This is a genomic window from Rhodococcus sp. T7 (assembly GCF_009872365.1).
Lineage (GTDB): Bacteria > Actinomycetota > Actinomycetes > Mycobacteriales > Mycobacteriaceae > Rhodococcus_F.
In genome coordinates this window covers 1-57,671 of sequence record NZ_WXYH01000298.1, presented here as the reverse complement: position 1 = coordinate 57,671, position 57,671 = coordinate 1, and the positions used below count along the sequence as shown (strand labels likewise).

General features: G+C 65.0%; 50 protein-coding genes and 1 pseudogene (1 of these 51 running past the window's edge). 29 read left to right on the top strand and 22 right to left on the bottom strand.

What is annotated here, in order from left to right:
* The 20 genes from MLGJGCBP_RS23975 to MLGJGCBP_RS23880 form a co-directional block, all read left to right on the top strand.
* Window positions 1–545, top strand: the 3' portion of a protein-coding gene (locus tag MLGJGCBP_RS23975) for an insoluble domain protein (RefSeq protein ID WP_160098595.1). Its footprint begins 526 nt before the window's first position; 545 of the gene's 1,071 nt are visible here — the last part of the coding sequence; its start codon lies beyond the left edge, outside the window; the stop codon is at window positions 543–545.
* Between the two features lie 55 nt (window positions 546–600).
* Window positions 601–1,728 carry a hypothetical protein gene (locus tag MLGJGCBP_RS23970; protein ID WP_160098593.1) on the top strand — a complete coding sequence of 376 codons (1,128 nt, stop codon included), beginning with the start codon at window positions 601–603 and terminating at the stop codon, window positions 1,726–1,728.
* Window positions 1,725–2,504, top strand: a complete 780-nt coding sequence (locus MLGJGCBP_RS23965; RefSeq protein WP_160098591.1) for a hypothetical protein — start codon at window positions 1,725–1,727, stop codon at window positions 2,502–2,504. Before MLGJGCBP_RS23970 ends, MLGJGCBP_RS23965 begins: the two co-directional genes overlap by 4 nt.
* The gene (locus MLGJGCBP_RS23960; protein ID WP_160098589.1) at window positions 2,501–3,052 is read left to right on the top strand and encodes a hypothetical protein; all 552 of its coding nucleotides are present in this window, start codon (window positions 2,501–2,503) and stop codon (window positions 3,050–3,052) included. Before MLGJGCBP_RS23965 ends, MLGJGCBP_RS23960 begins: the two co-directional genes overlap by 4 nt.
* 23 nt (window positions 3,053–3,075) lie before the next feature.
* Window positions 3,076–3,360 (top strand): hypothetical protein, encoded by a 285-nt coding sequence (locus MLGJGCBP_RS23955; protein ID WP_160098587.1) that lies wholly within the window; start codon window positions 3,076–3,078, stop codon window positions 3,358–3,360.
* A gap of 297 nt (window positions 3,361–3,657) precedes the next feature.
* Window positions 3,658–4,350, top strand: a complete 693-nt coding sequence (locus MLGJGCBP_RS23950; RefSeq protein WP_160098585.1) for a hypothetical protein — start codon at window positions 3,658–3,660, stop codon at window positions 4,348–4,350.
* Window positions 4,347–4,718 (top strand): hypothetical protein, encoded by a 372-nt coding sequence (locus MLGJGCBP_RS23945; RefSeq protein ID WP_016885092.1) that lies wholly within the window; start codon window positions 4,347–4,349, stop codon window positions 4,716–4,718. Before MLGJGCBP_RS23950 ends, MLGJGCBP_RS23945 begins: the two co-directional genes overlap by 4 nt.
* Complete coding sequence (locus MLGJGCBP_RS23940) at window positions 4,718–5,335, top strand: hypothetical protein (RefSeq protein WP_160098583.1); 618 nt, start codon at window positions 4,718–4,720, stop codon at window positions 5,333–5,335. Before MLGJGCBP_RS23945 ends, MLGJGCBP_RS23940 begins: the two co-directional genes overlap by 1 nt.
* Window positions 5,332–6,201, top strand: coding sequence for a hypothetical protein (locus tag MLGJGCBP_RS23935; protein ID WP_009475971.1), 870 nt, complete (start codon window positions 5,332–5,334; stop codon window positions 6,199–6,201). Before MLGJGCBP_RS23940 ends, MLGJGCBP_RS23935 begins: the two co-directional genes overlap by 4 nt.
* Window positions 6,195–7,691 (top strand): hypothetical protein, encoded by a 1,497-nt coding sequence (locus MLGJGCBP_RS23930; protein WP_236581337.1) that lies wholly within the window; start codon window positions 6,195–6,197, stop codon window positions 7,689–7,691. Before MLGJGCBP_RS23935 ends, MLGJGCBP_RS23930 begins: the two co-directional genes overlap by 7 nt.
* Window positions 7,688–9,184, top strand: a complete 1,497-nt coding sequence (locus MLGJGCBP_RS23925; protein WP_160098579.1) for an SCO6880 family protein — start codon at window positions 7,688–7,690, stop codon at window positions 9,182–9,184. Before MLGJGCBP_RS23930 ends, MLGJGCBP_RS23925 begins: the two co-directional genes overlap by 4 nt.
* Before the next feature lie 10 nt (window positions 9,185–9,194).
* Complete coding sequence (locus MLGJGCBP_RS23920; protein ID WP_160098577.1) at window positions 9,195–11,060, top strand: ATP-binding protein; 1,866 nt, start codon at window positions 9,195–9,197, stop codon at window positions 11,058–11,060.
* The gene (locus tag MLGJGCBP_RS23915; protein WP_160098575.1) at window positions 11,057–11,362 is read left to right on the top strand and encodes a hypothetical protein; all 306 of its coding nucleotides are present in this window, start codon (window positions 11,057–11,059) and stop codon (window positions 11,360–11,362) included. Before MLGJGCBP_RS23920 ends, MLGJGCBP_RS23915 begins: the two co-directional genes overlap by 4 nt.
* Window positions 11,362–12,999, top strand: coding sequence for a M23 family metallopeptidase (locus tag MLGJGCBP_RS23910; RefSeq protein WP_160098573.1), 1,638 nt, complete (start codon window positions 11,362–11,364; stop codon window positions 12,997–12,999). The genes MLGJGCBP_RS23915 and MLGJGCBP_RS23910 overlap by 1 nt, the downstream gene beginning before the upstream one ends.
* A 405-nt stretch (window positions 13,000–13,404) precedes the next feature.
* Complete coding sequence (locus MLGJGCBP_RS23905; protein WP_442972121.1) at window positions 13,405–13,956, top strand: hypothetical protein; 552 nt, start codon at window positions 13,405–13,407, stop codon at window positions 13,954–13,956.
* Window positions 13,957–14,036: 80 nt separating this feature from the next.
* A complete protein-coding gene (locus MLGJGCBP_RS23900; RefSeq protein ID WP_160098571.1) occupies window positions 14,037–15,266 on the top strand; it encodes a hypothetical protein in 1,230 nt (409 codons plus the stop codon).
* Between the two features lie 79 nt (window positions 15,267–15,345).
* The gene (locus MLGJGCBP_RS23895; protein WP_160098569.1) at window positions 15,346–17,337 is read left to right on the top strand and encodes a type IV secretory system conjugative DNA transfer family protein; all 1,992 of its coding nucleotides are present in this window, start codon (window positions 15,346–15,348) and stop codon (window positions 17,335–17,337) included.
* Complete coding sequence (locus tag MLGJGCBP_RS23890; protein ID WP_160098567.1) at window positions 17,337–17,933, top strand: DUF4913 domain-containing protein; 597 nt, start codon at window positions 17,337–17,339, stop codon at window positions 17,931–17,933. Before MLGJGCBP_RS23895 ends, MLGJGCBP_RS23890 begins: the two co-directional genes overlap by 1 nt.
* A gap of 593 nt (window positions 17,934–18,526) precedes the next feature.
* A complete protein-coding gene (locus MLGJGCBP_RS23885) occupies window positions 18,527–19,618 on the top strand; it encodes a hypothetical protein (RefSeq protein ID WP_160098565.1) in 1,092 nt (363 codons plus the stop codon).
* A 205-nt stretch (window positions 19,619–19,823) separates the two neighbouring features.
* Complete coding sequence (locus tag MLGJGCBP_RS23880; protein ID WP_160098563.1) at window positions 19,824–21,029, top strand: protein kinase family protein; 1,206 nt, start codon at window positions 19,824–19,826, stop codon at window positions 21,027–21,029.
* A gap of 113 nt (window positions 21,030–21,142) precedes the next feature.
* On the opposite strand, the gene MLGJGCBP_RS23875 is transcribed toward MLGJGCBP_RS23880, so the two are convergent.
* The 3 genes from MLGJGCBP_RS23875 to mobF all read right to left on the bottom strand — a co-directional run bounded on the left by MLGJGCBP_RS23875 (window position 21,143) and on the right by mobF (window position 28,399).
* Window positions 21,143–22,441 carry a PIN domain-containing protein gene (locus tag MLGJGCBP_RS23875; protein WP_160098561.1) on the bottom strand — a complete coding sequence of 433 codons (1,299 nt, stop codon included), beginning with the start codon at window positions 22,439–22,441 and terminating at the stop codon, window positions 21,143–21,145.
* Window positions 22,442–22,653: 212 nt separating this feature from the next.
* Window positions 22,654–24,000 carry a hypothetical protein gene (locus MLGJGCBP_RS23870; RefSeq protein WP_160098559.1) on the bottom strand — a complete coding sequence of 449 codons (1,347 nt, stop codon included), beginning with the start codon at window positions 23,998–24,000 and terminating at the stop codon, window positions 22,654–22,656.
* A gap of 58 nt (window positions 24,001–24,058) precedes the next feature.
* A complete protein-coding gene (gene mobF / locus MLGJGCBP_RS23865) occupies window positions 24,059–28,399 on the bottom strand; it encodes a MobF family relaxase (RefSeq protein WP_160098557.1) in 4,341 nt (1,446 codons plus the stop codon).
* Window positions 28,400–28,635: 236 nt separating this feature from the next.
* Between mobF and MLGJGCBP_RS23860 the strand changes: the two genes are divergently transcribed.
* Together MLGJGCBP_RS23860 and MLGJGCBP_RS23855 are read left to right on the top strand one after the other, a co-directional pair.
* Window positions 28,636–29,268 (top strand): hypothetical protein, encoded by a 633-nt coding sequence (locus tag MLGJGCBP_RS23860; RefSeq protein WP_160098555.1) that lies wholly within the window; start codon window positions 28,636–28,638, stop codon window positions 29,266–29,268.
* A gap of 192 nt (window positions 29,269–29,460) precedes the next feature.
* The gene (locus MLGJGCBP_RS23855) at window positions 29,461–30,030 is read left to right on the top strand and encodes an HNH endonuclease (RefSeq protein ID WP_160098553.1); all 570 of its coding nucleotides are present in this window, start codon (window positions 29,461–29,463) and stop codon (window positions 30,028–30,030) included.
* A gap of 27 nt (window positions 30,031–30,057) precedes the next feature.
* Here MLGJGCBP_RS23855 and MLGJGCBP_RS23850 read toward each other — a convergent pair whose 3' ends face one another.
* The 15 genes from MLGJGCBP_RS23850 to MLGJGCBP_RS23780 form a co-directional block, all read right to left on the bottom strand.
* Entirely contained in the window at window positions 30,058–31,050 is a 993-nt protein-coding gene (locus MLGJGCBP_RS23850; protein WP_160098551.1) for a pentapeptide repeat-containing protein, read from the bottom strand.
* A 210-nt stretch (window positions 31,051–31,260) separates the two neighbouring features.
* Window positions 31,261–32,226, bottom strand: coding sequence for a Fic/DOC family protein (locus MLGJGCBP_RS23845; protein ID WP_160098549.1), 966 nt, complete (start codon window positions 32,224–32,226; stop codon window positions 31,261–31,263).
* Window positions 32,223–32,411 (bottom strand): hypothetical protein, encoded by a 189-nt coding sequence (locus MLGJGCBP_RS23840; protein WP_160098547.1) that lies wholly within the window; start codon window positions 32,409–32,411, stop codon window positions 32,223–32,225. The genes MLGJGCBP_RS23845 and MLGJGCBP_RS23840 overlap by 4 nt, the downstream gene beginning before the upstream one ends.
* Window positions 32,412–32,457: 46 nt before the next feature.
* Window positions 32,458–33,207 (bottom strand): hypothetical protein, encoded by a 750-nt coding sequence (locus tag MLGJGCBP_RS23835; protein ID WP_160098545.1) that lies wholly within the window; start codon window positions 33,205–33,207, stop codon window positions 32,458–32,460.
* 62 nt (window positions 33,208–33,269) lie between these two features.
* The gene (locus MLGJGCBP_RS23830) at window positions 33,270–42,332 is read right to left on the bottom strand and encodes a helicase-related protein (RefSeq protein ID WP_160098543.1); all 9,063 of its coding nucleotides are present in this window, start codon (window positions 42,330–42,332) and stop codon (window positions 33,270–33,272) included.
* Between the two features lie 77 nt (window positions 42,333–42,409).
* Window positions 42,410–43,069 carry a hypothetical protein gene (locus MLGJGCBP_RS23825; RefSeq protein WP_201453180.1) on the bottom strand — a complete coding sequence of 220 codons (660 nt, stop codon included), beginning with the start codon at window positions 43,067–43,069 and terminating at the stop codon, window positions 42,410–42,412.
* A gap of 190 nt (window positions 43,070–43,259) precedes the next feature.
* Window positions 43,260–43,472 (bottom strand): hypothetical protein, encoded by a 213-nt coding sequence (locus MLGJGCBP_RS23820; protein ID WP_037198229.1) that lies wholly within the window; start codon window positions 43,470–43,472, stop codon window positions 43,260–43,262.
* A 26-nt stretch (window positions 43,473–43,498) separates the two neighbouring features.
* On the bottom strand, window positions 43,499–44,080 hold the full coding sequence (locus MLGJGCBP_RS23815; RefSeq protein ID WP_236581334.1) for a hypothetical protein: 582 nt from the start codon (window positions 44,078–44,080) through the stop codon (window positions 43,499–43,501).
* 23 nt (window positions 44,081–44,103) lie between these two features.
* On the bottom strand, window positions 44,104–44,478 hold the full coding sequence (locus MLGJGCBP_RS23810) for a hypothetical protein (RefSeq protein ID WP_160098539.1): 375 nt from the start codon (window positions 44,476–44,478) through the stop codon (window positions 44,104–44,106).
* Between the two features lie 1,003 nt (window positions 44,479–45,481).
* The gene (locus tag MLGJGCBP_RS23805) at window positions 45,482–46,012 is read right to left on the bottom strand and encodes a DnaB-like helicase N-terminal domain-containing protein (protein WP_160098537.1); all 531 of its coding nucleotides are present in this window, start codon (window positions 46,010–46,012) and stop codon (window positions 45,482–45,484) included.
* A gap of 41 nt (window positions 46,013–46,053) precedes the next feature.
* Complete coding sequence (nrdH, locus tag MLGJGCBP_RS23800; RefSeq protein WP_160098535.1) at window positions 46,054–46,278, bottom strand: glutaredoxin-like protein NrdH; 225 nt, start codon at window positions 46,276–46,278, stop codon at window positions 46,054–46,056.
* Between the two features lie 32 nt (window positions 46,279–46,310).
* Window positions 46,311–46,700 (bottom strand): hypothetical protein, encoded by a 390-nt coding sequence (locus tag MLGJGCBP_RS23795; protein WP_160098533.1) that lies wholly within the window; start codon window positions 46,698–46,700, stop codon window positions 46,311–46,313.
* A 98-nt stretch (window positions 46,701–46,798) separates the two neighbouring features.
* Window positions 46,799–48,418, bottom strand: coding sequence for a ParB/RepB/Spo0J family partition protein (locus MLGJGCBP_RS23790; RefSeq protein WP_160098531.1), 1,620 nt, complete (start codon window positions 48,416–48,418; stop codon window positions 46,799–46,801).
* An 87-nt stretch (window positions 48,419–48,505) separates the two neighbouring features.
* Entirely contained in the window at window positions 48,506–48,874 is a 369-nt protein-coding gene (locus MLGJGCBP_RS23785) for a hypothetical protein (protein ID WP_160098529.1), read from the bottom strand.
* A 35-nt stretch (window positions 48,875–48,909) separates the two neighbouring features.
* Window positions 48,910–49,167, bottom strand: coding sequence for a hypothetical protein (locus MLGJGCBP_RS23780; protein WP_160098527.1), 258 nt, complete (start codon window positions 49,165–49,167; stop codon window positions 48,910–48,912).
* 276 nt (window positions 49,168–49,443) lie between these two features.
* Here MLGJGCBP_RS23780 and MLGJGCBP_RS23775 point away from each other — a divergent pair, with 276 nt between their 5' ends.
* On the top strand, window positions 49,444–49,758 hold the full coding sequence (locus MLGJGCBP_RS23775; protein WP_160098525.1) for a hypothetical protein: 315 nt from the start codon (window positions 49,444–49,446) through the stop codon (window positions 49,756–49,758).
* A gap of 172 nt (window positions 49,759–49,930) precedes the next feature.
* The gene (locus MLGJGCBP_RS23770; protein WP_160098523.1) at window positions 49,931–50,497 is read left to right on the top strand and encodes a hypothetical protein; all 567 of its coding nucleotides are present in this window, start codon (window positions 49,931–49,933) and stop codon (window positions 50,495–50,497) included.
* A gap of 72 nt (window positions 50,498–50,569) precedes the next feature.
* Here MLGJGCBP_RS23770 and MLGJGCBP_RS23765 read toward each other — a convergent pair whose 3' ends face one another.
* Together MLGJGCBP_RS23765 and MLGJGCBP_RS23760 are read right to left on the bottom strand one after the other, a co-directional pair.
* Window positions 50,570–50,902, bottom strand: a complete 333-nt coding sequence (locus MLGJGCBP_RS23765; RefSeq protein ID WP_236581333.1) for a hypothetical protein — start codon at window positions 50,900–50,902, stop codon at window positions 50,570–50,572.
* Window positions 50,902–51,270: pseudogene (locus tag MLGJGCBP_RS23760) on the bottom strand (hypothetical protein); the annotation flags it as partial. The gene MLGJGCBP_RS23765 and the pseudogene MLGJGCBP_RS23760, both read right to left, overlap by 1 nt.
* A 246-nt stretch (window positions 51,271–51,516) precedes the next feature.
* On the opposite strand from MLGJGCBP_RS23760, the gene MLGJGCBP_RS23755 reads away from it, so the two are divergent.
* The 5 genes from MLGJGCBP_RS23755 (at window position 51,517) to MLGJGCBP_RS23735 (ending at window position 55,766) form a co-directional block, all read left to right on the top strand.
* Window positions 51,517–51,900, top strand: a complete 384-nt coding sequence (locus tag MLGJGCBP_RS23755; protein WP_160098519.1) for an ArsR/SmtB family transcription factor — start codon at window positions 51,517–51,519, stop codon at window positions 51,898–51,900.
* Window positions 51,897–53,855 carry a heavy metal translocating P-type ATPase gene (locus tag MLGJGCBP_RS23750; RefSeq protein ID WP_160098517.1) on the top strand — a complete coding sequence of 653 codons (1,959 nt, stop codon included), beginning with the start codon at window positions 51,897–51,899 and terminating at the stop codon, window positions 53,853–53,855. Before MLGJGCBP_RS23755 ends, MLGJGCBP_RS23750 begins: the two co-directional genes overlap by 4 nt.
* An 88-nt stretch (window positions 53,856–53,943) precedes the next feature.
* Complete coding sequence (locus tag MLGJGCBP_RS23745) at window positions 53,944–54,291, top strand: DUF3703 domain-containing protein (protein WP_160098515.1); 348 nt, start codon at window positions 53,944–53,946, stop codon at window positions 54,289–54,291.
* Window positions 54,292–54,466: 175 nt separating this feature from the next.
* The gene (locus MLGJGCBP_RS23740) at window positions 54,467–55,111 is read left to right on the top strand and encodes a DsbA family protein (RefSeq protein ID WP_160098513.1); all 645 of its coding nucleotides are present in this window, start codon (window positions 54,467–54,469) and stop codon (window positions 55,109–55,111) included.
* Complete coding sequence (locus MLGJGCBP_RS23735; protein ID WP_160098511.1) at window positions 55,086–55,766, top strand: vitamin K epoxide reductase family protein; 681 nt, start codon at window positions 55,086–55,088, stop codon at window positions 55,764–55,766. Before MLGJGCBP_RS23740 ends, MLGJGCBP_RS23735 begins: the two co-directional genes overlap by 26 nt.
* Before the next feature lie 72 nt (window positions 55,767–55,838).
* Here the strand turns inward: MLGJGCBP_RS23735 and MLGJGCBP_RS23730 are convergent, their stop codons facing one another.
* Together MLGJGCBP_RS23730 and MLGJGCBP_RS23725 are read right to left on the bottom strand one after the other, a co-directional pair.
* Complete coding sequence (locus tag MLGJGCBP_RS23730) at window positions 55,839–56,360, bottom strand: DUF6262 family protein (protein WP_160098509.1); 522 nt, start codon at window positions 56,358–56,360, stop codon at window positions 55,839–55,841.
* Window positions 56,357–57,502 carry a tyrosine-type recombinase/integrase gene (locus tag MLGJGCBP_RS23725; RefSeq protein ID WP_236581330.1) on the bottom strand — a complete coding sequence of 382 codons (1,146 nt, stop codon included), beginning with the start codon at window positions 57,500–57,502 and terminating at the stop codon, window positions 56,357–56,359. The genes MLGJGCBP_RS23730 and MLGJGCBP_RS23725 overlap by 4 nt, the downstream gene beginning before the upstream one ends.
* Window positions 57,503–57,671 lie beyond the last annotated feature (169 nt).

Below are 57,671 nucleotides of genomic sequence, written 5' to 3'. Positions count from 1 at the left end.
TGACTGGCGGACTTGTCGGCGGCACGATCGGCGGCACCAGCGCGGTCGTGCTGGCCGCCCCGGTTCTGACGCCGCTCGGTGTCATCCCTGCCGGTGTCGTCGGCACGGCAGCCGGTACCGGCATCGGCGCGGGTATCGGTGCGCTTGCCGGAGTTCCGGCAGCTGCGGGTGGCGCAATCGTCGGCGGCGCGATTGGCGTCGCCGCGGCCACGGCCTACGGCGCCGGTGAGGTCGGTGCACCGACCGAGGTCGAGATTCCCGATATCGATCAGCCTGCGATCACGGCGCAGACCGAAACCACCCTCGATCAGTGGGAAGCCAGCGCCCCGGTCGGCTCCGCGGCCGCCGACGCGGTCCGCGACGTGGTTGAGACTGCCCCGATCGTCGACCAGCAGGCCCGCGACGCGGTGTCGTCGCTTCCCGGGGGCGAGCAGGCTGTCGCCGCATTCGACCAGGCAGTGACCGATTTCCAGGCGAACACCGCAGTCCCCGGATTGCCGATGGGAATGATCACCGACGCGATCGGCGCGGGCATCCCGGCGTGAGCCCCTGGCGAGGGCAGGAACGCATCCTGCCCTCGCCGATCAACTTGGAGGAAAAATGGCGACGGACAATCGCACGGATCAGCTGTTTCCGGACGTTCCAGAGCATTACGGGAACGACATCATCGACTTGAGCGGTGATGTGGACTTCCCTGTGCCGCAGGAAAACTACGACACCGCCTATCCCGCCGCAGACGAAGCTCCATACGAGGACGTCGTGCTTCCGGTGGTGCAGATGGAACCGGAGATCCCGGACGCGCCTTCGCCCGTCGCCGAACACGACGACGATCCGACCGACGAACTGACCACGGTCCTGCCTGTCTACGGCTGGAGCGAGACCGACGACCACGACACCACAGTCGAGAACCCGCAGGAAGACGCCGCCGACCTCGACGGCGAGCCTGCAATCGAATTCCCCGAGACGATAGACGCCGATCCGTATGCGGACGCACCGGATTGGGTTCGCGCCCACATTCCCCGTGGTCCACTCGTCGCCCAGGAGCAGGGACGACGTGGATTGTCCGCCCGTATTCCTCGGCGCCCCACCAAAGCTGCCGTCGAGCACACCGACGTGCCCGACGACGTGGTGGTGCCCGCACCTCAGGAGCCGAAGAAGCCAAAGGTCAAGCCTGCCCGCGAGTCCTCCGTCGGCGGCAAGAAGAACCCTTGGGTCCTCGTCGGCGCGGGTGCGGCGGCACTGGCGGTAGTCGCCGGCACCGTCGTGGTGCTCGGTTCCTCCGACAACAGCCCCGACGTCGCGGTGCCCCCGCTGCCGTCTTCGGTCCGGGCCGCCGGCCCTTCCGTGGCCGCAGACGAGCCTGCCTGGTGCGAAAGCTCGACCGGGGGCGGGAAGATCGTCGGCCGCGGCCCCGGTGACCTCACCAGCGGTCCCGGTCTGATCCAGGCATTCGACTACGCGTACTACGTCGAGCACGACGGCGCGAAAGTCGCATCGATGATGCTCACCCCGAATCCGGTCGGCACCATCCAGGCCTCGATCGACGCGGCCGCCGCTACCGGCGCCGCGCACTGCCTGACCATCGCGGCCACCCCCAACCCGAACGCCTTCGACGTCCAGTTGCTCCTGCGTACCGACTCCGGTTCCGAGAGCACCATCCCGCAGCGCATCACAGTCGCCGATTCAGGTGCAGGTCTGAAAATCGCCACCCTCGAGGAGATCCGATGAGCAACGTCGTCCCCATCCGCCGCACCCCGAAGGTCGCCGAACCGGAGAAGGTGTCAGCCATGGTCGTCGCCGGTTCCGGCGGGGCCTCCACCACCACCACGACTTTCGGCCTGGCCACGGCTCTGCGGCTCGGTACTGGCAAGGACATCACCGCGATCGACTCGACCAGCGACGGAGGCAACCTGCTCTCCCGCACCCGGTTCCGTGCCGTCGATCCGGCCAGGTCAATCGACAGCCTCAGCGCCCGGATGGCAGAGACCACCTCGGGGATGGTCGTCGTCGGCAGCTCCCAGCACGGCCACAGTGCCGATCCGATGATGGTCGATCTGCTGCTCGAAGGCCGTGCGAGTGCCCGCGTCCACGACGTCGGGACCGCCCTTCGCTCATCACGCCTGGCCCCGCTGATCCAGTCCGGTGCGGCCCTGGTCGTCGTGGCCCCCGCGCGAGCGGAGCCGCTGAGCCGGATGCGAGAGGCAATGAACTGGCTCAAATCGACGTTCGGCCCGGACACCCTGGGGGAGACGATCGTGGTGGTCTCCCATCAGATGCCCACCTCCCCGGTCGAACTGGCCCCGATCCGGGCTGCACTCGCACCGCAGATCGCCGGCTTCGTCGAAGTCCCGTTCGATCCCGTCCTGGCCCGCCCGGGAGTCATCGACCACCGCCGGTTGTCCACCGCCACGATCGACGCCTGGACCGACGCCCTCGATGTCCTCGGCACACTCTCGCCCCAATCCGACACCCGCCGCGACGGCAAGACCGGAGAACTGGCATGACCACAGCAATCCACGCCGCACCGATTCCAGCGGACCGTCCGGGACCTGCTGTGTGGCTGCTCGGAGCGCACGGCGGCGCGGGAGTCTCCACCCTGGCGCACTACCTCAGCTTCACCGGGGACTGCGATCGGCAATGGCCGTGCGGCAACGACGTCGAGACCGAATCCCCGTACGTGGTGATGGTCGCCCGCGAGACGGACGACGGGTTGAAGAAGGCGCACGAGCGGCTCATCCAGCATCGCGAGGAGAACCTCGAGTGTGAGCTTCTCGGGCTGATCACCGTCGCGAACTCGCCGACCCTCGACAAAAGCGTGCGCCAGTATCGCGACGTCGTGGAGTCAGCAACGGCCGCACATTGGCGGATCAACTGGCACAGATTCCTCCCCGCAGCATCCCTGCCAGCGCTGCCCCGGTGGCATCCGCTCGACGGTGTGCCCGAACAGACCAAGGGAGCCCGTGCAGCGGTTCCCAAGGACGTGATCGATGCCGGCGTCGGCATCGTCACAGCAATCCAGCGTTCACTGCCGCATCTGCGCTCCGGGCACTGAACTCACTCACCGAAAGGACAGCCATGATCCACACCATCCACGACACCGCGATCCTCGCGATCGAATTCAACGTCACACCCGAGTTGCCGCCGGGAGCCAATGGTCTTCTGCGTCTCGTGAACTGGCTCCTGTGGGCCATCCTCCTCGCCTGCGTCGCCGCGCTCGTCTTCTCGGGCGGCAAATTCGCGTGGGAGAAGTGGAGCCAGGGCCAGACCGGCGGTGTGACGATGCTCGTCGGTTCACTCGTGGGCGCGATCGTCGCCGGTTCGGCGAACACGATCCTCAACGCAGTCACCGCCGGCGCCTGATGTTCGCGATGATCCCCGCCGATACCGGCGATCTCCCTCCGGTTAGCGGCCCCCTTCCACCCGGATTGACTATCTGGCTTCTCTGGTTCGTCGCTGGCGGGTGCGCGGTAGCAATGGTCTATTCCGTGGCCGTTCTGGCGGTGATGCGGGTGCGAAACCTCCTGACGAAGCAGGCCATAGCGCGAGCTGACGGCCCAGTCACACTCGCGATCGGAAGCGCAACCGGGGTGGTGGTCGCGACCAGTTCCGCCCTGATCCTGACGACCTTGGTGGGGCAATGAGAGAGGGATACACGCGATGACGAAGATCGACAAACCGCACTTTGCTCGTATCCGTGTCGGCACCAGCGGGTTGTCCTATTCCACGTCCGATAGGGAGACGTGGGAGCCGCAGATTCGCGCTGTCCAGGACGCCACCTTCGCTGCCGACGGGATTGCGGTCGAGCATCACGACCGCGAGGCGGCCTTTCACCGGGCAATGAGCATTGTCGGCAAGGAGCTCGCTGCCGGTGCCCGGTACACGTCGGGGGAACCGCTGATCTCCGAGCGGCGAGTCATCACCATCGCCGTTCACACCGCCCGCACCATCAGCGGTGCGCGGTCGCGGTGGGTCTACCTCGGTGCCGCTGCGGCGGTTGCTGTTGCGGCGGCGCTGACCGCGACGGTGGTATGGCGTCTGAACTGGATCCTGAACTGGCTGGTTATCGACCTCCCGCCCCGTGAACAGCAGGTTCAGGGCGGTGCGGTGATCGAGCGCGTCGTGTCCTACGGCGGGTGGGCAGTGGGACTTGTCTCGGTGTTCATGACGGGCCTCGCCCTGGTCGACGCGGCACTCGCGGTCGGCCTGTTCTACGCCCGACGGGACCGCGCAAGGATAAATGACCGCGTGGTTTCCACGCTCACGAAAGCCGCAGGGTCGCTGCTCGCAACCGGTGTGGCGTTGTTCGTACTCTCGGTCGCTATCGGTTCGATCGAGTGGGTTCAGCCGTGACGGGCACCGATCGCGGTGTGGTTCTCGCTGCGGTGGAGTTGCCCGACTACATCACCCAGGACATCAATACCGCGTTGAGCTGGATCGCCGGCATTGCTGCGGTCGTGTGCATCGCGAAGATCATCTTTGTCGGCGGCCGGATGGCGTGGGACCACAAGCACACACCGGGCTTGGAATCACCCACGGCCGCAGAGTTCCTCGCGGCGGTGTTCGGTTGGATCCTCGCGAGCGGTGCGGCCGTCACGATGGCCGTCGTTCTCATCGAGGCCGGCCGGATTCCCGAGAACTCGGCTCCGGCGCCGGACAAGCCTCCGAGCCTCGTCACTGACATCCAACAGAAGTTCCCTCCGCTCGAAGAGGAGAAGTAATGCGTGTACTTGCTTGTGCGACAGTCGCGGTTGCAGCGCTGGCGTTAGCGGGGTGCGGTGGCTCAGACGAGGAGAGCGGCGAGAGCCCCACGGTGTCGCTCACTGACGCCCCCGCGATTGCGAGCTGGTCGAGTGTGAACGGTGTGATGGTGCCGCTCGGGAAGACCGACGGCCCCACGAGCGCGGTCTGGGAGCCGCTGACCGGGTTCTCGCACACCCCGCAGGGCGCAGCGCTTGCCGCGATCGGTCAGTCCGTCCAGCTCTCGACCGCATCGGATCAGTCCTGGTCGAAGGTGCTCTCCGTTGTCGCGGCGAGTGGAGAGGGACGCGACGCCTTCGCCGTCAACCGTTCCCTGATTTCCTCGACCGGCACGGTCGACCCGGCGGTCGTCCCGTCCGTCGTCGGCTATGTGTTCGCGGACTACACCGACACCGCGGCCTCCGTCGACATCGTTCAACGCTTCCCGGACGAGTCCCTGGCCTCGACACGCACCGACGTGATCTGGGCGGACTCCGACTGGAAGCTCAACCTCTCCACCCCGGAAAACGCTGTGGCGGCGACCGCACTGACGGAACTTCCGCAGAACATGGTCGACCTGGAAGGAACGCGCAAGTGAGCGAGCAACCTACCGATACCCAAACCCCCACACCGGCCCCGCGCCCGGAACAGCCCGAATCCGGATCCGGACGCGACAATGCCACCCGCCTGCTGATGGGTGGATCGATCCTCGGTGTCATCGTCGTCGCCGCGATCATCACCAGCATCATCATCTTCGTACGCGGCGGAGACGAGCCGCTGGTTCCCGCCGGGGACCAGGGATCAGGTGCGACCGCGGCGACCCAGCCCGACCAATTCGAACCCGATCCTTTCTTCGACGAGCAGGGCCGCGTCGTCTACGCCCCACTCAACGACAACGGAGTGCTGCTGGCGCAGTCCTCGCCGGCCACCGGACGTTCCGCGGCGACCGCGCCGTCCGGGATCATGCTCCAACGCGTCCACGGAAACATGTACCTGCCGTTCTCCACCTCTGACGGACCGACGGCGTTCAGTGACACTGGGGTCGCGACCGGCTTCGCCCGCACTGCCCAAGGTGCGGGCCTGGCGGCAGTCCACTACCTGAACTACCTCGCCACCGGCAACAACCGCATCCAGATGCTCCAGGACGCGGGCCTGGTCGCCGATCCGCAGGACCAGCTCGCCGAGCAGAAGGCCTTCAACGCCTCGAATCAGCCGGGAGCCGCTCCGGACAACTTTCCCGGTCGCGTCATGCAGATGATCAAGGTGAACTTCACCGAAGATCTGGCGCGAGTCCACATCGGCGCGACAACAAATCTCAAGGACGGCCGTACCCAGAACGCCGACATTTCGCTGGACCTGGTCTGGCGTGAGGGAACCGGTTGGGTCGTGCAGGTCCAAGGCGCCAACCCGTTCGGTGCGCGAGCGGTTGCCGACTTCTCCGACGGTTGGACGTCGTGGTGGTGACGGCGCAGACCGCGTGGAAGCGGTTCCTCCTGGTCTGCCTCGTGGCATGCGCCGCACTGGTCGGCACCGCCTCGCCGGCACTCGCCCAAGAAGATCCCGGGCCGGCCGCCGCCGACACTGCCGGGGACCTGGCGATGTGCGCTGCGGTTCCGATTGGTGGCGGCGGTCTGCAGTTGGCCCTCGATGCTCTGGGCGCAGCGACTGGCACTGAAATGCCCAGCTGCGCCAATGGTGCGCAAACCGTTGCCGAGGCTCCCCAGAACTACGTCAAGAAGGTTGCGACCGGCGCGTTCGAGACGATGGGGCTGAGTTTCGGTGACGCAGGCGCCGCCGTATTGAAGTTCGCGCTCGGCTGGTGGATCACCATTCCCGGCCAGGACGAGAACTCCTTCATGGCCACACTCGGCCAGGTCACCCAGTACACGTACTGGATTCAGGTCGCATTCCTGGTGGTCTCACTGATGTTCCTCGGAATCCGGCTGATGATGGCCCGATCCGGTGCCATCCGTGATGTCTCCACCGAAGGCGTTCGGCAACTCGCTCGGGCGACGGTCCTCGCGGGCTCGCTCGGGTTCATCGTCGTACTGGGCACCCGGCTCTCGGACAACATCTCCCGCTGGTTCATCGACGGCACTGTCGGCTCGGATCCGGACGCACTCGTGGACGCGATGATTCAGATCGGAATCTACGCCTCACCTGGTGGAACGTCCTTGCTGTACGTCATCGGGATCATCGGCATTCTCGGCGGCCTGGTGATGGCGTTCCTGCTGCTGATGAGGATGGGATTACTCGTCGTCATCACCGCAGCGCTCCCGATTGCCGGCGCGGCCGGCGGCACCAAGATCGGCTCACAGGCCTACGAGAAGATGATCGCCTGGACACTCGCGTTCCTGCTGTTCAAGCCGGTCGGATCGTTCGTGATCGGCGTCGCGGCAATGCTTTTCATGCAGTCTGCGCCCTCCCGCGATGAGAACGGCGGCGCGATGACCGCATTGATCGGCGCACTCCTGCTGTGCTCGGCCGCCCTGGTCCTTCCGTCCCTGATGCGGTTGATCGTCCCGGCAGTCGGATCCCTCGGCGGCGGCGGCAGCGGTCTTGCCGCAGCCGCGGGCCTGGCCGCCGTCGGCGCCAAGGTCGGCGGCGCGATCGCGACCGGAGGCGCGTCGGCTGGAGCGTCAGGCGGGGCGGCCGCGGGAGGTATGACCTCGGCGAGTTCGACCACGACCAGCCCTTCCGGACCTTCCGGTGCGCCCCCCAGCTTCGGCACTTCCGGAATCGACGGCGGCACACCGGGCGCAAACGCCACGGGCGGCGTGGACGGCACACCGTCCAACCAGTCAGCGCCCTCCGGCGGAAACGCCGCAGGCGGGGTGGACGGCACACCCACCAACCACAACGGCGCACCGGGCGCGCCTGATGGTCCAGGCACATCCGGAGACGGCCCGACCGGAGCAATGCCACCGAGTCGCAATGGAGGTTTTGAGGGATGACGAGGACCGAGACGACGACCGAGTACCGGATGTACGGCAACTGGCGAAAGCCCAGGTCGACCGGCATGGCCGGGGCAACGTTCGGGACCACGATGCTCGGCATCGGCGCGGTCATTGCCCTGGTGTTTCTGAGCCTGGCGATCGGCTTCGTGCCCGCACTGGTTCTGGGGCTGTTCACGGCGCTTGCATTCGTGCCGTTGGTGATCGAGAAGGACGGACGTAGCGGATATGAGAGGGCACTTCTGATGATGCAGTGGCGGCGGGCGTTCAAGCGCGGAGAACACATCTACAGCTCGGGCACCTTCTCCCGCATCCCCGGGGGCCGGTACCGGCCCCCGGGTGTGCTGGCGGACACCGAGATCTACGAAGGAATCGACGGAAACAACCGGCCCTTCGGGATGATCCACATGCCGCAGGCGAACAACTACACCGTCGTTCTCGACGCGTACCCGCAGGGCAGTGAGAACTTCGACCAGTCCGTACTCGATGCTGCGGTGGGCAATTGGTCGCAGATGTTGACCGCGATGGGCGAGACCTCGGACATTGTCGCCCTGGTCGCGGTGATCGAGTCATTGCCCAACACCGGGATCGAGCTGTACGAGACCGTGTCCCAGCGGGTGCGTCATGACGCACCTAAGTTGGCCCGCGATTCGATGTACCAGTTGGCGACCGGCCTGGTCACCGGCGGCGTCCGCTTGGGGGCCCGGATTTCGATCACGTTCCAGGCTCAGACCGCGGACCGCAAGAAGGACCCCTCGGAGCAGGCGGTGGAGATCGCCCGCCGGCTGCCGGGGATCACCGAAGCCGCGGCCCGTGCCGGGGTTCCGGCCACCCCGATGAGCGCCGACGAAATCATGGGGACGGTACGCCGATCCGTCGATCCGGCGTCCCTGAGCAACATCGAACGGGCACTGTTCTCCGGTGAAGGAACCGGCCTGGAGTGGGCAGACTGTGGCCCACGCACCCAGATCGAGGAGAAGGACCGCCTGATCCACGACGGAGCGATCTCGGTGACGTGGGAGATGCGAGAAGCTCCGAAGAGCGCGGTCCACGAGACCGTCCTCAAACGACTGCTCGACCCGAACCCGGCATTGCCGATCAAGCGCGTTGCGATCATCTACCGGCCGCACTCGGCCGCGGACGCAACGGACATCGTCAACCGTGACCACCGCGACGCGATGGCTGCGGTGACATCGGGGCGCGGAATCGCATCGGCGAAGGCGAAGCTCGAAGTGGCCGCGACGGAACAGAGCCGCATGGAGGTCGCGCGCGGCCACGGCCTGACCCGTTTCGGGATCCTCATCACCGTCACCCAGCCGGTCGGCAACGCGGACGTTCCCCGAGTGGACGCACTGGTACGCGATTTGTCCATCCAGAGTCAGCTGCAGGTGCGCCGGTCATTTTGCTGGCAGTCGGCTGCGTTCTGGTCATCGCTCGGCGTCGGCGTGATTCCACCCGAGCACACGACCATTCCCTCGTTCCTGAGCAACTAAGGCGGACACAGTGGCCAAGACCAAGACCAAGACCCCCAAAGCGGTGAACATCAAGGTTCTCTCCGACGAGGACCTCGCACGCCTGGAAGCCCGTGAAGCGGCGGCGACCAACTTCGTCAGCAAGAAGGTGCTGGCCAGACTGGTCCAGCGGCAGTACGACCGGCGGGCGAACATCGCGGCGAACGAGCGGGCCCGCTCCGACTCGTCCGACCGTGACGTTCATGCCCTCGACGAGCGCGGCTTCTCCGGTGCCGGCGGTGGCCGGATGGGCGCGATCCTGCCCCCAGTCGAGTTTCGTGGCACCAACATTCAGGTGGCGGGAATCAACCCCTGGGTCGTGGGAGCGAATGCCCCTCTACTGGGAACCCCGCTGGGCCACCACCTGGCACCGCCGCATGCACCGGTGTGCTTCGACCCGCTGTCGGCGAAGGAAGCGAAGGCGATCACCGCTCCTGCCTGCATGATCATCGCTCTCAACGGCTTCGGTAAGTCGACGTTGCTACGCCGGATCGCTCTGGGCGACATCGCCGCTGGTGTGCGCGTGGTGTGGCCGGGCGACGTCAAGCCGGACGGGCGGAAGCTGACCGAGGCCGTGGCTGGTCAGTGCACCGAGGTCGGGTACGGCGGGATCGGCCGGATCAACCCGCTCGATCCCGGTCTGATCGGGGTGGCGATCGCCCTGCTCTCCGGCCGGATCGCCGAACTCGCCCACCGCATCGCACTCGAGAACGACCCGGCGCTGCGGGACGAGCTGATACTCGAGCGCCAGAAGTTGGAGCTGCAACGTCAGCAGACTCAATACGCACTGCATGCGCGCCAGGAGAACATCACCGCCGCGCTGTGTGAGATCGTGCGCGGCAAGCGGCTCGAGGACTTCGAGCAGACGCTGCTCGCGTCGGCGATTCGCCTGCTCTACACCCCGGTAGCGCAGGGAGGTGCGGGGTTCACCTCCGAGCACCCCGCAATCCTCGACGATTTGATCGCACTGCTGACGTCGAACAGTCAGGAACTCAAGGACGACGCGGTCGCCGAGACCGACGAGGAGTATCGGGCCGCGATCCAGGGGTTGCGGCGAACGCTGCGTTCGATGGTGAAGGGCCGCTTCGGGGAGGTCTTCAACGGGCAGTCGACCGTCCGCCTCGATGTCGAGGCACCCTCGATGTGCCTGGACATGTCCAGCGTCCCGCAGGACGACAAGATGATGCGTGCCGCTGTCCTGATCGCAGGGTGGAACGAGGCGTTCGCGACGATCGAAGCCGCTCACGTACGAGCAGACGCCGGCCTGGGACCGAACCTCGCGTTCAACGTGCTCATGGACGAGCTCTGGCAGGTCCTCGCATTGCCGATGATGGCCGAGCGCATCGATGCGCTGCTGCGTCTGCAGCGCGTGGTCGGTGTGGGGATCACGTTCGTGACCCACTCGATCGAGGAGCTGGAGAAGGCCGGCGCTCTGGGCCTGATCGAACGGTGCCGCGCCCGCATCATCGGCCCGGTTCCGTCGGCGGAGATCGAGCGCCTCGAGAAGGTCATCCACTTCTCGCAGATCGAGAAGAGCATGCTCACGAACTGGTCGGACGCCGCAGATCTGAATTCCCCGATCGACCAGAAGACGGCGCGGCGGCGCCAGGCTGCGGAGAAGGTCCGTCTCGCGGCCGAGGAGGCCGGAATCGTGTCGGCCGCGAAACAGGCTCCGGTCCCCAATCCTGTTGCAGCCGGTACGGGGCAGTTTCTGCTCAAACTCGGTGAGGGCGATCGTCCCGGCGTGCCGTTCAAGGTGTGGGTGACCCCGGCCGAACTCGCGTCGGGTATCCACAACACCGACGAGCGTTTGAATGCCGCGGTCAAGGATCGGGAGCATACGGGGTTCGCCGCATGACGCCCGCGCGCCGCCGCTACCGCGTGGTCGACGAGCAGACCAAGGCCGATGCGGTGGCCACGGCAATCAAGTGCATCGAGGCCGGTGACTCGTTCACCGCCTCCTGCGCCGCGGTGGCGGCGCAGCTCGACGTGTCCGAGACCGCGGTGCGCAGTTGGGTCAACGCATCCGGCCGGCGTCCGCAGCCGTCGTGGACGGTCGTGAGTCGGCTGCGCGCCGATCTCGCGGCCGCCACGGAACTCAATCGCCGCCTGGTGAATCGGTACGCCTCAGCCGACTGCGGGATGGGCGCGGCCCAGTAATGGAATCGAAGAACAGCTCACTGCTGATCGTGGTGCTCGCCTTGGTGCTCGGGATTCCGATGTCACTGATCGTTCTGCTGGCCATCCTGTTCCAGGACGAGGAAGAGCAGGCCTCGACGGACTGCCTCGGCGGTAGCGGCACATCCGTGATCGGTGGCGACATGATCGCCCCCGCAGGATCGTTCATCAAGCCGGTCGATCCGACTCTGGTGACGTTCACCTCCGGATTCGGCGAACGCGATGGTGCCCAGCACAAGGGCATCGACCTGGCCGGTCCGATCGGGACCCCGATCTACGCGGCCGCCGACGGCACAGTCGCCGACGCAGGCGAAGCGAGCGGCTTCGGGCAGTGGGTTGTTCTCGACCATGTGATCAACGGGCAGCTGTTCTCCACCGTCTACGGGCACGTCGACACCTACCTCGTCGAGGCGGGCCAGCAGGTTCGCGCGGGCCAGCAGATCGCCACCATCGGCAACCGGGGTGAATCGACCGGCCCGCACCTGCACTTCGAGACATGGCCGGGTGGCCGTACCGGCGGCGCGGCCGTGGATCCGAAGCCGCAGTACGACTCCGCACCTGCACCGGGCGAACAGAGGCCCGGACCAGCCACCCCGAGCCCGGCCCCCTCGGCGCCCGGTGGCGCGGACCTGGCGCAGGCACTGCCGGCCTCGGCCGGGTCCGAACAGAACATGCAGGTCAACACCAAACGCCTCATCCGGGCCCTGCACCTGAGATTCGGGGACCGCCTCGACACCCTCGGCGGATGGCGCGCCGACGGCGGCGGTTTCAACGACCACCCGAGCGGCCAGGCCGTCGACGCGATGATCCCGGACTACAACTCCGGAACCGGCGTCGCGACCGGCGACGCCGTCTTGGACTACGTGATGGCGAACGCCGACTTCTTCCACGTCGACTACGCGATCTGGCGGCAGACGTACTACCCGGCCGGTGGCACGCCGAACAAGATGGAGGACCGGGGCAGCGACAACGAGAACCACTTCAACCACGTCCACATCACCGTCAAGGGCGGCGGATTCGACGAAGCCACCGCACAGTGGGGTTCCCTGCCCGGCGGCAGCGGCCAGGCCACCAAATCGGCCGCCGACTGCACCATCTCCGGTGAAGGCCTCGGCGACACCCTCGCCGCCGGTACCGTGCCCACCGAGTTCGCACCGTGGATCGAACGAGCCGGGGCACTGTGCCCGCAGATCAAGCCCTCCCTTCTGGCGGCACAGCTCGCTGCGGAGAACGGCTTCCAGTACGGAGCCAATGCACCGGTCTCGAACACCGGTGCCGGTGGTCCCGCACAGTTCATGCCGGGGACGTGGGCGACATACGGCAAGGACTACGACGGCGACGGCCGCGTCGACATCAACAGCATCGGCGATGCGGTCATGGCGCAGGGCACCTACATGTGCACGATCGCGAAGACGATCGACGGCTGGATCGCCGACGGATCGGTCAAGGCAACCAACGGCCGCACCGAGCTGTACCTCGCCGGCTACAACGCGGGTGAAGGCGCAGTACAGAGCTCCGGCGGCTTCCCGACCGGGTCGACCGACTACATCGTCCAGACCCGCCCGTACGCCGACAAGATCATCGCCAACGAAGCGCAGTACCGCGCCATCAACAAATAGCCGACGGTAGGTCTCTACTTAGAGACCTCTTAATGTAGAATTGATCTGTTGCAGCATGAAGTCTCCGTATTCGTTCGAACATCCCAATCCTCGCCCACGAGAACGGAAGTCCCCGATGAAAGTGTTGGCACTGAACGCGTTGGTGTCGTGTGTCGGCGGCCTGGCAGCCCTCCGGTACGGCTTGGGCTTGCGGTCATCGGACCCGTACCGCGGAACTTGGTGCGCCGCCTCTCCGAATAGCTCCGGTTACGTCCACTGCGGCGGAATTCCGCATGGGCAACTCTTCGTCGTCATCGGAGGCACGTTGATCGTCCTGACGCTTCTTTCTCTGGTGCTCGTGGTGCTGGAACTTGTTGGCCGGCCGCTCGACTCCTCGCAGCCAGGCCGAACCATGGGAAAGGACGTATGACCATGCGCTTCTCGACGAAACTGCTGATCGCGGGAGTGTTGTCCACAGCGATGGTGCTGGCCGGTTGCGGCTCATCCGGCACCGATGACGAGCCGGTGGGCAGTGACGATCACGTGCACATCGACCCCCTGGACCCGGCGCACCTCGACGCGGACGGCACGGCCGTCACCGCGATGCAGGCAATCCTCTCGTGGCAGCCCGCAGTCGACGAGAGCAAGTCCGATGCGTTGCACCGCGCTCGCCCCTGGCTGGGTGGGGAACTGGCGACCACCGTCGACAACGACAACGGTGCAGCGACTGGTCTTCGACCTGATCGGGAGTGGCTGGCGTGGCAGCAGGCCGGTGACGCACTGACCGCCTCCTGCACCAAAGCCGACAGCACCCCAGCGGCACCGGAAGGAATGCGGACCGTCGTCATCGACGTCAGCTGCCGACAGACCGTGCTGCACACCGCCGGATCGAGCACCCCTCTCGCCGAACAGACCTGGCGCACCACCGTCACCCGGACCGACGACGGTTGGCGTCTGACCGACTTCCGCTACCAGTGAGGACATTAGGGATGAATCATGTGATCGCTCCGGACGATCCAGCTACCCGCCGCAAGTGGGTCCTTGACCATGATCCGTTTGTGACCCGAGGTGAGCTCCTTGACACCCTGAATCAGATCGCGGACTGGCCACTGAGAGTCGGCCCGGCCACGGTATTGGCCGCGCACGGGCTGACCGACCTGGCCGACACCTTGCGGGCGCTCCCGCCCGCCGGCGGACTCATGGAGGAACTACTCGACAACCCCGCAGCGGGAGAAGAACTCGAGACCACCCTGGTTGCCGGGCGGAATGCCCTGCGGGAGCTACTCGACCAGGCGGGACACCCGGCATGGATGCGCGACCTCGACCAGCGCTCGGACTCGGCGGGTATCTCCCGGCTTGTCGCGAGTGTCGCCGCCGATGTGGGAGGGACGCATTGGGTGCGCACTGCCGGGCGGGCAGCAGAAAGCATCATCCTGCTCGGTTGCAACAAGAGGCTCTTCGACAGCGCAGAACAGCGGGAAAGATTCGTCGCAGAACTCGATCTCGGGCTCCGTGTCGAGATCGCATCTCACGCCAGTCTGGTCGATTGGGTCCCCACCGGCACCCGACCCGCCGCCGCCGCCGAATCTTCCGCGCCACCACTGCCCGCTGAGGGGACCGACGATTCTGCACCCGAATCGCACACTGACCAGCAAAGAGACCGGCGGTGGCTCGTCGCCGACGAGATCTTCAGCGCCATCGACCCGATCGTCGCGCAGTCCAACCTCAACGGCGTACTGGCAGAAGCAACCGCCGACTGGGTGCTCCGCTTCGGCCCCGCAGAGGCACTGAGAGCGTGCCGATTCTGGGACGAACACGACATGGTGGCAACGCTGCCCATGGTGACGCCCGAAATGTTCCGGCAGCCCAGCCGACTCCGCCCGCACGTGCGCGCCCTCAAGCGCGCCACCCTCGCACTCGAAGAACGCGAAATCGACCTGTCCCATGCGGGGATCCACCACGACGCGCACCAGCGACTCGCCCCGGCGGGGCAGGCCTCGAGCTTGGCTGTCAAAGCCGACCTGCTCGCCCGTACACCGAGTTCGAAGGCGGGGTACTGGGCCTACCGGCTGCTGTGCACCGCCCTGACCGTCACCGAACTCGACCCCACCACCAGCAGCGACCGCCTTCGGCAAAGCCTCGAACAAGCAGTGAAGAGGATCTGGTTCACCGGCATCCCCGATATGGAGTGGATCGTCAAGCTGGACGTGCTCCGTGACATCGACCCGGACACCGATGCGCAGACCTGGCGTATCTCCGAACCCGCACCAACGCCGCTCGGCGGCTGACCAACTTCCGCTACCAGTAAGGACAACGACCATGACGGAAATGCGTCGCGATCGGCCAAAGGTGAGCAGGAACAATGAGATGGTGGTGCTCAAAGCCATCGCCGTCGCGGTCCCCGCCTCCTTCCTGCCGGTATTCGCGTACAACCTCGGCGGCGGCGAGGAGACGCTATGGCACCCGCTCGGCCTGTTCCTCGATGTGGCCCAGGGAAATCGGGCATGGCCGGGTGGCGCGACCGCAGTACTGATCGGCGAAGTTGTCGCCATCGCCGCGCTCGTGGTGGGCGGGTTCTGGCTGCTCAAGAAGACGGGGCGGCTCGAAAAGATTCAAGAGAAGCGCGCGGAGAAGCGGCTCGACAAGTACGCCGACTCCATGACGGACCCGCGAGACGTCGAGCAGACCAGCCCGGCCGCGGCCGCGGACGAGACGAGGCGGCTTGCACCGACGATCAGCGAGACTCATCCCGGTCACGGCGGCATCGTCATGGGCAACACGGTCAAATCGAACCGCGAACTTCGGATGCCGTGGGAGTGGGTGTGCATCGCGATCGCCGGTTCCCGGATGGGAAAGTCGGCGACCCTGGCGATTCCGGCCATCTGCTACGCCCCCGGATTCTGCCTTGGCACGTCCAACAAGCCCGACATCTACACCCACACCCTCTACCTGCGTAAACAGATGGGGAAGGTCTGGCTCTTCGACCTGGAGGGCGTGACCACCGGCAACCGGCGCGAGAAGGCAACCTTCTGGTTCAACCCGCTGCGCCGCGTCGACGACCTGCCGTCGGCGCGAGTGGTGTGCGACTACTTCATCTCCGCCGCCACCGACGACAATGCCCGGGTCGACGCCTACTTCGACGGCGCCGCCCGGGACCTGTTCGGCTCCTACCTCCTCGCCGCCGCGCTCGCCGGCGGTGATCTTCGGCACGTCGTGGACTGGCTCCGCGAAACACAATCCCAGATCCCGGTGAAGGTGCTCGCCCAGAACGGGTACGCCGATCTCGCGAACACCATGCAGAGCAAGCAGAGCGTCAACGCCAAACAACGGGACGGCTTCTACGACATGGCGCGCCGATTCCTCGCACCCCTGGACGAGCCTCGCTACGAAGAAGCGATCCTGCCGAACACCCGGATCACGATCGGGACGGACAGCGATGGGCGAATCCTCATCACCCCCGGCCGTGAGATCCACGACCTGCCCGAACTCGATATCGACCAGGTCATTCGCAGCACCGACACCGTCTACGCCATGAGCAAGAAGGGAGCCGGATCCGCATCCGCGCTCACCACAGCCTTGGTCGGCGCCATGGGGGACGCATTGCAGGAGTACGGCGCCCAACAGAGCGACGGGCGGGTCCCGATCCCGGCGGTCATGGTCTTGGACGAAGCCGCGAACATCTGCAAGCTGCAGCAACTCCCCGAGTGGCACTCGCACTTCGGATCCCGCGGATGCATCCTCATCACCATCCTGCAGTCACCGTCGCAGGCGAAGAAGGTGTGGGGTGAGACCAACTACGACGCCATGGTCGATGCCTCCAACATGCTCTGGTACGGCGGCAACGTCAACGACAAAGGGTTCCTGGCCTCGCTGTCCGACGAGATCGGCGACCATTTCGTCGAGGTCGAGAACCGCAGCCGCAGCGGCGGAATTCTGGGCAGTGGGCAAACAACGATCAGCACGTCGCACCAACGGGAGAAGATCCTCACCGTCGACGACCTCAAGGCCCTGCCGCAAACTCGGGCCATCGTCACGATGGGCGGCAGCAAGCCGCTGCTGGTCCGCAAGAACTTCTGGGGCAACACACCATTCGCCGACGACATCAAGCGGTCCCTCGCCGAGTGCAAGGCCAGCACCGACCGCGTCGAGCAGAAGGCGCTGCCGGTCGGATTCTCCGATCGGGAGGCGTCGGAGGCACCCACCGGGCCGATCCCACGGATCGCTGCCGCAGCCGACAAGGACCTGATCGAGCTACCCGTTCAGCAGAGCGGCGTCGCGCCGACCACGAGCGTCGACGTAGCACCTGATGCCGTCGACGACATCTTCGAGTCCGAATTCTTCGCGGAAGGAAGGCAGTGATGGTCAATCTCTCAGCAACCGACGACGAGTGGCAGACCGACGACGAGACGGGGTACGAGAACCCCTACGACTACGACCCGAACGCCGCCGACGAGAACGACCCCACCGTCGACGGGGACGATCCCAGCCTCGACCTCGACGAAGACACGGACGCGATCACCGAGGACGAAGACGACGAGCTCGAGGACGTCGAGGCCGACGAAGAGGATGGCGAGCTCGCCGAGATCGAGCCGATGTATCCCACCTACGAGGCGTGGGTAGAAGGATGGTTCACCCAGGTCATCCGCCGGAAAATGGGTCCCGGCGGCGGCGAAAGCGGCCTGGCCTGGGACGCGAGATGGTGGCTGTACCCCGAAGTCGCCGGCCGACTCAAATCCCTCTGGTTTGGATGGGAAGAAGCCCGAGCCTCCGACAAAGCGTCGGCAATGTCGAACTGGTGGATCCACCAGCTCGACCCGCATCTGCGGGTGATCTTCGACAGCGACTCCGGCCCCATGTCTCATGCGAAGCGCGACGGTTCGTTCTCGGGCTGGCCCGCCCTTCCGTACGAGCCCATGCCACCCAGCCTCCGCGACGAATACCCCGCCGACAGCTGAGCTCAGCGCATCAAACTCCTACAGAAGGGTCAGTTGTGCACTGCCCGAGCGACGAGAACGAGGTCGCCATCCACTTCGGTAAGGATGGCGACCTCCTTTTCGTTCAGTCGTGCAGTCGATCGAGGTCACTGGACTGCACGACACAGGTCAGTCGATCACGTTATGAGCGGCACCAGCAACGGCCGCGCCTGCCATGATCGATGCCACCGGTCCACCCGCTGCGAATGCCACTACGGATGCAGCGGCCGTGAGCGCGCCGATAACAACCCACCGCAACGGCAACCCGCCACTCGACGATGGCCGCGGATCGGCCGCTCCCGCCTGAACCCTGTTCCGAAGTAACCTGAACACGTCGAACTCCGATCTCTATTTGGATGCACGAGTGCGACACACGACGGCCTCCGGTTGCGCCCGGGGGTCGTCAGTCGCATTACCGCCGGCTCCCAAGCCGGTCCTTCCAAGCCCCTGACCAGCGGCTCTATGGACAGAGTGCACGACGCACGAGCTTCGCGCCACCTGCCTTTGCTACACTTGCTCGACAGCTTGACCTGACCTTCCGAGACTCTAGGAAACGACGAGATGCAGAGTAGCTTATGACAGGTCAAGGCGTTCAGATCAATTGGTCGAAAATAACTGAAGCGGCAGGCCTCTACGCGTCCGGTACTGAGCTGAGGCAGGTCCAAACCCGGCTTAAGCGGCTTGGGAAACTTGCAGGGCCCATAGAGCACGCCACCGAAGCACTTCGCGGACTCTCAGATGGCAAGCTCAGCGAAGTCCGGATTCGACACGACTTCCTATATCAGGAGAAGCCGCTCGTCGGATCCGACCGGAAGATGCCTTCACGGGCGGAACGCCCGCCAGCATCACGCCTTGTCAGCCCTCGAGGGGCTGCACTCAAGTTGTTCCTGATCGCCCTGTACGAGGCGCAGACGCGTACGAAGCCAGGAAACCGTCCCGACAACACCAGACCGATCGTCAGAAGGGGCCGGTTCGACGTCGGGTGGATCGATCTGGTGGCGTCCGCCGCCGAATCATCGGGCGCAGGCAGAACTAGCCATCGGGAGCTGGAGAAGCGTGCACGCCAGATCCGCGAGACAGTCAAGAAGCTCGCCGACGACGACCATCTGCTATTGACCCTTCCCAATGGAACGAAGAGCACGGGAAACTACGAAGGGTTTCTCCTCAACCACGAGGGCGGGGTCAGTCCACTCGGCACGCCGCCGCCCCGTTACACGGTTCCGGTAGTCAAAGACGCCGACTTCTTCACCGTCCCCGTCGAGTTGTTCACAAACGGCTGGATCTACGCACTTGAAGACACCGAACTCGTCTTTCTCCTCATGGTCGCCCGTAATCAGCCCAGTGACCCCAACACGGCCTTCCGAATCACGGCGGCAGAACGAATCCAGCACTACGGCGTCGGACCACACACATACGACAGCCACAAGCTCCTTGCGCAGATGGGAATCGTCGAAGTAACCGACGACACCCACCGATACCCTGACGGTCGTGTCGCCGACTACAACGGCAACAACGCCTTACCGCACCAACTCCGTTTCACGCCTGATGGCCTCGAGAAGCAAGCGACCGAACCAACTGTCGGGTACCTTGAGTCCCGCGTACCCCCCAGCGCTCGCGTGCCATCCAGCTCGGCCGGCACCGGTGTCGAGCCTGCTGCGCCTGCGTAGATCCAGGTCCAACCATGTCTCGTAGGTCAGTCGTGCACTGCCGGAGCGACGAGAAGGAGGTCGCTACCCATTGCCACGGTCGACGGGGAAGTTTTCCCTAATCCGAGAGCCTTCTCGGATCGGCGGGGTGGCGACCTTTTTCCTGTTCAGGGCTGCTGAGGGTCTGCGTTGCTTATGCCACCGACGGCGATGCCAAAATACAGGCGTGACGACACCAGCGGAGAGACGTCTAGAGCGGATCCTCAGGAAGTACAGCAGCGCCGAACTGATCGATGCCGACTACCTCGAGTTGTACCTTGGCCACCGAAATCCCTTCCAGAGCGGAGATCAGCTCAAGCACGCGTTCGCTTCGATCCACGAGCGACTCGATAGCGAGTTCGATTTCATGAACACCAAGGCGCGCAATGGGGAGTCGGGGCACTTCAACGCCGATAACAGTCGCGAGTTGCTCGGCCTGATCGATGAAGTGCGCGACTTGAAATCCGCGTTGGAGGGGACTGGAAAGGCCCTCACCATCGTGCCGGAGTATGAGCGTGTTCTGGACGGTTCTAAGGGTTGGCTGGTCCAGAGCGGCGGAAGTCTAATCCCCGAGGGTTTTACGCCGGTGGTGGTGGAGAAGTACGACTCGGTGTTCGGGCTAGCGGACACCGCATTGGAACTGGCCGACCACTCAAGGGTCGATCTCACCCTCGTGGGTGAAGGTGCCTACGCGATCGTCCATAAGTTCGTGGATCCGAACTACGACCTCACGATCGCCAGGAAGAAGCTGAAGCGTGGGGCCGACGAGCGGGACATCGCACGATTCCGTCGTGAGTACGAAATCATGAAGGGCCTCGATTTCCCGAACATTCTCAAGGTCTACCGGTACAACGAGGCAGAGAACTCCTACACCATGGAGTTCTGTGAGAGCACACTTGAGCAGTACATCAAGCACCGAAACAACCAGCAGAACTTCGACTTCGGTACCCGCCGAAGGATTGCGCTCCAGTTCCTCTTCGGACTGAACTACCTGCACAGATCACTCATCTGTCACCGAGACCTGAGCCTGAAGAACGTCCTGCTCCGCGCGTATTCCAGTGGGGCGGTCACGGTCAAGCTCTCGGATTTCGGCCTGGCGAAACCGCGCGATTCCGACTTCACGAAGACAGAGACCGAGATCCGGGGAACGATTGTGGATCCCGCACTCGACGCCTTCAAAGAGTTTGAACCAGTCAACGATATCTACCCGGTCGGATTCGTGTTGTCGTACATATTCAGAGGCGTCAAGCAGCTCCTACCGGGTTCCACTCCGCTCGGCGAGATCGTCCAGAAGTGCTCTCACTCAGATCCGAAGCTCCGGTATCAGTCGGTGCTGGAGATCATCGCGGCGGTCGAAAACCTAGAGTTCAGGCCGGAAGGAACTCCGGCCTGACCATCGAGGTGTCGCCCAGATGGTGAACTACACGAGCCGACTCGGCTCATCTCGGGTGCAGCAAGGACTGCGAGTATCCGATCGAGCCCCTTGAACGGGGATCGCGACGGCGATTAATCGTCTGAGACATCACCCGATCGACGCATCTCGTCGTCACGCTTCCAGTACGCGTCGAGCATTTCGCGGGTCCCTGGAGGAAGGTTTGCGGCGCGGTAGAGACCTTCGAGCGATTCAGAGGGAAGGTTTGCAGCAGCGTGGCGCAGAACTCCCGCGAAGTATGCGTCAGATCTAGGTTCTACCTGCGTCTGCCACAGCCAGACGCGACGCATCGGGTCATCAGGGAGCGCCTCGATGGCTGTCACGACTAAGTCTTCCACTGCGCCTTCGGCGCTGATGGCTACACGGCCGAGCACCTGCAGCTTCTTACTGATCACTTCGACATTCCCGACTGAGTCTGTGATCTCGAGATTCGGTTCAACGAGCGTAGTGAACTGGGCGGTCCAGGAGCCGGCGGCACGACGTGCGGCGTCGTTGAACTGCAAGGCGCTCGCCGATCGCGGTAGCGATTGAACGTGTGCTTCGACTGTTCTCGGGGGTAGCGCAGCCTTGCTCGGATCGAGAGGAAAGGTCGCCACCTGCAGCGCGAGGAATCTGTCGAGCTTGGTGGTATCGATCTTGGCGACCAGCGCTTCTCGCTCCTCGTCAGGGAGAGCGGCGAACTGGGCGGCCAGGTGCTGCTCAAGTCGTTCCAGGGTTCGTACGTACAAGACCCGGTCTGATGAAAGACCACGACTGGCAAGATCCTCCAGCAACTCGGGATGTAATGGGTAGGGACACGTGTCCTCCGAGATGGCGTGATTTTTTTCCTGGGGCCGCCCGAAGTCGTTGTGATTGGCGCTGACGAACCAAACCTCGCAATCCGGATGTGAACGCGCGATGTCGAGTACGGTCAGCCAGATCAAGGTGTCGCGGTAACCATCCTTTGCAGACGGCTCACCTTGTGTCCGATCCTGGCGGCGTTCGAAATATGGTGCGCGCCGCTCTGATGCCCGACGCGCAATTTCCAAATGATCCGCGTCATCGGGAACCGGAACCAACTCGGTGTCAATCTGCTTGAGCAGTTCGCGGAGTTCCGTCTCGTAACCGTCCATCTGCTTCTCAATGGCCGCAGACATTTCTTTCAAAGTTGAGGAAAGTCCGAACTCGCCTACACGGAGCTTGTCGACGGCACGCTTCTCCTTGTCCCATGAACGCCGAACAACGTTCACTGCCTCCATCTCTACGACCACTGGGACCTTGAACTGCACATCCCACTCGGAGGCCTTGTCGATCAAACCCCTCCATCCCTTCGATCTCAGCCGGGGGGAACTGACAATAGCGTTGGTGTCAATGACCACGATCGTTGCGCTCACCTGTTCATTCTGCTGGGCAGAAGGGCACCCCGAAGCCAAAGCGGCGGAACGGCCCGCGAGCTTTGTCGTAGCCACGTTCTAGACTGGCCGAGCGACGAGAAAGAGGTCGCCACCCACTGCCATGGTCGACGGGGAGGTTTCCCTGTCGCCCTGATCCGAGAAGTGTTCTCGGATCGGCGGGGTGGCGACCTCTTTCTCTGTTCGGGGCCGCTCTAAACCGAGTGCGCGGCGTCTCGGCGGTGCCCGCGGTCGAGTTCCGACTCCTGCTCGAAGGCGAGTTCGCTCTCTTCGTCGGGCCGCTGTTCGACGTTGAGGAGTTCCTTGATGGATCGGGGGTGGCTGGACATGGCTGCCTTCATCGCGGGGGCGATGCTGGCGGCCAGGTTCGCGAGTTCCTCGTTGAGCTGGGTGAGGTTGATCGGCGAGAGATTGGCGGCGACGTCGTCGTCGCCGGCGACTGGTCCGGCTGCTTGGGCGAGTCCTCGTCCCACCGAGTCGAGCACGCTCTTGGTCTTATCGACCTTCGATTGGCCACCGCTGGCGGATGCATTCTCCGCCGATTCTTCCGCTGCGGTTTCGGGCACGGGCCCGAGCTGAGCTTCGGAAAGCTGGGCGAGCTGGTCGTAGGCGGGAAGCCCCCGCGCGGCGACATATCCCAGTGCGACAGCAGATGCTGCGTCGAAGACGCGGCGATCGTTGGTCGTCTCTCGCTCGATGCGCTCCTGGTCGGCGACCGCGAGTTCTTCCTTCGTTGTCTCGTTGGCGGCGTGGAAGAGGACCGCGTTTCGGCGTTCGTGCTCGCGCAGGGAGCGCAGCCGTGCGTCGTTGTCCTGGACGAGTTTGTTCAGGCGTTGGGCGTTGGCCGAATCCGCGCCTTCGAGGTGGCGTGCCGCGGCGGCGGCGGCCAGGACCTGGATTCGGGTCTGGTCGATCGGTGCCCCGCGGTAGACGCCCAGCACCTCGCGGATCGGTTTGGGGCGGGCGACCTTTTGGCCGGTTCGATGGCGTTCCTCGACGTCGGTCAGGAACGCGGCGATGTCGTTCACTCGCTGATTCGGCGGCGGTGCGGCGCGCTGCTTCGACCGTTTCGTCTGGTTGTCGCGGGGTCTCGCCACGATGGGATCGACACGTACTCCGTCGTCGACCGCTCGTGTAGGGGTGGGGGCGGGTTCCTTAGTGAGTGCCGGCGAGTGTGCGTAGTCGTCTGACCAGTCCGGTTCGTCGGCGGCTACCTGTTCACCGTCTTCGCCTGTTGCCCAGGACGGGTCGAGGTCGAGTTGCTCTTGCGGTTCGAGCGAGCCCGCGTCGGCCGCCGCGGATTCGTTGGATCGGCCGGAAGTCGGTTGGATGCCGGCCTCGCGGTTGTCGGGCTCCTGATCGTGGTACTCCCAGTCTCCCGAGGGAGTTCGTCGCGGTACGCGTAGGCGTCGCGGTGCGTCGAGGTCGAGTTCCTCCTCGTACCCGGTCACCTCTTCGGAGTCGTAGTTCCGTTCGGCCCAATCGGCTTCCTCGTCCATGCGCTGCTGGTACTCGTCGGTGGTTCGGTCGATGTCGGCCAATGTCTTCTCCTCCTCGTTTCCCCCCTCGCTGGTAACGGCGAGGATGTTCAGTGCTCAGCTACAGCTCCGGCCCTCGATCGTGTTCCTCGTCGTAGGGCGGTTCCTCGTCATAGGGCGGCGGCGGTTCCTGCTCGTAGATGGGCGGTGCTTCTTGCTCGTAGATGGGCGGTTCCGGGTCGTTCTGCTGCTCGGTGACCTGTGCGGTCCGGCGCCGCGGTCCTGCTGCGCTGCTTTCGGTCCGTTGACGTTGTTCTGCCTCGATGAGCTTGAGCCGCTTCCGGTCGGTGGCGAGCGACTTTTCGAGTCGCGCGATTCGCGTCTGGAGCTGCCCGAGCACCCGCTCGTCCGTCTGCTCGGCCCGCTGGCGGCGTCCGTGGTTGGCGCGGTTCGCGGCCGCCGATGCTTCGATCGCACCCCATCGTCGTTCGGACGGCGCATCCGCTTCGGCGGCCTGCCGGGCGGCGCTGGCCTGTTCGATCTGTTCGGCGGTGGCGGCGGAATCGCGCTGGATCCGGTCATGGATCTCTCGGGCGCGGCGCACCGCGAGGATCTTCTGCTCTTCGGCCTCGATCTCAGCGATGACCGAATTGACCGCGCCTGCGTTGGATTCGTTGGTCGCACGATCAAGTTCGTGCTTCGCCGATCCGAGCATCTGCCGTGTGTCGGAGATGCGACGGCGCGCGGCCGCGGCGGCGGTGTTCAGCTCGTCGGTGGCGTACGCCGAGTAGACACTGGCCGCCTGGCGTGGCGCGGTGATCTGCTCGATCTGCTTCTTCACTGCCTCGGTGCGGACCTCATTCAGTGATGCGAACGGGTCTGCAACGTCGTCGCCTACGTTCCACAGAATCCGTGAGACCGCGACCTCAGTGGCGGTGCTGTGGAACAGGGCTTGCTTGCGTGGATCGGTACCGGGGTCGCCGAGTGCTGCGGCCCATTCCGCGCCGCTGTCGATCGCCTTCTCGATGTAGGTGTCGACGTAGGCGTGCATCTGTTCCTGGTGCTGGCGGGCGTAGGCGGCGAGGATCTTGTCCTCGCCGGCCGCGGCCTCGGAGAGGAGCGGAACGCGGTATCGGGCAACAGTGTCCGTGCGGCGACGGGGCAGCATTCCGGGTGCGGTTGCCTTGCCGAGCGCATCGGCCATGACCTTGCCGGGGGTGTTCTTCTCGTCGTCGAGCTTGCCCTTCTTGCCGACCGCCCGCATCACATTGGCGGCGTCGGTGAGGAGCTGGCGGGTGTCCCAGCCGAACGTCTCTGACTGTGCGACGGTCTCGACGATCTTGTCCCAACCGCCGAATGTGTGGACCCAGGTGAACTGTTTGTCGGTGAGGATTTCGTCCAGCAGCGCGGCGGTGTGTTCCTCGTACAGGGCACTGACGGCCGCGATGTAGCCGTCCTTGATGGCGCCGAACGACTCGGCGTGAACGCGGGCCTCTTCGATCATCTGGTGCGCGGTGCGCTGCGATCCGTCGCGGGCCAAGATGCCCTTGATGACCCCGAGAGCGCCGGGATGCTCATCGGGTCGATGCTCGAAGTCCCAATCGGGGAGTTCGTCTTCCGCCGCGTAGGCGATGTTCTTGCTCTTGCCTCGTGTCATCGCGACGTAGAAGCCCTGCCGGTCCATCCCCGCGGAGGTCAGGACGTGGCAGGACCCGACCGTCATTCCCTGCGACCGGTGGACCGTGGCGGCATAGCCGAGTTGGACGTTCTCGGCGATGTAGTCGGAAGCGACGACAACGCGGCCGCCGCTGGCGTGGTTCTCCAGGCGCAGTGAGCCGTCGGCGCCGATCTCGACGATGGTCCACAGATCACCATTGTTGACGCGTCCGGTGCGTTTGCCCCTGTCGTCCTTCACGACGTACTTGCTGTTGTTCTTGCGGGTGACCACGACGTCGCCGACCGCCCCTTCGAGCCCATCGGCGAGCACGATCCCGGGCCCGGTGACGGTGCCGTTGTCCCGGTAGTACGCGGTGGCTTTCAGGTTCAGTTCGCGCACCAGGTCGTTGGTCGGGGCGACCATGAGGGTGACCTCGTCGTCTTCGACGTCGGCGACGTAGGCGTTGAAGACCTTGTCGGCGAGCTCATGAGTCATGGCCGACTGAATGCGGTCGTTCTCCTCATACCACTCGATCGCGCTCTCGTCGCCGTCGCGGAGCATCAGGCTCGCGGCCGCTTCACCCTCGGTGCGGAATCGGTGGATCTTCGACAGGAACGGTGCAAAGGTGCGCTCGGCCAGATCGCGAAGAACACCGCCGGACTCCACTGAGGCCAACTGCTGGTGATCGCCGAGAAGGCGCACCACGGCCCCGGCATCCGCCGCGATTCGAGTGAGGTCGGCAAGGTTTCGAGCCGATGCCATGCCGGCCTCGTCCACCAAAAGAAGGTCTCCAGCGTCGATCCCAGTCGGGACGCCGTGCTTGTCGCGGGTCAGGATGTCCGCGATGGTGCGGCCCTCGACCTCGATTTCCGATCCGAGAACTTCCGCGGCGCGGGCAGATGGTCCGAGTGCGATGACCTTGCCGTTCGTCTGTTCCCATGCTCGGGCGACCACTTTGGCGGCGGTGGTCTTTCCGGCGCCCGCGGCGCCGACGGCCACGGCGACCGTCTTCTTGGCGGTGAGGAAGTGCTCGATCATCGCGATCTGATCGGTTCCGAGGTGGAACCCGTCGATCTTCGATTCCTTCGCGACGGCCTTCTCGATCTTCCGGATCTGGCGCCGGATGACACGATCCGCGACGGTCAGTTCGCTCGCGGCGTCGGCCTTGCTGCGCATGAATGACTCAGCGGCGAGGACCGACTCGGAGGTGTAGCGCATGGTGGTGCGGTCGACGGTGTGCAGTCGAACCAGACCACCTTCGATCTCCTCGGACAGCTTGTCCGGGGCAACGTAGATCTCGGTGAACACGGGGATGCAATGGTTCTTCACGAGGGTGTCGACGGCCGCGCGGACATAGACGTCCAGGTCGAGGTCGTCGGCGAAGCTGAACGCTCGGGCTTGCCTCTGGACCTCGGCGGTGAGGCTGTAAACGGTCCAGGTTCCGACCTTGCGGGACAAGTCTTCTTCGACGGTGCGGATCAATTCTGGGAGGTCGGCGGGGCCGAACGGAGGTCGGTTGTCGTGGCCGGTCTGTGCCTCTTCCACCAGCTGCTGGGGTGAGGTGTCGACGATGATTGCGCGTGCCCGCTCGTCCCACTCGGCCCGCAGTTCTGCCATCGACCGGGGCGGGTTCTTCGCGTTGCGGGTGTCCAACGTTGCCTGCTGCGCTTGTGCGAACTGGACCTTCTTCGGCGGATTCTTGCCGTGGCGGGCGGTGTACTCGCGGGCCAGTTCTGCCTGCCGGTCCACGATGGCCTGACGGCGCGAGAACTCTTCGATCAGCGCCAGTGGGATGCCTTCGACTTCGTAGACCGGCTGCTTTCCGGCAGGGGTGTCGGCGCGTGGTGCGAAGCTCACGCCGAGGCTGCGTGCCACCAGATCCGCGACTCGGGTGTTGTACCGCTCGGACGCTGAGACGGCCGCACGGTAAAACATGCGGCCGTCGATAGTGGTCCACTTACCCTCCGCGTAGACCCGGTTCAGGACCGCGCAGTGAGTGTGCAGGTTCGGGTCGCCGACTCGGTTGTCCCAGTGGTCGAATCGGGCGATGAGCAGACCCTCGGCCTTGACCATCCGCGTTCCTCCGGCGCCGCGCCGGGTGTAGGTCAGTTCGTCCTCGACGTACCCCAAGGTCTCGTCGACGGCCTGGCGGTGCGCCGCCTCGATGACCTCCTTCACGCGTGGATCGCCCAGCCCCCACAGCAACGAGACTGACTTCATGGGCGTGAAGACGAGGTCGTAGCCCGCGACTGGCTGCCGCATCTTCCGGTAGCTGTCGGCGATGAATTTCGTAACCTCAGCGTCGCTCAGCAGAGCTGCCTTGTCGCCCTTCGCCTTCCTAAGATGGCGCACCGCGACGTCCCACTTGATGGCATCCTTCGCCGCGGATTCGGGAAACTTCCCGGTCGCGCGCTTGTAGTCGTTGCACCGATCCACGACCTCGTGGACGTACTCCTGCGAGGCGGTGAACCAGCTGAACGGCCGCCCGAGCGCCGTTGCGGCGGACCAGTCATAGCGTTCCTGCTGCGAGGCCGTCACCGGCGGCATCGTGGCAAAAGCGTTCGGAGTTCGCGCTGCGCCAAACGACGAACGCATGGCACTTTCGGTAACTGTGTCACCGATGGCGACTCCGGCTCGCGCCGTAGCTTTCCCGTACCAACGCCCGGGCGGGGTGCCCTTGGCGTTGTAGTAATCGATGACGTCGCCCTTTTTCGACTCGGTCGCGTCACCGGCCGCGACGTGGTTCGTCAGGTACGTGTATCCATCCCCAGCTGAGAGCTTGTGGATGGTCATCATGGCGACCATTGTGCCAGGTGGCACCTTTAGTGCAAGAGGTGTGTAAAAGATTTTGTCCCTGCCGCAGGTAGGGACTGTTTATACGGTGCCGTCAGAATCAGTTTCTTCTCGCCGGAGGCGAGGGTGTTAGGTAGTTGCTCGCTCGAACGGTGAAGGTGTCGCATCGCTTCGGGTTTTGATTTCACAGATTGCTGCCTCCGTGTTGCGCCCTCCCCCGAGGGTGTCGAGCCGATACACTTCGCGCCATGGCCACCTCATCTGAAGCGGCGGCGATCCGCTCCCGCAGACTGCACACCGTCAAGAACGTCGATGCGAACGTCAAGGCAGCACGACAGCGCGCGCTCGAACATCAGAAGCTCATCGAGGAGTTGGCGAAGCCGCTGAACGCGGTGTCGGAGAAGCTCGCCGACCTCGACCATGAAGGGGACGCGGTCCTGGCTGCAGGTGCTCGCCGCATCGAGTCGTTGAAGAGCGGGCTCGAGAAGAAGATCGAGAAGCTCAAGGCAGACACCGCCGCGAAAATCGAACAGACCAAGAAGGACACGGAGACCAAGCTCGAGGAGCTCCAGAACTCGCAGCGCGAGTCCGAAGACGCGCTGCTGCTCGAGTACGCACAGGCGATCGTGCAGTTCTCACACGGCGGATCGAACGCCGACCTCGCCACCGTCCTCGGCATCACCCAGAAGAAGGCGAAGGAACTGGTCGCATCGTCGACGACCGAACTGAAGAAGGCCGGTATCGCCGCCCCCCAGACCACCGAAACCGCGGCCGCAGCAAAGACGTCGGCGCCGTCCACGAAAGAGCCCGAAGCCCCGGCGGAAGACAAGGACGAGGCTCAGGTCGCACCAGTCGACTCGCCCGCCCTCGCCTCGGCGTGACGATCGCACCCGGGGCTGAAACTTTCGGAAGGCTAGACCGTGACCCTCTACGACGTGTTCCCGTGGATACAGCCCGTGTGGCAGGGTGCGATCGACCTCTGGCTCTCGCTGTGGTGGCCGGGGTCGATATGAACGACATGGACCGGCTAGGTCGATCGGACCGGACGGCACAGGCGCAGGTTCGGGTGATCGGTGATTGAAGAAGTCGAGCCGGGGTTGTGGCCTGCAGAAGAATCTGACGGCACCAGCCCCGGCTCCGTTGATGTTCCGGCCGGCACTCGCCGACGGCGCTCCGTCGATACGACACTTGCGCCGAACGCGCGCGCGATTGCACTGTTCTGGTCGAAGGTCGTGAAGTCCCCGACGTGTTGGTACTGGACTGGGGCAATCAGCGCGCCGGATGGGTACGGACGATTCAACTACCAACGCGACAACCGCCAGCGGACGGTGCTCGCGCACCGCTTCTCGGTGGAGCTGGTGCACGGTCCGATGGACGACGGGGTCGTTTGCGAGCACAAATGCAACGAGCCGCTCTGCGTCCGTGTGCACGCGGATCATCTGGTGCAGTCGACGTACTCGGAGAATGTTCGTTTCGCGATCGCGCTCGGCCGGTTATCCGGGCACACACTCCTCGATGGGAGTGGGCGGTCTCGGGTCGATCGCTCACTCGCAATTCGTGATGCACTGAGGCACGGCTACAACGAAGACGCGGTGCTTCGCGCAAAGACTGATCCTGGCCCCGATCAAGATGTTTTGTTTTGAGATAGCAGGCCCGGCCTCACATCGGATTCACAGATCGCCTATGACCTCGAATGACGACGGTCGAGTTGGTATTTCAAATCCTTCGGGCCAGATGGTTCCTTCATCCCAGATAGCTGCCATGAGACTTCGTTCGGACGAATCAATTATCGCCGTCCGTAGGTCGGCGCCAGACAGATTCGCATTTATCAGCCATGCGCGCGTCAGATTGACCTTGTGAAGTCTCGCGCCAGATAGATCTGCGCCGCCCAGTCGTGCGTCGGACAGATTGGACTCGATCATGAACGGCTTGCGTGTCAGCTTCACGCGGTGCATCTTCGCACCAGAGAAGTTCGCACCTGCAAGGTTGGCATGGGATAGATCCGCACCCTGAATCTCAGCACCGGAGAAGTCGAGTCTTGCCAGTTTCATGTCCGCGAGATTCGCCCCCGACAGATCGACTCGTAGCGATCGATTGTTGTTAAGTCTGTCTACACTTCGCCACTTCTGTCCCTGTTCCCGCCACTGCGGTGCCCGGTCTCCCAGGACCATCGCAATAGAGGTGCGAACCGAAAATTCACCAGCATCGAACACACGCTGATCCGGACCACGCGAATCCTCATCGAGCATCCGCCGATTAGCACGGAGGTATGAACACAACAGATTCACGCAGACCTGTATCTCTGAGTACGCGAGTTCCTCCTGGCTCGTCGATTCACCGAATCGAATCCAGTCATCTGCAAGGGCAGCGAGTGCGTAGGTCCCGGCCTCGCGAATTGCGGGGCTCTCGTCGGCGAGCTGGCTGGCCGCAGTCGTGTAACGCTTTCGAAGATCAGCTTCTCTGTCACGCTCGCTCGTGTCCTTGTGATGTTCGGTGTCCAAGGCACGGCTCTTCTCGCCGTTGTGAAAGGCAAGATAGCCGGCTCCGATGGCCCCAGCTCCGGCGAGCGCCGTAGCGATAGGTTGAGCGGCGATGTCCCACAGTTGGGTACTTCCAGGAACGGTAACGACTCGGCCAGCAAGGTAACCGAAGCCGAGTCCCACAACACCTACACACGACGGAAACACAAATCGCGCGACTCGCGAACGCCTTGCTTCCTCCACCTCACCCACACCACCTTTCAACGACCTTTCTCCTGCTGCTGTGGATGAGTCATGCGACATTCCGCCGGCCACGCTCCACCCCCGTCTGATGTCGCCTGATCCTATGGCGTGACGGGGACACCTCTTCCGAGTGATCCAGATTGGGCGGCTCTACAGCTCGTACCCGGTGCCGCTTGAGTGCGACCGGTCCGGTCCGCCCGCCTCTACTGACTCCCCTCCTTCGGTCTTGCCCAAAAGCATCCGGCCGATGGGGCGGGGATGCCCCGCGGTCGCCGTTCGCACAGCACTCAGGTCGTAGCTGCGACCCGGAGTCGACTCCGCCGGATCGTGCTGTGGTGCAGTGACGACCACGGCGGCGTCGATCGTCTCTCGTAGCAGCGTGGTCTCACCGGTCTGCATGTACTCGAATCGTCCCCACACAAACTGCTCCCGCAGATCCCCGACCAACGAACTTTCCTGGGGAAGGTTCGCTTCGACGGGTTGGAATCGTGCTGTGTCGAAGGAGTAGCCGGCGTCCGCGCTGAGTTGTGTGAAGAACGCGAATTGCGCCCGGGTGTTTCCCTCCCGGAACGGGTGGACGTAGTTGATCCGCGCCCACACCTTGGTCAGCTCGTCGACGAAGGTCTCGCGGTCGAGTCCGCGTAAGTGGTTCTTGGCGGCCATTCGATCGAGCACCGCGGTGCCGTATCCGCGGACCTCTTTGGCTGCGAAGTAGCGGTGCGGGATCTCCGGTGGGTTTCGGATGCCGTTCCGGTACGCCTGCACGTCCGGGCCGAGTTTGACCATCGGCCAATCGCGTGGGGCGGTGCGGAGTTCGCCGGCCCATGGGTAGACGTCCTGGAACAGGTGGTGGTGGATCCGGCGTAGGTGCTGCAGGTCGTAGTTGCCGGGGATCGGCTCTCGTCTGAGCTCGGACATGCGCTTGTATGTCGACAGCCCCTCGTATACGTCGAGCACCTCCGGGTCGGTGATCCCGTACGGCCGATCGGCGGACACGCGAACGAGGTTGCGCATGACAGCACCGGAGATGTCCGGGAATCCGGTGGCATCCCATTGCACCGTCGACGGAATGTAATAGTCGATCCACTCCTGTGAGAACGGGCGGGGGCGGGTCACTGCTCGGTCTGGCCTCGTCGACGAAGGATCGAGTCGAGAGCATCGTCGAGCGTGATGTTCTCCTGCAGCAGTTGGACGAGGAGTTCCTTGGTGGGCTCGTCCATCGTTCGGCCCTCGATCGCCATGATCGGCGCCAGCCGCTCGTACTCGGCGCGTGCCTGCGCCTCGGTGAGTCGTTCGGACATCGTGCCCCTCCTGTGGTTTCTGGCCAATCGAAGATTTGCCAGTTGGTTAGATGGGGGTGATGGCGTCAATCAGCACCCGGCGGCTAAATCTCTGATCAGATCCCGCGTCGATGAAGCGGTCTCGGGCGGCGAAGATTGCATCTCGCAGGTCCATCAGTTGCTCGGCCGTCTGCTCGTAGGTGGGTGATGTGTCGTCGCGTTCGCGCGGCTGCCTAATCTCACAGTGGTAGTCCTCACCACCACCGATCGGTATGTCCTCGCTAGTCCTTTCGGCCAAGGACCTGCGCCAAAAATCGTCAAGGGCTTTCCACCAATCGGTCCACGCGGCCTGCACAACAGGGTCGCGAAACTTCTGATTGGCGTAGGCATCCGTGAAGTCACTTATCTTGCGCATGTCGCTCTGTCGCCACGACCTTCCTGAAAACTCTCCAGACGTGAGCCAACCCAGTCGACCACTGTCCTCGGGAAGCTCGGTGAGGATCTTGTCGAACAGGAACTGGTCATCCGCGTCAGGCTTCGCGAGCGCTTGCTGCAGAGCGCGATTTTCTGTCTCGAGCTGTTCGATCCTGCCGTCGCGTTGCTGGTTCGATTCGAACCATCCGACGCCCGTGTACCACCACGCAACCACGAGGACACCCAACACGCCTAGTAGGACTGCTGGATGGTCGCCCAGCGGCGTCATCACCTTGTCTATGGCCCACTGATACCACCCTGGGACGAAGAGTGTGCCGATCGCCAGCACCGGCGGCAGTATCAGCCGTAGGTACCCGTAGATGTTCCGCCGATTGCCGTTCACTCGATCATTCTGACTGCCATGTGGAATTTTTCGGGCGCGCGCGTTTTCGTGTCGGCGTTCGATTAGACGGCACGTTCGCCTTCTTCGTCGATGCCGTAGCCGTGGTCGATCTCGGCTTCCGGGTGGATCGGGGTGACGTTCCCATCGTCCGCGGCAGTGGTGTCGCCGATGACATCTCGGATCGGGCGGGCGTGTCCGCTGCTGGCGGCCTTGATGCCGTCGATGACGGACTGCTCCACGAGCGTGGCGACCGGTTGGGCCAGCTCGATGATGGCGTCGGTCGACTGATCAGGTGCCGGTGTTTGTCCGCGCACCTGGATGCCGCGGTGGAGGCTGGCCTCGTACAGCTTCTCCCGGGGCACCTCGCGTTCCTTGGCGAGCTTGTCGGCGCTCCGTTCGCCGGTGGCGAAGGCGTCGCCGCGGCGGTTGGCGGCTCCGCGATCGGTCTGCCCGGTGCCGTCCCAGGATTCCCAGTTCCACTGCCGACCGTGCCAGTACGTGCGGGCGCCGGGCATTCCGGAGTTGGGGTCGAAGCCGTACCGCCACTCGTATTCGCTGGCGTCGAGTGTTTGCCAGGGCCGCCGTTGGAGGTCTTCGGCGCGGGCTTGGCCGTTTTCTTCCCATTCCTTGCGGGCAGCGGCCATTCGCCCGGGCACGCTCGCGATCACCGCTTCTCGGGTCATCCCTTGCTCCTCCGCCCATCCTTCGGTCGGGTTGAGGTCGAGCGACCATCCTCGGTACTGGCCGTCGGCCCGGCGCCGTTCGGTGTCGAGCCGCTCGCGGCGTAGCGCCTCGGGTGAGTTCTCCCGGGAGTTGACCTCGAGGCTCAGTTCGTGAGCCTCGAGTTTCGCCTGTTCGAGTTCGTCTTCCTGGGTGAACACCAGCTCGGGTTCGGCGGTGGCGACGTCGAGTTTGGCCTTGTCGCGTTCGAGTTGAGCTGCGAGTGCGTCGCCGCGGTTGCTGACGGCGGAGAGGTGATTTCGGGTGGACTGGATGAACCCGGTGGTGGCGCTGTCGAGTGCGACGATGTCGATCATCTTGTCGCGCTCGATGTAGCGCTCCTCCCCCGCGATGTCGACGATGTAGTTGGCGAGGGTGTGCGAGTAGCCGAGGGTGATCGGGACTCCGTTGATCGACCCGATCGGAAGGAACTTGCGTGCCTTCGTGACCTCTTCGCGGGCCTGTGCCAGCGATTCCTTGACCGCATCGCGAAGTTCGGGTGCCTCGCTGTCGGGCACCGCGCGGCCGGCGACGTGCCAGATGCGTTTGCTGCGGTCCTCGACGGCGAGCCAGTCCTGGAGTTTCCCGCTCTGTTCCCTCAGTTCGGGCAGCCGTTCCGTCGCGGCTGCGATCTGCCGTTCGAGGGAGCGGATCGTGGCCTGTCGGGCGGCGTTGTTGTTGGTGACGGCGTTGCGTTGAGCTTCGAGCATGGTGACCTTCTGCTCGGCCTCGACCTGCTGGACGAAGACCGGGTCGCCGGTGGCGGCGGCCTTGGTCTGCGCCCACGACAACGACAGGTCGCCGCCGACGTCCTCCATCGTCTGGGGGACGTCTTCACGGCGCAGCTGGGCGACGAACCCGGACTTGCGGGCGACGTACTGGTACATCATCGCGTCGTAGGAGCGGCGGGCCACGACGTTGATGACGCTGACCTTCTCGAAGGTGTTGCCCTGGCGGATGATGCGTCCGATCCGCTGTTCCATGTCCGCGGCCGTCCAGGCCGGATCGAGGTTGACGAGCTGTTTGAGTGCGCGCTGGACGTTGAGTCCGGTGCCGCCCTTCTTCGTCGAGGTCAGCAGGACACGGATCCGCCCGTCGCGGCATGCCTCGGTGAGTTTGGCTTTTGCCTTGGGCGAGTTGTGGTCGTGCATGAAGGCGATTTCCTCGGGTTTCATCCCGCGTGCGATCAGGGCGTCGCGCAGTTCGGTGTAGACGTTGCGGGCGCGGCGGCTGTCGCCGACCTTCGGTGTCCCGCGGTCGCAGAACACGAGCTGGAAGGCGCCGGTCATGTCCGGGCCGTATTTGTCGGCCGGAATGACCACGTCGGCGTTGTCGACGTAGGCGTTCCAGATGGCGTCGGCGGCGACCTCGACCCGGGAGTTCTCCGGGGGCGGGGACGGCAGGTTCGCCAGTCTCGGGTGCATGGCGACGTTGCGCCCGTCGGTGGAGATCTTGAGCGTGTTGTCGATGTGCATCTCATCGCCCTTGACGTTGCCCAGGCGTTCGTCGAGGTCGGCGACGAAATCGAGGACGTCATGGCCCTGGTCGAATTCGAGGATCGTGGGCGTTCCTCCCTCGATGACGGGCAGCCGAACCGGGATCTGGTCGGCGGTCACGACGTCCCGGAACTGGTCGAGCATCGCGACGAGCTGGGGCACGTTCGCGTACTCGGCCATGCGGGTGACCATCCGCAGTTTGGTTCCGGTGATGTTCATTTCGACCGCGGTGACGGGCTTGGCGAAGGTGCCGGCCCAGTTGTCGATCCGGCTCATTCCCGTCCGCACCAGCAGGTCCGGCCGCAGCATCTTGGTCATCACCCAGATCTCCGACATGGCGTTGGTGATCGGGGTGCCGGTGGCGAAGGCCATCGCCTTGGCGGGCGCGTTGGGTTTGCCGGCCCGGGCGTTGCGGTCCTGGGCTTGCTTGCGCAGGAACCGCGCCTTCATTTCCAGGTCGGTGGCCCGCTGCGACCCTTCCGCTACCGACAGGTCAGCGGAGTTCGAGGGCCGTGAGAGGTTCTTGTAGTCGTGCGCCTCGTCGATGAACATGAAGTCGCACCCGGACTGCTCGAAGCTCAGACCGTCGTCGGTGGACTTCTGCCCGACGATCGTCTCGATGCGCTTCTTCATCGCCTTGATCGCGTTCTCGATCTGTTTGACGGAGAACTCAGATCCGGACTTGGTGGCGGCCGCGAGGGCGCCCCGCAGTTCGGCTTCCTCGTTCTCGAGGTACTCGATCTGCGCCTCGCGTTTCATCGCGATCAGCCCGAACACGGACTGCGGGACGATCACCATGTCCCAGTCACCGACGGCGGTCTGCCCGATGAACCGTTGCCGGTCCTCGATCCCGTCGAGCTCGGAGGCGACGAGGATCTTCGCGTTCGGGTAGGCGTCGCGGGCCTCGTTGCCCCACTGTGAGAGCAGGTGGTTGGGGACGACGACCCACGGCTGGCGGACCTGCCCGAGTCGTTTGGCCTCCATGCAGGACACCGTCATGGTCAACGTCTTGCCGGCGCCGACGACGTGATCGAGCAGGATCGTCTCGTCGTGCAGGAACCGTTGGACGGCGGCGGCCTGGTAGTCGTACAGCTCGTACTTGGGGTTCAGCCCGGGGAACTGCTTGAACTCGGTGCCGTACTTCGGTTTGACGAACGAGTTGCACAGCTCGTTGTAGGTGGCGGCGAGTGTGACGTAGCGGTCGCCGTCCGACCACAACCATTCGGCGAACCGCTCCTGCAGAGCGGCCGCGTTCGACCGGGCCGCGGCCGTCAATTCGGGATGGAACCGCGGCTTCGGGGACCGCTCCAGTTCCTCGGCGGTCTTGAGGACCTGAACAGCCTTGTTGTTGGCGATCAGGTTGAACATTTCGACGCCGGAGAGCTGGGCGCTGCCGTACTTGTCGGTGTAGCCGCTGGTGGGGTTCTTGTGGCGGCTGTTCTGCTCGGTCTCGAAATTCCAGTTGCCGCTGACCTTGTCGAACTCGGTCGTGAGCCGGTTCGGGTTGAGGCCGAACTCCTTGATGAGGAATTCCCGGTAGTACTCAATCGGTACCCAGATCGCGCCGGGCCGGACACCGATGGCGGCCGGATCGACGTCGGGCGGGATGACCCGTTCGAGGGCTTCGACAGCCCCGCCGTAGAGCTCGGGGTCCTCGGCCGCCAGGCGCTGGGCCTTGGCGTGCTTGTCGCGGACGTGCCCGGAGAGGAACGTCTCGGCGATCTCCCATTCGCCGGGGTGATCGAGGGACGGGAACATGCGCCCGCGGGCCTGGTCGATGACATCGCCGACCTCGAGGTCGAGCAACTCCCCCATCCGCTCGGGTGAGAGGTAGCCGAGTTCGTCGAAGCTGATCGCCATTGCCTCGTCGACATGGTCGGCCGTCTCGGCTCGACTCTTGAACGGGGTGGTGTCCTCGGTGAAGATCGGTGACTTGCTGGCCTCGGCATCGGTGCCGTCGAACCGCGAGGTGAAGTTCTCGATCGAGAGCACCATGCCGATTCGGGGATCACGCAGGATCGCACCCTTGAGGTGGTTCTGGTTCTTCTGCGGGATCGGCTCCGTAGCGGCCTTGTCCTGCATGTCCTCGAGGACATCGTCGGGGATCGGCCCCGTGTAGGGGCCGGCCTCCTCGGCGCTGAGCCCTTCCTCCCGCGCCTCGGCCTTGCCGGTCTTGATGCGCCACCGGGTGATGGCCTTGTCGAGGCGTTCGGCGATCTTCTTCTCGGTCAGCGGCGCGGGTTCGGTGAGGGTGAACCTGTTGAGCGGTCCCCACCGGTTGGTGTAGCGGTCGTAGAGGGTGCCCAGCTGAACTCGCAGGGCGTCGCGGTCGGCTCGGGTGGAGTCGGTCGAGCGGCTCGCCTCGGTCAGATTCATGACGGTCTCACCGAGTGCGATGAGTACCTTCCACTGCTCGGCCTTGTCCTTACCGATGCAGTTGACGTACGTCCATCCCTGACCGATCTTGAACTGCTCGAACTGGCCTTTGACCTCGTCGAACCGCATCGTTCCGGGTTCGACTGTGGTTGCTTCGATTCCGGTGCCGGTCAACAGGCCAGCGGAGGTGAACGGTTCGGCGGCCGTCGGCGACGGCCGGGGTGCGGTGAATCCGAGTCCGCGGTCGACGGCCCGGTCGATGATCGGGTCGAGCTGGCGGCGGATCTGCTCGGCCAGTGGTGTGTGGGTGCGGGGTTCGACGATCAGATTCAGTTTGCCGTTCGGACCGTTCCCGACCGCCAGGGTGCCCAGCACCCGCTCGGGGTGCTGTTCGAAGTAGCGGTTGATCCAGTACTGCGCTGTCGGTGCGCCGCCCTGGTCCGCGCCTTGGCGATGGTCGAGCGGAATGCTCTTGACCTCGCCGGCCCACGCCGCGGTCTCGGGGGATGGTTCCTGCCCGTCGGGGCGGCGCCGGAACACCAGTACGTCGGTGACGACCGCGGTCTTGGCCTGCCGGTCGAAAGCTCCGGTCGGCAGGCGCACCGCGCCGATCAGGTCCGCGGTCTCGGTGATCTTCTGACGTGCACCTGGCCGTCTCGCGTCGGAGGTGTACGCGGAGGTCACGACCGCGACGTAGCCGCCGGGGGCGGTGAGGGCGAGAGATTTGACGATGAATTGGTTGTGCAGGGAATGGCCGTCGGCGTTGTGGATCGGGTCGTAGACGCCGTCCTTGCCGAAGGGCACGTTGCCGATCGCGCCGGTGAAGGTGTCGTTTCCGGCGAAGTTGCGCTCGAATCCGTGGTTGCGGATCTGCTGCGACGGATACAGGTGGTGCGCGATCTGGGCGCTGATCGGCTCGATTTCGACGCCGACCATGTTCACTCCGGCCGGGGCGGTGCCGACGAAGTACCCGGCTCCGCAGCCGGGTTCGAGTATCAGGGCGTTCTTCGGCATCCCTGCGCGTTCGACGGCGCGCCAGAGTTCGTGGACCACGGCCGGATCGGTGTAGTGCGCGTTGAGGGTGGTCTCGCGGGCCTGCGCGAAGCCTCGCTCGCCGAGGAGCTCGTACAACTCGTCGCGTTCGGTGCGCCAGGTATCGCGGAACCGTGCCCGGTTGTCGAATACCTCGGGGACCGCGCCCCAGCCGGACCACTGGGCGAGGACTGTCTGTTCTTCCGCCGTCGCCAGCCGCTGTTCGCGGTCCAGCTCGGTGACCAGCCGGGCAGCGGCGATGTTGGCGCGGACACGGGCTTTCGCGCCGGACGGGACCAGGATGTCGGTGCCCAGCTCGAAGTCCGCGGGTGCCGCGATGGGCTCTGTCGGCCGCGAGATCTCGGCGATCTCCTCGGCCTCGGCTTCCTCGACCGCCTCGGAGTCCGCGAGCATCGACTCCAGCAGCGCCTGCCGTTGCGCCAGCTCGCCGGTGGTGGCGGTCAGCGGGTCCAGGGCGGCCAGCTCGTCCGGTGTGAGCGTTGCGGTGGCCTCGGGTGCCTGGGTGATCCCCGGCTCCGGCTCAGCGGCCGGTGCGGAGTCGGCGGGGGCGTACTGGGCGGCGGTCTCGGGGGAAACCCAGACGTGACCGCCGCTTTCCTTGCGGACCTCGATCAGGCCGCCGTTGCGCCACAGCGGACTGGTGATCGGTTCGCCGTGAACGTGATCGGGGACTACCGGCAACTCCGCGTCGGCGGTGCGAGGGGTCTGCTCAGTGGGGGCCGCCGGGTCGGCGACCCCGGGTTGTTCCGACGACGGGTCGGCCCCTTCTACCTGGGCGGTGGTCTCCTGGTGTTCGTCGAGGGCAGGCGGGCTGGCCGGCTCCGCCGCGATCTCGATCTCATCGGTGGTGGCCTGTTCGGACTGCGTCTGAGCGTCCCGTTCGGCCTCGACGATCTGAGTCGCCTCGGCCGTTTCGGACGAGGCAGCGGCGCGTTTGCGCGGCAGGAGCACGCGGGCCTCGTCGATGGCCTCGCGCCAGGAATGAACCTCGCTGTAGACCTGCCCGTCCAGTTCGGCGGCCTCGGTAACTCGGTTCTGCCTCGGCAATCTCAGCTCGATGTGGGTGCCCTCGGGGTCACCGACGTACACGCTGTCGTTTTGGTAGATCGTCAGATCGCTGACGTCGAAGGTGGCGTATGGGTCCTTTGCGTTTTTGTTCTTCCGCAGCCCGGTGATCAGCGCACGGTCTACCTCGGTCCGCAGCACCCAGTCCAGATCGAAGCCCTTCGCTTCGAGCAGGGAGACGTCGCCGGGCAGGGTGCGGCGCAGGTCGTCGATGATGCCGCGGCGCGCTTCCTGGACGGGCCCGGTGTCGGCGGCTGCGGATCCGTTCTTCGAGTACTTCCAGAGCGGATCGCTGTGTGCGGCTGCGTGGTAGAACTCGTGCCCGAGTGCGAGCATGGTGGCGGTGGACGTGACACGATCGCGTGCCTCGCGCACGGGCCGGTAGGTGCGTTCGACCCACGCCGGTATCGGGTGGCCGGCGGCTTCGAGAAGGCCACCGACGGCGACGCGGTAGTCGTCACCGCAGTTGACCTCGTTGTCGGCTCCGTTGAGGGTGTACTCCCACCCCACCGAGACGTGGCGGATTCCGGACCGTGGCTTCGATTTCAGCCGCAGTCCGTGCATGCCGCCTTGTTCGAAGTATTCGTGGCCGTTGTGGGCGTAGACGACCTCCATGTCGTCGTGGAGGTTGGGCACGATGGTGCGCCGCAGTTCGGCGGCGAGTCGCTCTTGGCCGATGCTCGCGGTGGCGTCGACGAGATCGGGACGCTCGAAGCTCAGGACATCGAAGGCGACCTCGATGGCGGCTTCGAGCTGCGGGACACGCGTCGCGGAGGGCAGACCTGCCCAGGGCGCGACGAGCGGATCGCTGCGCAGGTGCGCGCGCATCCACTGCGTCCACTCTTCGCGTACCGACTTGTCCCACGTCAGATCGTCGCGGTGCGCCTCGGTCCAGGCGTGGGTCACCGTGTCGTAGAACCCGGTGTCTCTGAGTTGGCGGCGGTCGCGGACGATGAGTTGGGCGGCTGCTTGTCGGGTTGTGGATCCGTCGCGGGCGAGGTCGACGATCTTTTCGTGGACCATTCGCGCGAATGGGTGGTGCGCCGCGAGGTCGTCGGCGAGGCGGCCGCCGACCGCGTCGATGATGTTCGGATCCGCGGCGGCCGCCGCGTACAGGAATGCCTGGTCGGCGGCCGTGACGTCGCGTTGGGCGTCGACGCAGCCCTTCCACCACTGGTTCGTCATTGCCTCCCGGGCCTTTACGCCCTTGAGCTTGCGCAGGGCGGTGACGAAGGCCAGGTCGCAGTCTGGATGCGGCAGGTCCAGCGGTGTGGCGGGGTCGAACTTCGCTCGGGCGCGCCGGTACCAGTCGTTCTCGGGGATGACGCCCAGGTCCAGGGCTTCCTGAACGGCCTCGAGGGTCTCGACTCGGTCGTTGAGTTCGAGGAGTTCGGCCTCTGCCTGTTCGAGACTCATCTCGTCGTCAAGATCGAGATCGGTGTCGATCTCGGTGTTCTCGTCGGCCGCCAGCACGGACTCTGCGGCCCGCTGCGCGGTTTCGAGGTAGGCCTCGCCGACCTCGCGTTCGTCGGCGTCTCGCGCGGCCACCACTGCGTCGGTGATCGCCGTGGTGATCGGGTGTTGGATCGTCTCGGGGCGGCGGGCTTCCCAGTACGCCTCGGCGGCCTTGCGGCCCAGTTCGTGCCACCGGTCGGTGTTGAGCAGAATCGTCCGGCACGCGGTGAACATCTCGTCCGAGATGTTCTGCCGGTCGCTCATCAGGTCGGCCAGCGCCACCTGGGCTTTCGTCTTGAAATGCCCCTCTGCCCAGGCGAGGAACTGGGTGGCGGTGTTCGCCGAGGAGGCGGCGGCGGTATCCGCTTCGGTGTTCGGCTCGGAGAGTGTCAGCAGGATTCTGGCTTCGACCTCGGCGGTCGCGTCCACAGCCGTCGTGACGGGCGCTGCGACCGGTTCGATGTCGGCAGAGGCGTCGGCGGTTGCGGTGTCGACCTGCGCATTGTCGGTGGGCGCGGACTCTGGGAACAGGGGGCCGGCGGGACGATCGCGGAACTGAACCTCTTTGAGGTTGCCGCTGAGGATGGCCGAAATCAGGTCGTGCGCTTCGCCCTTGGTGATCGTCGTGTCGACCGTGAACGGCTTCTCGACCTCACCGGCCAGCTGTTCGAGCTTGCGGATCTGTGCCCGGCTGATCGCCTCGCTACGCCAACCGGCGGCCGGGGTGCGCTCGGCTGTGGACATTTCCTGCACGAGGGCACGCGGCACCTCATGCGGATCGACGCCCAGCGCCTGGATCTGATTGCGCAGCTCACCCTCTCGGGCCGACTGGACGCGCCACTGGGTGCGGAGCCGCTCGATCTTTCCGGTGATGCTGTGGACGTTCTCGGTATTCGCGACGATCCCGGCCTGCAGCCCTCGCTGCTGCGCGGTCGCGAGCGCCCGCTGAGCGGCCGCCAACTGCCGGGTGAGCTTGGCGCCGTGCCGTTCGAGTTCTGTGACCTGCTCGCTGGCGGCCGCCCACTGCGCTTGTGCAGCTAGAACGGAAGATTCGGGTCCTCGGGCGGATTGCGCCGGATCTCCTCGTCGATCATCTCCGCCAGCTCGTCCGCGATCGGGTCGTACGCGGTCATCGGCACCGGCTGGTTGTCCTCGATCCGCTGCGCCACCAGCGCCCGCCCCAACTGCTGGAACCACGCCTGCCGATCGAGCCACACCCGGTGCACGATCTGTTCCGCCACCGGCATCGGCCGCACGTTCAGGCTCTTCCACCGGTCCGGATCGTGTTCCCGACGGGCCCGATCCTGCTCCGCCTCGATCTGGTTGTCCGCCCAGGCCTCGAATTCCGTCCTGCGGGCGGCGATCTCCGGTGTCACCTGCGGATACAGTTCCTCGGCGAGGATCATCTCCCGCGCGGCCCGCCACGCCGTTTCCTTCGCCTGCACCACGTTCCAGTAGGTCGGGGTCATGCCCCGGTTCGCCTCGGCCCACTGCTCGTGCGCCTGTGTCTCCAGCGGCCCGCTCGCGGACTCGGTCAGCTGCTGCAGGCGCAGAGCCTCGCGGTCGATCTGCTCCAGGTCCTGCGGGGACGTCGGGTCCAGGCCGAGCCACTCGACCAGAATCCGTCGCGTCTCGTCCGCGATCGTCACGTCGATTCCCTCGACCTGCTCGATCGCTTCCTCGCTCTGCGCTTCCATCCCCTGCTCCTTCATCCTCGAAATCGAACGCGCCCTGGTTGACGTTTCCGCGTGCCACTCGACCTCCTCGTCAGCGCCCATCCAGGGCGACACCCCACCCGAAAACGGGGAGTTTCTGAGGTCGATTTTACTACAGAACAACGACAAAAATGGTGTCTGACCTGCACTAATGCCGAATTGCTCGGTGGGTTCAGGAGCTTCGCTGAGCCCCCTGAGGGCGCGCCAGAGCGACGCACACCATCAGCACCAACGGGGCGATGAACAACCCGCCGATACCCGCCATGAACGCCCGTGCGGGGCGGCGATGGCGGTTGTACGAGCGGCGAGCACAGACCACCGCCCCTGTGATGGACAGCACATTGAACGCGACAAACACGGTGGTGGCGAACGCGTTTCCGTCCATCACGGGGCCAACCTCTCTAGCGGGTGTTAGGTGCCTTCATCGAACCGCACGGGATCGACATCGCTAATCCGGGAGGGGCTGCCGCCCCCGAAGGCGAAACTTCCGGGGGCGGCAGCCCCGCCGATCGTTGCGCCCGGGATTCCGGCCGCGAACGGCACGGCCCTCCATTGCGCATCCGACAGGGGGCTGCCGCCCTCCGCGGCCGCGGCTGGGAAGCCCAGGATCTGAGTGACCGCCTCGATCTTGGTCCATGGCAGTTCGACCTCGATCTTCGCCGGTTGCAGCCGCAGGCGTGAATTGGAGGGATCCAGCTCCCTGGCCTTTGCCAGCAAGCCCGCGAGAGGGTTCTCCACGGTGAACCACGCGGACGAGTGACCGGACTCGAAAACTGCGGTGTGCACGGATCGGTAGCCCTCCAGCGCCTCCAACGCGGCGAGGAACTTGACCTTCTGCGGCCCCAGCTTGGACCGTTCGCTCTCGTCGAGAACCTCGTGGCGGCGCGCCCACGCATCGAAGAGTTCGTTCAGCTCGACCATTTCGACATCGGTGGCGTAGTGCTCCAGGTACGGAATCCTCACGCCCTCCGCGAGGTGAACAACCTTGGCCATGCCTGCTCCTTCTGGATTCTGGTTCATGCCATCAGTAGTGAGATCAATTGCCAGACTGCGTGTGCGGAGCTGGCGGCATCGCGCGGGTCGACGGGTCGGTCTGCGACGGTAACCCAGCCCTCCGACGACTTCTCCAACGCTCGGACGAGGAGCCTTCCGGATACGTCCACAACGGTGAACAGGATGTCGTGGCCGTCGCCGCTGTGCCAGATGAGGTCGCCGTCGTCGAGCGTGATGTTCGAAGCCAGGGATTCGGTCTCGGCGTGCGAGTCGTTGCGCTCGTCGAACTCGCGCGCCAGCTGCGCCAGTGCCTGTTCGTGGCCGGCGCCCATCGGTTGATGCACCACCAGCCCTCCCTCGCCGCGCAACGACGCCTGGTCGATCAACAGAACCGTCATAAACCTGCCCTCCCGTTCACGCTTCATCCGCGTTTCAACTCGACAACTCAGGACCTACTCTACATAGAGACCTCTCCAAGTAGAATAGTTACGTACCGTCTGTTGCTCGGGCACAGAATCTGTCGGTACTGCTGGCTGCACTGATCAGCGAAGAAGGGGCCAGTTGCTCCCGGAAGGCTTACGCGTCGGTGCAGCACTTGTCTGCGGCCGCGCGTCGGACTGCGTGGTCGAGCTGAGCACCTCCACCACCATTTCGCTGCCGACTGCTTCCAACTCCGGCGGTGCGCTTGTTCATGGGTCACCTGACCCCAGTCGTGTGTCCTGGTTCGCCGAGCGGGCGGGGCCCCTGTTGGGTAACGAGCCTTGCCAGGTCAGCGATACGTCAGGCAGGTCGGGAGGACCAGGAGACAGTCATGATCGGCATTGTGTTCGACATCCCGGTGTTCGGCGACCCGATCTGGCCACCAGGCGTTTGGTACGTCAACTTCGCCAACTGGTGGAATCAGTTCTAGCCATGTCACCCCCAGGAATGTATGGCCCGATTGGTGACTTCTACGTGTGGTTCGCGACCGTGACCATGCCGGTCTGGTGGCCGATCGTCGAGTGGTGGCAGGCGATGAACTGATGGTTGGACTAATGCCCGACCTACCCGTCGACATCTTCTCGGCGCCCTACCTACTTCCGGGCTCCGCATGGATCGCATTCGCGACCTGGTGGAATCAGTTCTAAGGAGTCGAGATGATCGGCAGTCTGCCTGACCTCCCAGGCTGGTTTTCGGTAGGGGAATGGGCTTTCTGGTTCCCGATCCTTACCCAAATCGCCAACTGGTGGAATCCGTTCTAAGGAGCGCGCAATGATCGGAATATTGCCTGACCTTGGCTACACGTCTTGGCTTCCGGGCGCAATTGAATGGAACAACTTCGTTGATTGGTTCAATCAGCTCTGATCGCTCTGTCACGGCCGGATGGTGGCAGCCGCTCGTTCGACGTGTGTTCGCGCCATTTCATAGCTGCCCTCCCCGGATCTTGGTGAGTCGTTCGGTGGCTTCTCGTAGTCGGCGGCCGTGGGCGCACATGTGCTCGAAGAGATCCCGTTCGGGGAGGCGTTCTGCTGCTTCTGCCAGCGATTGTGCGGCGAGGTGGAATCCGCGGCGGTATGCCTGGGTGATCACGGCGTCGGCGTAGTGTTCGGCTCCGCCGGTTGCCCCGAGCGTCGTGACGTCGGCGAGGGCGGTGGTGAGCTGCTTCCCCTTGTGTCCGGCGGTGCGGCCTTCGCGGCTCAGCATAAGTGCGACGTGCGCCGAATCGTGGGGTTTGCCGGCCGCGACGAGTGCGGCGATCTGGCCGTACAGCTGCCCATAGGTCGGACGGTCGAAGTCCGCGGCCGTGATCAGCGCGGTCACGCGCCGGGCCTCGGCGGGCTGCGCCCACAGCAGCGCGCACAACAGTTGCGCCTCGACGTCCAGGCGCGGGTCGTAGTCCATGTCATCGGCCGAAATGGCCTCGTGTGGGTCGGCGGCGAGTGCGGTGCTCATCGGGTAGTCCTCCTGTCGGTGACTGGCTGCCGTGGCGTCCATCAGGCCGCGAGCGCCTTGATGCGGTCGATTCGGAAACCGGACCAGTGATCGTCTCCTGCAACGACAACCGGCGCCTGGAGGTATCCCAGGCTCATCACGTAGTCCCGCGCCTCGGCGTCTTCGGTGATGTCGACGATCTGGTATTCGATGCCGCGCTTGTCGAGTTGCAGGTAGGTGGCGTGGCATTGAGCGCACGCGGGCTTGCTGTAGACGGTGACGGCCATGAGACTTCCTCCCCTACTCCCACACCTGACGGTCAGGTGGTGGTGTGTTCCTTGTCGAGCTGGGCGACGCGCTGGTGGCTGATCTCGAGGATGGTGGCCACGTCACGCACGGACAGTCCCCGGGCGCGCAAATCGCGCACCAGCGCGCGGGACAGTCGCGAGGCCTTCTCCACGGCTCGCTGCGCCTCCGCGCTTCGCTGCTTCGCCTCGGCGATGTTCCGCAGCACGGCCGGATCACCGAGGTCGTAGTCGAGCGTGACCTCCACCTGGTCCGCAGCCACCTCGGTGAGCAGTGCGGCGGCGTCGGCCACCATCGCGGGAATCTGGTCGAGCCGCTTCGCCGGGATGAACAGCCCGTCCACCTCCGGTACGTCGACCGTCCACCACTCCCCGATGCGCACCGCATGTGCTGTGACCTTCATTTCCTGCCCTTCCCCGGCACGCTTCAGTCATTCCGAGCTGCTTCACCTAGTGAAAGTCTATCCCCCTAGACTAGTTCAGTCTAGGGGGATAGATACTTCTATTCGTCCAGGTCGAAGACCTGATCGGGGGTCCGTCGTCCGACCATGATTTCCTCGATCGGCGTCAGCGGATGCCCCTGTTCCTCGAGATATTCGAGGTAGGCGTCGGTGCCCCGGCGCTTCGATCGCCAGGAGTCCTTGAGGATCCGCGACTCCTGGGCTGCCAGGACCAGGGCCAGTGTGAGGACTTGGGCTCGGGATGCTCCTGCCTTGACGACCTGGTCGGCCACGAAATCCGATTTGAAGAGAGCCTTGATCGCCAGCACCTCCTTGAGGACTTCGTCCGCCCGGTACTCGGTGAGCAGGTGCCCGTCGGCGGCGAGTGTGGTGGCGACGTACGCGGCAGCGGACTTCGGGGGCGTCTTGGCCGCCAGCAGACCACTCAGGAACTTCCGGCGGACGACGGTCGCGGCCTCTGCCTTGATGTTCAGCGCGCGGACCATCTTGCGCTCACGCCGCACACGCTCCTCGGTCTCGAGCTCCTTCCGCCTGGCCTCGGCCTGGGCTTCGAGCCTCTGACGTTCCGCCTCCGCGCGTGGATCCCCCTCAGTCACCGCAGCGTCCACGCCCGGTCCGCCAGCTCGCACCGCTGCCATCACGGGTGAGAGCTGCAATCCTGCGGCGTCCGGATCGGCGCACACGTACTCGGGGAGCCACGTGTCCTCAATGTTGACGGTGTTGACGTGGACCAACCCTTCGCCGGCCTCGATGTCGGCCTGACCCTCGGTGTACCAGTCGATAGCATCCTCGTGGAGCGGCAGTCCGGTCTCGATGTCGGAGATGAGCTGGCCTTTGCTCAGGACCACCGTCCAGTGCTCGGCGTTCGCCTCGACGTTCTCGAGGGTGACCTCGCCGCCATCGCGGGTACGCAGGTCCGCCATCGCGAGCACGGTTCCGTAGCCGGGGTGCTCGCGCAGAACGAGGAAACCCTTGTCCTCGTACGGTGCGGCCGCATCCTCGAATTCTTCACGTGCGATTCGGGCTGCCCTCAGCTCCTCGGCGGTCGACTCCATCCGAAAGCTCGGGCAATAGCGTAACCGCTGCACTGCCTCCTCGTCGCCGTCGAACTCCGCGAGGATCGCGGCACTCGCGAAGTCGAGCTGGTCCTCGTCGACGAGGGTGCGCGCGACCTTGGATTTGCCGACCTTGGCTGCCTGCTCCACCCACGCCTTGTCTTCGTGGATGGCCTTGGCGACCTTGGTCACCGAGACACCCAGGTCCAGTAGTTCGGCTGCTCCTGCGGCGCGCTGGCCGGGCGTGAGGGCAAGTCTCTGGTCGTTCGCCTCCATCTGGGCGATCAACCGCTCGGCGTTGCGTGCACGCTCGTCTGTGGCGGTGTCCAGGCGCACGATCACCGGAATCGACGTCGCGCCGGTCTCTCGCGCCGCGAGCGTTCGTCTCTGACCGTCCCGCACGACGATCTGCCCGTCGGCGAGCTGCACGGCGCTGATCGCCTCGAGCACTCCGTGGTCGCGGATGGATTCCACGAAATCGGGCGTCTCGGACAGGTCGACCTGGTCGCGGACGTTGGCCCCGATGTCGAGAGCGTGCGGGTCGAGACGGACGAACATCTCGCCGTCGATGATCTCGGCCACGGGGCCGTTCTGAATTGCAGTCATGCTGGTCTCTCTCCTAGGATTCGGATCCAAGACACCGGGCAGGTACCAACTGCCCGGTGTCTTGTGTTTCCGGTGGGAATGGCTCAGTTAGCCGGTCGCGGAACCGTCATGTGCGGGAAGCCCGGTCACCCTTCTCCACGTAGTTCCCGTGTGGAAGTAGTGCTCCGAGATGTGAAGTTTCTGAAGGTCGGCGGCGAGTGTGTCGAACCCCAGCGCTTCCAGCAACGCGACGTAACGGTCGACGTAGCGGCAGTCGAGAAGCGCGACTTGCCGGATCACGGACTTGTCCGCGAAAACTACTTCGGCGAACTTGTCGGCGGCCTCGCAGATAGCCAGAATGTCGTACACCTTGTGGGCCTTTCGTTCGGTGATTGGTGCCTGCGCCAGTTCCGCGCGGGCATCGTCAGGACTGCTGCTGATGACTCCGTTGACGATGAAATCCGCTGTGCTGCTCATAAGTTCCTCCTGGTATTTCTGTGTGGCTGGGTCGATCAGTTGTTTGGTGTAACCGGGGGGCTCCAGCAGGCGCAGAGCTCGGGCCCGGGGGCGCACCCATTGGGGCAGACGAAGTCCTCGACACGGAGGATCAGCGGGAGCCAGTCCCCGACCTCGTAGTCCTGCTCGGCGCAGGTCTCGGTGGCGTCGCTCATCGCGGGGCAGGAGTAGTCGCCGCAGCAGCAGAGCAGTCCGGCGTAGTGGTTGGTTGCTGCGTTGTAGTCGTCGCCTGGCTCGTACTCGTAACCGCTCACAGTGGTGACCTTTCGTTCGTGCCCGGACACGTCCCGTGCCCTGACAATTTTTTTTCCGTTCTGGCAAAGGAGGTTCGGGGCGACGGATCAGGGCATGGCGCAACCCCTGGTCAGGAAAGTTTTTCAGCGAAGCGTCTTTGAAAAAGTTTTCTGAGCCGAAGGCCGGCGAAGCCGCCAGGGGTTTTGCCAGGACCGCCGTCGCCCAGAATCGGAAGGCCAGAAAGGAAAACAAATCAAAACGCTCTTCTACAGAGCGGAGCGAAGCGGAGCATCCTCTTGGAGGACACCGAAGGTGGCCAGGCCGCCGGGCAGGCGGATCCCCAGCCGATAGACGATGTAGGTCTCGAGTGGCCAAATCTCATCTGGGATGGCCAAGTGGGTGAGAGGGCATTCAGCGAAGGCTGCGTACCGGGTCTCAATCCCATGGCGGAATCTCACGGCGAGTGGCGGCCACCATCTTGGCGAGACACGCCCATCGTCAGTATCTGGTCACGGATCGCCAATGACGGCCGCGGCGGCGTGATCCAGATCGTTCAGGGGGCCCGATTGACGCCCCAAAACAAAATCATCACCGGACGGGTCTCATGCTGAGAGTCCGTCGTCGCAAGGTGGGCGTCTCGTCGCCTTCGAGCGCATCGTCCCGCGGATCGCATTAGACGAAGTTCATTCACGAAGCGTATTGACAATGGGATCTAGTTGCGATTCAGGGGGTTTGCTCCCTCCCGCCGCAAGCCATGTCGGATTCGTCTGATTCCATACAGCGATGAAGAAGATGTTCGCGGCTGGCGCCGTATTGGGACTCCTGTCGCTAACCGGGTGCAACTCGAGCACGACCGCGGACACTGAAGCGGTGCCCGCGACGTCGGTGACTGACGACGGGACGGCGCTGAACAAGCGGGGTGCCGTCGAGGTTGCCCTCGGTGAACCGGCAACGGTCCGCGATCCGTCCGGTGCCCTCATTCTTGAGGTCACTGGTACCGCTCTATCTTCGGAGGGATGCCCTGACAACACCACCGACCGGACGCAGATCACTAAGCAAAAGCTGACGGCCACGGTCAGCATCGGGAACCAAACGTCCACACAATGGCTGTGGCCGTCCGACTTTTACTACGTCGACGCCAACGGGAAGGTAACCCGCAATCTGACCACATCGGACGCGAACCCCTGTCCAGGCGCGGGTAAGAACGCTTTCATCGATCTCCCCGCCAACTCGAGCGCTGACGGATTTGCGACCCTGGATATTCCGAAGACCGCGACCGTAATCGGCTACCAGTCAGACCTCAGCGGCAGCGACGTGCAAATCGAGTGGACGCTCCCAACTAGCGGCTAGCCAACCTTGGACCGTCTATCCCAGGCGACCAATTTGCCCCCACTTCCACTCGAGGGTGGGGGCTTTCGCCGTTTAGGCGGAGGGCGGTTCGCTGATGGCGTCGGCAGTGACGACCATGTCGAGTTCGAGGCTGTTCATGCCTGCGGCGTCGGTGACATACACGGTGATCGCGGCGCACCACTGTCCGTCGTGGATTTGAAACCAGTGCGTTTGAAGTGCCGGCCGCAGACCCGACAGATACACCGATGAGCTCTTCACCCTCATGCTGACGTAGTCGGCGCGTGCCGCTCCCCCACGCCCGAGCGGCAACGCCTTGCTGATGTCCACCTGGACTGACCGCGGCGGGTCGAATGTCCTGATGACCGGGTGTTCGGGCCATCGTTCGGTCCAGCTGTCGGTGTTCATCACAGTGCAGCTCGCAGTGGGGTGTGGCCAGTGACCGGGATTTCGGGGACCGTGCGCCAGGCAACCGCACCGGAGTCGCTGCGGATCTCCATGCGGAGCGTGCGCCGTTGGAATCCTTTGCCGGCGGCTGCGATGTCGAGTTGCACCGCAGTGACGCGGCCGTGTCCCTCGCCGAGACCGGAGTATCCGGCGACGCGGGACTCGATGCGCAGATCCACCCCGTCCCAGTGCCCCTCGGTTACCAGCAACACGGCGCCCTTCGACCGTGCCCGCGCCACCACCGCCCTCGCCCTCGACGGCGTCACAGCCGCGCCCGAAAGCCCGAGAATCACGAGGTCAACACCATCGAGAAGAATCGCCGCGACTTCTCTAGGGGGACAAAGCTGTTTCGCTGGTTCTCTAACAAAGACCATGCAGGTCAGCGTCCTCTGCCCGGAACATAACACATGCAACAGGTGTGGCACAGAGAAGATGCGGGACACAGCGGCAGGCGACTCTTGGCCGAGCGCGTTGCTGATGTCCGTTCAAAACTAAGTGTTCCGCCACGGAACAGCCTGGGCACTTTTGCGGACCGACAACTTCCATCATCGCCGAAATCCGGTTATTATCGCTATATGACGATTGATAGTGCGGGCAGTTGCCTCGTCTCCGGAGGAACCGGATCGAGCCTGGATGCGGCGGTGGCGTTGTTCCACAGCCTCTCCGATGGCACCCGGTTGGCGATCGTGCGGCGCCTCGCGGACGGGGAGTCGCGGGTGGCGGATCTGGTCGGTGAGCTCGGGTTGGCGCAGTCGACGGTGTCGGCGCACGTGGCATGCCTGCGCGACTGCGGCCTGGTTGAGGGCCGCCCGCAGGGGCGGCAGGTGTTCTACTCGCTGGCCCGGCCGGAGTTGCTGGATCTGCTCGCTGCCGCGGAAACCCTCCTTGCGGCCACCGGTAACGCGGTCGCGTTGTGCCCGAACTACGGCACCGACACCGGCACGGAGGTGACGGAATGAGCGACGCCTGCGGCTGCGGCCACGACGAACCCCGCCCCGAGGGGGAAGAGGAAAACGAACCCGACAAATTGTGGCAGGTCACCGAGATTCGGGCCGCCGCGATCGCCGGGGTGCTCCTGGTCGCCGCGCTGATCGTCGGCTGGACAGCCGGCCCGCGCCCGGTGGAGCTGACCCTCGAGGCGCTGGCACTGCTCGTCGCCGGCTACACCTTCGTCCCCTCTACCCTCAAGCGGCTGGCCAGGGGCAAGATCGGCGTCGGCACCCTGATGACGATCGCCGCCGTCGGCGCCGTGATGCTCGGCGAGGTCGGCGAGGCCGCCATGCTGGCGTTCCTGTTCGCCATCAGCGAGGGACTCGAGGAGTACGCGGTCACCCGCACCCGCCGCGGCCTGCGCGCTCTGCTGTCCCTGGTCCCGGACACCGCCACCGTCCTGCGCGGCGGCCGCGAACAGGTCGTCGCCCCAGCGGATTTGGCGCTCGGTGAACTGATGATCGTCAAGCCCGGGGAGCGGATCGCCACCGACGGCATCATCCGATCGGGGCGCACCGCCCTGGACACCTCGGCCATCACCGGGGAATCGGTGCCGGTCGAGGCCGGACCCGGCGGGGAGGTGTTCGCCGGCTCGATCAACGGCACCGGTGTCCTCGAGGTCGAGGTCACCGCCCGGGCGGAGGACAACTCGCTGGCCAAGATCGTGCGGATCGTCGAGGCCGAGCAGTCCCGCAAGGGGCAGGCGCAGCGGCTGGCCGACAAGATCGCCAAACCGTTGGTTCCGGGGGTGATGGTCGCCGCGGTGCTGATCGCCGCGATCGGCAGCGTGTTCGGCGATCCGCGGGTGTGGATCGAACGGGCCCTGGTGGTGCTGGTCGCCGCGTCCCCGTGTGCGCTGGCCATTGCGATTCCGGTGACGGTGGTCGCCGCGATCGGCGCCGCGTCCAAGCTGGGGGTGTTGGTCAAGGGTGGTGCCGCGCTCGAGGCGTTGGGCCGCATCCGCGGTATCGCCCTGGACAAGACCGGCACCCTGACCCGTAACCGTCCCGAAGTCATCGACGTTGCCACCACCGGTGGCGCCACCCGCGGCGCGGTCCTCGGTGTCGCGGCCGCTTTGGAGGCGCGCAGCGAACATCCCCTGGCCGCCGCGATCCTCGCCGCCGTCGACGAGTACGCCCCGGCCGAGGACGTCGACGCCGTCCCCGGCGCCGGCCTGACCGGCCACATCACGGGCATCCCGGCCCGGTTGGGGCGGCCGGGCTGGATCGACCCCGGACCACTGTCCGGGGATGTCGAGCGGATGCAGCACGCCGGGGCCACCGCGGTCCTGATCGAACGCGGCGGCACCCTAATCGGGGCGGTCGCGGTGCGCGACGAACTGCGCCCCGAGGCCCGCGAGGTCGTCGCCGGGCTACGCCGTGACGGCTATACCGTCGCCATGCTCACCGGCGACAACGACCGCACCGCAAGAGCATTGGCGGCGGACGTCGGCATCGACGAGGTACATGCGGACCTGCGCCCGGAGGATAAGGCCCGCATCGTCTCCGATCTGCGGACCCGGCGGGCGACGGCGATGGTCGGTGACGGTGTCAACGACGCCCCCGCCCTGGCGACCGCCGACCTGGGCATCGCGATGGGCGCGATGGGGACCGACGTGGCCATCGAAACGGCGGACGTCGCCCTGATGGGTGAGGACCTGCGGCACCTGCCCCAGGCGCTGGCGCATGCCCGGCGGTCCCGGGCGATCATGCTGCAGAACGTCGGCCTCTCGCTCGCGATCATCACCGTCCTGATGCCGCTTGCCCTGTTCGGGGTCCTCGGCCTGGCTGCGGTGGTCCTGGTGCACGAGGTCGCCGAGATCGTGGTCATCGCCAACGGGGTCCGCGCCGGCCGCGCCCGCGCCCTCACCGGCCCGGAAACGGCCGCACCCGAACCGGTTCCAGCGACCGCGGCCCACCCATGACCCCGTACACCGGTGTCGAGGGCACGGCGCCGATGTCTCGTCTCCGTTCCTCTCGAATCTGCTCTGCCGAAGCGAAGGAGACCATGTCATGACCGCGATGCCCACCGTCATCCGCGCCGCCTACACCGCCGAGATGGCCGCCGCCCGCACCACCACCGAGGACGCCCGGCGGTGGGCGCACCTCGAACGCGCGCATATCCTTTCCCAGCCCTATCCGTGGCCGCACACCCGCAACCACCTCGCCATGCTCGCCCTCGCCCTGCACCAACACGACCGCCGCGAGGCCCTCGGCCAGGTGGTGCGGATCATCGTCGCCGCCCCCGGCTCGGCCCTGGGCCGCTACCCCGAGGGCAACACCGGCCGCACCCGCGCCGGACTGAGAACCCCGATGCCGATCCCGGCGGACCTCGCCGACACCCTGGCCGCGGCCCGCTGACCCCAGCTGCCTGAGAAGACGGTGCAGCGGCCAGCGCGCCCCGGCCGCGGTGGTGAGGACCACCACATCCCGGCAAGGCGCGGCAACCAGCACAAAGTGTGGTTCGTTAGGGTGTCGCCATGCTCCGTGTGCCCTGTTTGCCCGATTTCCCGGTGTCGCTGCGGCGGGGTACGCGGTGAGCCGCGGGATCCGTCTGTCGGTGGCGCTGGTCGTCGCGTTCGTCGTCGGCCTGGGCGTGTTGTTACTGGTCAACCGCTCCGACACGGAGCCGGTCCCCACCGACAGCGTGGCAGCGCCGGTGGTTCGCCCGGACAGTCACCGGCTCAACACGGTCGCCGACGGCAAGGCCACCTTCGTGGAGTTCCTCGACTTCGAATGTGAGGCCTGCCGGGCGGTGTATCCGGCGATCGAGCAGCTGCGCACCGACTACGGCGACCGGGTCAGCTTCGTCGTCCGCTACTTCCCGCTGCCCGGCCACTTCAATGCGGAGCGGGCGGCCCGGGCGGTCGAAGCGGCCGCCGGTCAGGGCCGGTTCGAGCAGATGTATCAGCGGATGTACGACACTCAAGCCCAGTGGGGTGAGCAGCGCACCCCGAAGGATGAGGTGTTCCGCGGATATGCCGCCGACCTCGGTCTCGATCTGGCCGCCTTCGACGCCGCCTACACCGATCCCGCGACCCTCGACCGCGTCCGCGCCGACGTCGCCGACGGGGAAGCGCTCGGGGTGCAGGGCACCCCGACGTTCTTCCTGAACGGCGAGAAGATCGAACCCACCAGCTACCAGGATCTGACCGATGCTCTCGACGCCGCCCTCCGCTGACACCGCTGACACCGCGGCTACCGACACCGGACGCGCCGCGGCCGCATCGCCCCTCAGCCCGGGCAGTGATGCTGCGCCGTTCGCGCGGTCGCTGCCGTGGCTGCTGCTGGTCGGTGGCCTCACTGGCCTCGTGGCCGCGTTCGTGCTCACCATCGAGAAGTTCGCCCTCGCCGCCGACAGCGCGTACGTCCCCTCGTGCAGCCTCAACCCGGTTCTGAACTGCGGCTCGGTGATGGGCACCGCACAGGCCTCGGTGTTCGGATTCCCCAACTCGCTCCTCGGAGTCGCCGGGTTCGCGGTCGTCGCTGCGACCGGGGCGGGGTTGCTGGCCGGTGCCCGGTTCGCCCGCTGGTACTGGCTGGGCTTGCAGGTAGGTGTCACCGCGGCGGTGGTGTTCGTGCACTGGTTGATCGTGCAAAGCCTCTACGTGATCGGCGCCCTGTGCCCGTACTGCATGGTGGTGTGGGCGGTGACCATGCCGATCTTCTGGTACGTCACCCTGCGCAACCTGCACCACGGCACCCTTGCCCGCCCGGTACCCGCGGCCGTGGTCACCGCAAGCGGAAACCACGTTCTTCCCCTGACGGTATGGGTGCTGGGTGTGGCCGGGTTGGTCGCCTACCGGTTCTGGTCCTACTGGTCCACCCTGCTCTGACTCCCGCCCGACGGTGTTGTTGGGGGCGAAAGGAACCACCGATTCAGGTTGGCTTACTCCCCAGATCTCAGTTCAGTGTTGTTTGTTCATGTTCGTGAACAGTTCTCGGTTCGCTGAGCGGGCGGCATCGAGTTCCTGGCTACGTTCCTCGAGCTGCCCGGTGAGATCGACGACGTGCTGTTCGAGCATCGTGATGCGCCTCTGGAGTTGATCGATGTCGGTGGGTGCGCCGAGTCCGGATTCTCGCCATGCTGCTTCGCCGAGCAGTTCGGAGAGTTTTCGCTCGAGTTGCACGTTATGCGCGACAAGACGGGCGATGCGTTGATGGGTATTGGCGAGGTCGGCTTTGAGCGATTCCCGTGTCACGGGTTCCCCGTTCCCGCTTGCCGTGGACGGACAACTTTGGGCGGTGTGAATCCGGGCGAGCAGGTCGCTGTGCCGATACAGGAAACTGCGATCCACCCCAGCAGCGCGGGCTATCGACGAGACGGTGATCTCCCCTCCAGCTGCTCCGGCAACGCTCAGCGCCTTGACGACTCGTTGCCGACGACGGATGGAATCGGCGCGGCGGCCCTCGATCATCGGGTTCGTCATCGCTCATACTCTCCTGGTGCCTGGCGAAGATTGGGCAGTGGTTGACGAACCAGGGGTGTCCCCAGTCCGATGATCTGGTTGCGTGCACGGCGCACGGTCGCCGCCGCTTGTTCTATCTGGGAGCGGTCCTCATCGGACAAGTCGTCGACGTCGGCACCGATCTGCGCTATCAGTCTGCGGATTCGGTGAATTTCCTCGTCCGACGGCATCGCCTCGGCTTTTGCCCAGTCGTCGGCGGCGAGCGCACCTCGCAGCCGTTCGCGGCTGCGCAACAGATCGGAGAGGTACGCCTGCAGATCCGGCAGGTAAGACACGTCGGTGGAGAAGTGGGAGCACCCGATACAGCGGAACCGGACGGGGCAGTCGTGTCCGCCGGCCGCGACGTTGCTGGGTTCGCTGCACGTCCCGTAGGGGACGGCGACCTCGCCGACCGCGCGGCGTAGATGTTCGGAGTCGAGCAGGGCCCTGGCCTCCCGCCAGATCTTGTTGCCGTGCCGATCGAAATGCATGGTGGCGAGCCTGTCGACGGCATCGCGCCGTCGCGTTTCACCGACACGGTAGTAGGCCTGTGTGGTCCCGAACTGCCGGTGATCCATCAGGTCGGACAAGACGTCGATGGCGACCCCGGCATCCGCATGACGTTGGGCGTAGGTGTGTCGGTACGCGTAAAGGAAGATCTTGTTTCGGTCGAAGGGCAGCATCTTCGTCACGTGTTGCCCATCGATGTCGACGACCACGGGAACCGTGATGTCGGGCAATGTGACGACCCAGTCGCGATGTCGCATGGTGAGCCAGTCGTCGTTCAGGCCCCGGGTTCCGTGCGGATTCCGCGTGAGGGCGGGGATGAGTTTCATCTGTGCGGTGGCCTCGTGCGGGTATCGAGCTCGGACACGTTCTTGTTGGGTGGTGATTACTGCGGCCGTGGGCTCGGTGATCGGTAGCCGACGGTCGAGCCTGTTGGCCTTGATGTTGGTGTAAACCAGGACGGGTTTTCCCTGTTCGTCACGTTCGAGACAATCGAGGCGGAGCTGGCAGATCTCGTCGGGGCGGCGGCCGGTATCGATGATCAGTTCCACCGCTACCCGCACTTCCCGTGAGTTGTTCTCCTCGAGACTGCTCAGATGCGCACAGACGTGCCGCATGACCTCGACCGGTAGATCTCGATGTTCCTTGTTTCGCTCACCCTGGAGGGGAACGTCTTCCGGGTCGAGGGTGGAGGTTCCCCCCTGAGTGAGGACATCGTGAACACTGGGTCGTGAAGGTCCCAGAGGAAGAGATGTCACTGATGGCGATGAAGGCGTACTCGGCGGA

Bases quoted from the DNA above. Each gene is read 5' to 3' on its own strand.
- MLGJGCBP_RS23790 (WP_160098531.1), bottom strand. From the start codon at position 48,418: ATGACTGCAATTCAGAACGGCCCCGTGGCCGAGATCATCGACGGCGAG.
- MLGJGCBP_RS23785 (WP_160098529.1), bottom strand. From the start codon at position 48,874: ATGAGCAGCACAGCGGATTTCATCGTCAACGGAGTCATCAGCAGCAGT.
- MLGJGCBP_RS23895 (WP_160098569.1), top strand. From the start codon at position 15,346: ATGGTGGTGCTCAAAGCCATCGCCGTCGCGGTCCCCGCCTCCTTCCTG.
- MLGJGCBP_RS23890 (WP_160098567.1), top strand. From the start codon at position 17,337: ATGGTCAATCTCTCAGCAACCGACGACGAGTGGCAGACCGACGACGAG.
- MLGJGCBP_RS23815 (WP_236581334.1), bottom strand. From the start codon at position 44,080: ATGGCCAAGGTTGTTCACCTCGCGGAGGGCGTGAGGATTCCGTACCTG.
- MLGJGCBP_RS23730 (WP_160098509.1), bottom strand. From the start codon at position 56,360: ATGACGAACCCGATGATCGAGGGCCGCCGCGCCGATTCCATCCGTCGT.
- MLGJGCBP_RS23725 (WP_236581330.1), bottom strand. From the start codon at position 57,502: ATGCGGCACGTCTGTGCGCATCTGAGCAGTCTCGAGGAGAACAACTCA.
- MLGJGCBP_RS23905 (WP_442972121.1), top strand. From the start codon at position 13,405: ATGACCATGCGCTTCTCGACGAAACTGCTGATCGCGGGAGTGTTGTCC.
- MLGJGCBP_RS23805 (WP_160098537.1), bottom strand. From the start codon at position 46,012: ATGAGCACCGCACTCGCCGCCGACCCACACGAGGCCATTTCGGCCGAT.
- MLGJGCBP_RS23795 (WP_160098533.1), bottom strand. From the start codon at position 46,700: ATGAAGGTCACAGCACATGCGGTGCGCATCGGGGAGTGGTGGACGGTC.
- MLGJGCBP_RS23955 (WP_160098587.1), top strand. From the start codon at position 3,076: ATGATCCACACCATCCACGACACCGCGATCCTCGCGATCGAATTCAAC.
- MLGJGCBP_RS23960 (WP_160098589.1), top strand. From the start codon at position 2,501: ATGACCACAGCAATCCACGCCGCACCGATTCCAGCGGACCGTCCGGGA.
- MLGJGCBP_RS23915 (WP_160098575.1), top strand. From the start codon at position 11,057: ATGACGCCCGCGCGCCGCCGCTACCGCGTGGTCGACGAGCAGACCAAG.
- MLGJGCBP_RS23950 (WP_160098585.1), top strand. From the start codon at position 3,658: ATGACGAAGATCGACAAACCGCACTTTGCTCGTATCCGTGTCGGCACC.
- MLGJGCBP_RS23750 (WP_160098517.1), top strand. From the start codon at position 51,897: ATGAGCGACGCCTGCGGCTGCGGCCACGACGAACCCCGCCCCGAGGGG.
- MLGJGCBP_RS23745 (WP_160098515.1), top strand. From the start codon at position 53,944: ATGACCGCGATGCCCACCGTCATCCGCGCCGCCTACACCGCCGAGATG.
- MLGJGCBP_RS23940 (WP_160098583.1), top strand. From the start codon at position 4,718: ATGCGTGTACTTGCTTGTGCGACAGTCGCGGTTGCAGCGCTGGCGTTA.
- MLGJGCBP_RS23735 (WP_160098511.1), top strand. From the start codon at position 55,086: ATGCTCTCGACGCCGCCCTCCGCTGACACCGCTGACACCGCGGCTACC.
- MLGJGCBP_RS23910 (WP_160098573.1), top strand. From the start codon at position 11,362: ATGGAATCGAAGAACAGCTCACTGCTGATCGTGGTGCTCGCCTTGGTG.
- MLGJGCBP_RS23965 (WP_160098591.1), top strand. From the start codon at position 1,725: ATGAGCAACGTCGTCCCCATCCGCCGCACCCCGAAGGTCGCCGAACCG.
- MLGJGCBP_RS23825 (WP_201453180.1), bottom strand. From the start codon at position 43,069: ATGGAAGCGCAGAGCGAGGAAGCGATCGAGCAGGTCGAGGGAATCGAC.
- nrdH (WP_160098535.1), bottom strand. From the start codon at position 46,278: ATGGCCGTCACCGTCTACAGCAAGCCCGCGTGCGCTCAATGCCACGCC.
- MLGJGCBP_RS23885 (WP_160098565.1), top strand. From the start codon at position 18,527: ATGACAGGTCAAGGCGTTCAGATCAATTGGTCGAAAATAACTGAAGCG.
- MLGJGCBP_RS23770 (WP_160098523.1), top strand. From the start codon at position 49,931: ATGAAGAAGATGTTCGCGGCTGGCGCCGTATTGGGACTCCTGTCGCTA.
- MLGJGCBP_RS23840 (WP_160098547.1), bottom strand. From the start codon at position 32,411: ATGTCCGAACGACTCACCGAGGCGCAGGCACGCGCCGAGTACGAGCGG.
- MLGJGCBP_RS23765 (WP_236581333.1), bottom strand. From the start codon at position 50,902: ATGAACACCGACAGCTGGACCGAACGATGGCCCGAACACCCGGTCATC.
- MLGJGCBP_RS23820 (WP_037198229.1), bottom strand. From the start codon at position 43,472: ATGGACGGAAACGCGTTCGCCACCACCGTGTTTGTCGCGTTCAATGTG.
- MLGJGCBP_RS23970 (WP_160098593.1), top strand. From the start codon at position 601: ATGGCGACGGACAATCGCACGGATCAGCTGTTTCCGGACGTTCCAGAG.
- MLGJGCBP_RS23860 (WP_160098555.1), top strand. From the start codon at position 28,636: ATGGCCACCTCATCTGAAGCGGCGGCGATCCGCTCCCGCAGACTGCAC.
- MLGJGCBP_RS23755 (WP_160098519.1), top strand. From the start codon at position 51,517: ATGACGATTGATAGTGCGGGCAGTTGCCTCGTCTCCGGAGGAACCGGA.
- MLGJGCBP_RS23810 (WP_160098539.1), bottom strand. From the start codon at position 44,478: ATGACGGTTCTGTTGATCGACCAGGCGTCGTTGCGCGGCGAGGGAGGG.
- MLGJGCBP_RS23925 (WP_160098579.1), top strand. From the start codon at position 7,688: ATGACGAGGACCGAGACGACGACCGAGTACCGGATGTACGGCAACTGG.
- mobF (WP_160098557.1), bottom strand. From the start codon at position 28,399: ATGGTCGCCATGATGACCATCCACAAGCTCTCAGCTGGGGATGGATAC.